The sequence below is a fragment of the Siminovitchia thermophila genome, assembly GCF_016909185.1.
In the GTDB taxonomy this organism is placed as follows: Bacteria; Bacillota; Bacilli; order Bacillales; family Bacillaceae_C; genus Siminovitchia; species Siminovitchia thermophila.
In genome coordinates, this window is sequence record NZ_JAFBFH010000025.1 from 1 (window position 1) to 57,671 (window position 57,671).

57 protein-coding genes (1 of these 57 running past the window's edge) are annotated in these 57,671 nt (G+C 42.8%); 8 read left to right on the plus strand and 49 right to left on the minus strand.

Annotated features, from left to right (window positions below; all coding sequences use genetic code 11):
• Nucleotides 1-195: hypothetical protein (locus JOC94_RS15615; protein ID WP_205179841.1), on the plus strand; the 195-nt coding region annotated here is incomplete at its 5' end.
• A 196-nt stretch (nt 196-391) separates the two neighbouring features.
• Here the strand turns inward: JOC94_RS15615 and JOC94_RS15620 are convergent.
• Nucleotides 392-733, minus strand: coding sequence for a DUF4190 domain-containing protein (locus tag JOC94_RS15620; RefSeq protein WP_205179843.1), 342 nt, complete (start codon nt 731-733; stop codon nt 392-394).
• A gap of 152 nt (nt 734-885) precedes the next feature.
• On the opposite strand from JOC94_RS15620, the gene JOC94_RS15625 reads away from it, so the two are divergent.
• Nucleotides 886-1,479 carry a 5' nucleotidase, NT5C type gene (locus JOC94_RS15625; RefSeq protein WP_205179845.1) on the plus strand — a complete coding sequence of 198 codons (594 nt, stop codon included), beginning with the start codon at nt 886-888 and terminating at the stop codon, nt 1,477-1,479.
• Here the strand turns inward: JOC94_RS15625 and JOC94_RS15630 are convergent.
• From JOC94_RS15630 to JOC94_RS15640, 3 genes are read right to left on the minus strand one after another with little or no spacing between them, the layout of a single operon-like run.
• The gene (locus JOC94_RS15630) at nt 1,476-1,901 is read right to left on the minus strand and encodes a Fur family transcriptional regulator (RefSeq protein ID WP_077110701.1); all 426 of its coding nucleotides are present in this window, start codon (nt 1,899-1,901) and stop codon (nt 1,476-1,478) included. The two genes, JOC94_RS15625 and JOC94_RS15630, sit on opposite strands and share 4 nt — an antisense overlap.
• A 10-nt stretch (nt 1,902-1,911) precedes the next feature.
• Nucleotides 1,912-2,763, minus strand: coding sequence for a metal ABC transporter permease (locus JOC94_RS15635; RefSeq protein WP_077110699.1), 852 nt, complete (start codon nt 2,761-2,763; stop codon nt 1,912-1,914).
• 29 nt (nt 2,764-2,792) lie between these two features.
• Nucleotides 2,793-3,524 carry a metal ABC transporter ATP-binding protein gene (locus JOC94_RS15640; protein WP_077110731.1) on the minus strand — a complete coding sequence of 244 codons (732 nt, stop codon included), beginning with the start codon at nt 3,522-3,524 and terminating at the stop codon, nt 2,793-2,795.
• A gap of 151 nt (nt 3,525-3,675) precedes the next feature.
• Between JOC94_RS15640 and JOC94_RS15645 the strand changes: the two genes are divergently transcribed.
• Nucleotides 3,676-3,933, plus strand: coding sequence for a DUF2624 domain-containing protein (locus JOC94_RS15645; protein ID WP_077110697.1), 258 nt, complete (start codon nt 3,676-3,678; stop codon nt 3,931-3,933).
• A gap of 43 nt (nt 3,934-3,976) precedes the next feature.
• Here the strand turns inward: JOC94_RS15645 and JOC94_RS15650 are convergent, their stop codons facing one another.
• On the minus strand, nt 3,977-4,882 hold the full coding sequence (locus JOC94_RS15650) for a deoxyribonuclease IV (protein ID WP_077110695.1): 906 nt from the start codon (nt 4,880-4,882) through the stop codon (nt 3,977-3,979).
• Nucleotides 4,883-4,910: 28 nt separating this feature from the next.
• Nucleotides 4,911-6,227, minus strand: a complete 1,317-nt coding sequence (locus JOC94_RS15655) for a DEAD/DEAH box helicase (protein WP_077110694.1) — start codon at nt 6,225-6,227, stop codon at nt 4,911-4,913.
• 167 nt (nt 6,228-6,394) lie between these two features.
• On the opposite strand from JOC94_RS15655, the gene vrrA reads away from it, so the two are divergent.
• Entirely contained in the window at nt 6,395-6,958 is a 564-nt protein-coding gene (gene vrrA, locus JOC94_RS15660) for a VrrA/YqfQ family protein (protein ID WP_077110692.1), read from the plus strand.
• Between the two features lie 124 nt (nt 6,959-7,082).
• Entirely contained in the window at nt 7,083-8,039 is a 957-nt protein-coding gene (locus tag JOC94_RS15665) for a 4-hydroxy-3-methylbut-2-enyl diphosphate reductase (RefSeq protein WP_077110690.1), read from the plus strand.
• An 80-nt stretch (nt 8,040-8,119) separates the two neighbouring features.
• Here the strand turns inward: JOC94_RS15665 and JOC94_RS15670 are convergent, their stop codons facing one another.
• The 26 genes from JOC94_RS15670 to rpsU form a co-directional block, all read right to left on the minus strand.
• Nucleotides 8,120-9,238 (minus strand): Nif3-like dinuclear metal center hexameric protein, encoded by a 1,119-nt coding sequence (locus JOC94_RS15670; RefSeq protein ID WP_077110689.1) that lies wholly within the window; start codon nt 9,236-9,238, stop codon nt 8,120-8,122.
• Nucleotides 9,235-9,939, minus strand: a complete 705-nt coding sequence (locus tag JOC94_RS15675) for a tRNA (adenine(22)-N(1))-methyltransferase (protein WP_077110687.1) — start codon at nt 9,937-9,939, stop codon at nt 9,235-9,237. The genes JOC94_RS15670 and JOC94_RS15675 overlap by 4 nt, the downstream gene beginning before the upstream one ends.
• Nucleotides 9,940-10,120: 181 nt before the next feature.
• Complete coding sequence (cccA, locus tag JOC94_RS15680; protein WP_077110685.1) at nt 10,121-10,477, minus strand: cytochrome c550; 357 nt, start codon at nt 10,475-10,477, stop codon at nt 10,121-10,123.
• A 137-nt stretch (nt 10,478-10,614) separates the two neighbouring features.
• Nucleotides 10,615-11,748: an acyl-CoA dehydrogenase family protein gene (locus JOC94_RS15685; RefSeq protein ID WP_205179847.1), complete on the minus strand. Its 1,134-nt coding sequence runs from the start codon at nt 11,746-11,748 to the stop codon at nt 10,615-10,617.
• Between the two features lie 280 nt (nt 11,749-12,028).
• A complete protein-coding gene (rpoD, locus tag JOC94_RS15690) occupies nt 12,029-13,156 on the minus strand; it encodes an RNA polymerase sigma factor RpoD (RefSeq protein WP_077110681.1) in 1,128 nt (375 codons plus the stop codon).
• A gap of 32 nt (nt 13,157-13,188) precedes the next feature.
• Nucleotides 13,189-15,000: a DNA primase gene (dnaG, locus tag JOC94_RS15695; protein WP_077110729.1), complete on the minus strand. Its 1,812-nt coding sequence runs from the start codon at nt 14,998-15,000 to the stop codon at nt 13,189-13,191.
• A gap of 54 nt (nt 15,001-15,054) precedes the next feature.
• Nucleotides 15,055-15,492: a DUF188 domain-containing protein gene (locus JOC94_RS15700; RefSeq protein ID WP_253191862.1), complete on the minus strand. Its 438-nt coding sequence runs from the start codon at nt 15,490-15,492 to the stop codon at nt 15,055-15,057.
• Nucleotides 15,493-15,739: 247 nt separating this feature from the next.
• Nucleotides 15,740-16,567: a pyruvate, water dikinase regulatory protein gene (locus tag JOC94_RS15705; protein WP_408021926.1), complete on the minus strand. Its 828-nt coding sequence runs from the start codon at nt 16,565-16,567 to the stop codon at nt 15,740-15,742.
• Nucleotides 16,564-17,211 (minus strand): helix-turn-helix transcriptional regulator, encoded by a 648-nt coding sequence (locus tag JOC94_RS15710; RefSeq protein WP_077110677.1) that lies wholly within the window; start codon nt 17,209-17,211, stop codon nt 16,564-16,566. The genes JOC94_RS15705 and JOC94_RS15710 overlap by 4 nt, the downstream gene beginning before the upstream one ends.
• 109 nt (nt 17,212-17,320) lie before the next feature.
• On the minus strand, nt 17,321-19,387 hold the full coding sequence (gene glyS / locus JOC94_RS15715) for a glycine--tRNA ligase subunit beta (protein WP_077110675.1): 2,067 nt from the start codon (nt 19,385-19,387) through the stop codon (nt 17,321-17,323).
• Complete coding sequence (glyQ, locus tag JOC94_RS15720; protein ID WP_077110673.1) at nt 19,380-20,273, minus strand: glycine--tRNA ligase subunit alpha; 894 nt, start codon at nt 20,271-20,273, stop codon at nt 19,380-19,382. Before glyQ ends, glyS begins: the two co-directional genes overlap by 8 nt.
• A 373-nt stretch (nt 20,274-20,646) precedes the next feature.
• Nucleotides 20,647-21,399 carry a DNA repair protein RecO gene (gene recO / locus JOC94_RS15725; RefSeq protein ID WP_077110671.1) on the minus strand — a complete coding sequence of 251 codons (753 nt, stop codon included), beginning with the start codon at nt 21,397-21,399 and terminating at the stop codon, nt 20,647-20,649.
• 118 nt (nt 21,400-21,517) lie between these two features.
• The gene (locus JOC94_RS15730; RefSeq protein WP_077110669.1) at nt 21,518-21,658 is read right to left on the minus strand and encodes a YqzL family protein; all 141 of its coding nucleotides are present in this window, start codon (nt 21,656-21,658) and stop codon (nt 21,518-21,520) included.
• Between the two features lie 105 nt (nt 21,659-21,763).
• Nucleotides 21,764-22,675, minus strand: a complete 912-nt coding sequence (gene era, locus JOC94_RS15735; RefSeq protein WP_077110725.1) for a GTPase Era — start codon at nt 22,673-22,675, stop codon at nt 21,764-21,766.
• On the minus strand, nt 22,668-23,078 hold the full coding sequence (locus JOC94_RS15740) for a cytidine deaminase (RefSeq protein ID WP_077110667.1): 411 nt from the start codon (nt 23,076-23,078) through the stop codon (nt 22,668-22,670). The genes era and JOC94_RS15740 overlap by 8 nt, the downstream gene beginning before the upstream one ends.
• Before the next feature lie 719 nt (nt 23,079-23,797).
• A complete protein-coding gene (locus JOC94_RS15745; RefSeq protein ID WP_077110666.1) occupies nt 23,798-24,178 on the minus strand; it encodes a diacylglycerol kinase family protein in 381 nt (126 codons plus the stop codon).
• The gene (ybeY, locus tag JOC94_RS15750; RefSeq protein ID WP_077110664.1) at nt 24,162-24,638 is read right to left on the minus strand and encodes an rRNA maturation RNase YbeY; all 477 of its coding nucleotides are present in this window, start codon (nt 24,636-24,638) and stop codon (nt 24,162-24,164) included. The genes JOC94_RS15745 and ybeY overlap by 17 nt, the downstream gene beginning before the upstream one ends.
• The gene (locus JOC94_RS15755; protein WP_077110662.1) at nt 24,622-26,790 is read right to left on the minus strand and encodes an HD family phosphohydrolase; all 2,169 of its coding nucleotides are present in this window, start codon (nt 26,788-26,790) and stop codon (nt 24,622-24,624) included. The genes ybeY and JOC94_RS15755 overlap by 17 nt, the downstream gene beginning before the upstream one ends.
• Before the next feature lie 115 nt (nt 26,791-26,905).
• Nucleotides 26,906-27,880, minus strand: coding sequence for a PhoH family protein (locus tag JOC94_RS15760; protein ID WP_077110660.1), 975 nt, complete (start codon nt 27,878-27,880; stop codon nt 26,906-26,908).
• A 3-nt stretch (nt 27,881-27,883) separates the two neighbouring features.
• Nucleotides 27,884-29,071, minus strand: coding sequence for a sporulation protein YqfD (gene yqfD / locus JOC94_RS15765; RefSeq protein WP_077110658.1), 1,188 nt, complete (start codon nt 29,069-29,071; stop codon nt 27,884-27,886).
• Between the two features lie 16 nt (nt 29,072-29,087).
• Nucleotides 29,088-29,372 carry a sporulation protein YqfC gene (yqfC, locus tag JOC94_RS15770; protein WP_077110656.1) on the minus strand — a complete coding sequence of 95 codons (285 nt, stop codon included), beginning with the start codon at nt 29,370-29,372 and terminating at the stop codon, nt 29,088-29,090.
• 111 nt (nt 29,373-29,483) lie between these two features.
• Nucleotides 29,484-30,002 (minus strand): hypothetical protein, encoded by a 519-nt coding sequence (locus JOC94_RS15775; RefSeq protein WP_077110654.1) that lies wholly within the window; start codon nt 30,000-30,002, stop codon nt 29,484-29,486.
• A gap of 33 nt (nt 30,003-30,035) precedes the next feature.
• Nucleotides 30,036-31,028 carry a flotillin-like protein FloA gene (floA, locus tag JOC94_RS15780; protein WP_077110652.1) on the minus strand — a complete coding sequence of 331 codons (993 nt, stop codon included), beginning with the start codon at nt 31,026-31,028 and terminating at the stop codon, nt 30,036-30,038.
• A 29-nt stretch (nt 31,029-31,057) separates the two neighbouring features.
• Nucleotides 31,058-32,362, minus strand: coding sequence for an NfeD family protein (locus JOC94_RS15785; RefSeq protein WP_139345590.1), 1,305 nt, complete (start codon nt 32,360-32,362; stop codon nt 31,058-31,060).
• 856 nt (nt 32,363-33,218) lie between these two features.
• Nucleotides 33,219-33,671, minus strand: a complete 453-nt coding sequence (locus tag JOC94_RS15790; protein ID WP_077110648.1) for a GatB/YqeY domain-containing protein — start codon at nt 33,669-33,671, stop codon at nt 33,219-33,221.
• Between the two features lie 12 nt (nt 33,672-33,683).
• Nucleotides 33,684-33,857: a 30S ribosomal protein S21 gene (rpsU, locus tag JOC94_RS15795; protein WP_057983047.1), complete on the minus strand. Its 174-nt coding sequence runs from the start codon at nt 33,855-33,857 to the stop codon at nt 33,684-33,686.
• A gap of 181 nt (nt 33,858-34,038) precedes the next feature.
• Between rpsU and JOC94_RS15800 the strand changes: the two genes are divergently transcribed.
• Nucleotides 34,039-34,959, plus strand: a complete 921-nt coding sequence (locus tag JOC94_RS15800) for a Na/Pi symporter (RefSeq protein WP_077110646.1) — start codon at nt 34,039-34,041, stop codon at nt 34,957-34,959.
• A 2-nt stretch (nt 34,960-34,961) separates the two neighbouring features.
• Here JOC94_RS15800 and deoC read toward each other — a convergent pair whose 3' ends face one another.
• From deoC to gpr, 15 genes are all read right to left on the minus strand, one after another.
• Nucleotides 34,962-35,633 (minus strand): deoxyribose-phosphate aldolase, encoded by a 672-nt coding sequence (gene deoC, locus JOC94_RS15805; protein ID WP_077110644.1) that lies wholly within the window; start codon nt 35,631-35,633, stop codon nt 34,962-34,964.
• Between the two features lie 174 nt (nt 35,634-35,807).
• Nucleotides 35,808-36,983: a Ger(x)C family spore germination protein gene (locus tag JOC94_RS15810; RefSeq protein WP_171973851.1), complete on the minus strand. Its 1,176-nt coding sequence runs from the start codon at nt 36,981-36,983 to the stop codon at nt 35,808-35,810.
• Between the two features lie 2 nt (nt 36,984-36,985).
• Nucleotides 36,986-38,479 (minus strand): spore germination protein, encoded by a 1,494-nt coding sequence (locus JOC94_RS15815; RefSeq protein WP_171973850.1) that lies wholly within the window; start codon nt 38,477-38,479, stop codon nt 36,986-36,988.
• Entirely contained in the window at nt 38,476-39,573 is a 1,098-nt protein-coding gene (locus tag JOC94_RS15820; RefSeq protein ID WP_077110641.1) for a GerAB/ArcD/ProY family transporter, read from the minus strand. The genes JOC94_RS15815 and JOC94_RS15820 overlap by 4 nt, the downstream gene beginning before the upstream one ends.
• Before the next feature lie 941 nt (nt 39,574-40,514).
• Nucleotides 40,515-41,864, minus strand: coding sequence for a tRNA (N(6)-L-threonylcarbamoyladenosine(37)-C(2))-methylthiotransferase MtaB (gene mtaB, locus JOC94_RS15825; protein ID WP_205179849.1), 1,350 nt, complete (start codon nt 41,862-41,864; stop codon nt 40,515-40,517).
• A gap of 4 nt (nt 41,865-41,868) precedes the next feature.
• Complete coding sequence (locus JOC94_RS15830) at nt 41,869-42,621, minus strand: 16S rRNA (uracil(1498)-N(3))-methyltransferase (protein ID WP_205179850.1); 753 nt, start codon at nt 42,619-42,621, stop codon at nt 41,869-41,871.
• Nucleotides 42,622-42,633: 12 nt separating this feature from the next.
• Entirely contained in the window at nt 42,634-43,575 is a 942-nt protein-coding gene (gene prmA / locus JOC94_RS15835; protein WP_205179852.1) for a 50S ribosomal protein L11 methyltransferase, read from the minus strand.
• A gap of 2 nt (nt 43,576-43,577) precedes the next feature.
• Complete coding sequence (dnaJ, locus tag JOC94_RS15840; RefSeq protein WP_205179854.1) at nt 43,578-44,699, minus strand: molecular chaperone DnaJ; 1,122 nt, start codon at nt 44,697-44,699, stop codon at nt 43,578-43,580.
• Between the two features lie 144 nt (nt 44,700-44,843).
• On the minus strand, nt 44,844-46,685 hold the full coding sequence (dnaK, locus tag JOC94_RS15845; protein WP_205179863.1) for a molecular chaperone DnaK: 1,842 nt from the start codon (nt 46,683-46,685) through the stop codon (nt 44,844-44,846).
• A gap of 43 nt (nt 46,686-46,728) precedes the next feature.
• Nucleotides 46,729-47,310 carry a nucleotide exchange factor GrpE gene (gene grpE, locus JOC94_RS15850; RefSeq protein WP_205179865.1) on the minus strand — a complete coding sequence of 194 codons (582 nt, stop codon included), beginning with the start codon at nt 47,308-47,310 and terminating at the stop codon, nt 46,729-46,731.
• 96 nt (nt 47,311-47,406) lie between these two features.
• The gene (gene hrcA / locus JOC94_RS15855) at nt 47,407-48,435 is read right to left on the minus strand and encodes a heat-inducible transcriptional repressor HrcA (RefSeq protein ID WP_077110629.1); all 1,029 of its coding nucleotides are present in this window, start codon (nt 48,433-48,435) and stop codon (nt 47,407-47,409) included.
• A 111-nt stretch (nt 48,436-48,546) separates the two neighbouring features.
• Entirely contained in the window at nt 48,547-49,677 is a 1,131-nt protein-coding gene (gene hemW / locus JOC94_RS15860; protein WP_205179867.1) for a radical SAM family heme chaperone HemW, read from the minus strand.
• Between the two features lie 312 nt (nt 49,678-49,989).
• On the minus strand, nt 49,990-51,819 hold the full coding sequence (lepA, locus tag JOC94_RS15865) for a translation elongation factor 4 (protein ID WP_213089085.1): 1,830 nt from the start codon (nt 51,817-51,819) through the stop codon (nt 49,990-49,992).
• Between the two features lie 129 nt (nt 51,820-51,948).
• On the minus strand, nt 51,949-52,281 hold the full coding sequence (locus JOC94_RS15870) for a YqxA family protein (RefSeq protein ID WP_077110624.1): 333 nt from the start codon (nt 52,279-52,281) through the stop codon (nt 51,949-51,951).
• Between the two features lie 88 nt (nt 52,282-52,369).
• Entirely contained in the window at nt 52,370-53,497 is a 1,128-nt protein-coding gene (gpr, locus tag JOC94_RS15875; protein ID WP_205179869.1) for a GPR endopeptidase, read from the minus strand.
• A 186-nt stretch (nt 53,498-53,683) separates the two neighbouring features.
• On the opposite strand from gpr, the gene rpsT reads away from it, so the two are divergent.
• Entirely contained in the window at nt 53,684-53,947 is a 264-nt protein-coding gene (rpsT, locus tag JOC94_RS15880; protein WP_077110620.1) for a 30S ribosomal protein S20, read from the plus strand.
• 45 nt (nt 53,948-53,992) lie between these two features.
• Here the strand turns inward: rpsT and holA are convergent, their stop codons facing one another.
• Nucleotides 53,993-55,012, minus strand: a complete 1,020-nt coding sequence (gene holA, locus JOC94_RS15885; protein ID WP_077110618.1) for a DNA polymerase III subunit delta — start codon at nt 55,010-55,012, stop codon at nt 53,993-53,995.
• Between the two features lie 289 nt (nt 55,013-55,301).
• Between holA and JOC94_RS15890 the strand changes: the two genes are divergently transcribed.
• Complete coding sequence (locus tag JOC94_RS15890; RefSeq protein WP_077110616.1) at nt 55,302-55,442, plus strand: YqzM family protein; 141 nt, start codon at nt 55,302-55,304, stop codon at nt 55,440-55,442.
• 595 nt (nt 55,443-56,037) lie between these two features.
• On the opposite strand, the gene JOC94_RS15895 is transcribed toward JOC94_RS15890, so the two are convergent.
• On the minus strand, nt 56,038-57,671 hold the 3' portion of the coding sequence (locus JOC94_RS15895; protein ID WP_077110613.1) for a DNA internalization-related competence protein ComEC/Rec2. The gene runs 697 nt beyond the window's last position; 1,634 of the gene's 2,331 nt are visible here — the last part of the coding sequence; the start codon falls outside the window, past its right edge; the stop codon is at nt 56,038-56,040.

A 57,671-nucleotide genomic window follows, 5' to 3' on the forward strand; every position in this document is an offset into this window, starting at 1 on the left:
TTGTTCGGTTTATTTGTGTTAAAAAAATCCCTATCATCGCTACGTCAACATATTTCGCTTTCCGCAGGTCTCTTCAGCTTCCTCGGAAAGCAAAGATCGCTTTCTGCGGGATCTTCAGCTCGGGCTATTCTACATATGTTTGATGACGCTAAAAGCTTGCGTATGATACACTGGGACAATTTATCCCGCATGTAAGGTGCCATATACACTACTTCAAGGCCTGAGTTGATACAAAAGGGCTAAGTGGGAAATAACGGCACCTAAATGCCCGATTCGTTCAACTAACATTTAGTAGGAGCTGGAAAAACGCCTATTGAATGAAATTTCACTGTATTGTTCGTTTTTTCATCAGCTGATTTAGTTGTGGCCGTTCATCCTCTTTTTTCCAACTTTATATATAAGGAAGAAAAAGATAATAAAGCGACAAAGAAAAGACAGCGATAGAAAGCGCCCAGCCCCCGATTAATTTTTCGCCCCTGATGATTGCAGGGATGGAAAGCAGTGTGCCCGCAATCCCAAGGATGCCTGGCAAGATAAAGAGTGATAAAATCGCCAAAACCAGGGATACATAAGCAATTGCCCGGGCTGAAAATCCTTCATTTACCCTAGTTTTCGTTCTCTCCATTGTAAAATCAGGTACTAGCTCGCCAGCCAGCTCTTCCTGGTGTTCATCCGTTACATATTTCGTTTCTTTTTCCTCATGTTTGTCTTTTTCTGGTTCATGCCCAGACATACACTTTCCCCCTCTTTTTATTCACTATGTATATTGTGCGCCGAGCATGGCCCTTTCATGTTGACAATGATTGCCAAGCATTTCATACATTACAGCGAAATGTGTTACAATGAGGATATATAGAAGGAAAGTGTAAGGGAGATTTTATGCTTATGCAAAAAAGGTTTGGAATTGACATAGACGGTACAGTCACATGCCCCACATCCCTGATCCCATTTATTAACAAGTCGTTTAATTTGAATATCACGCTGGAAGATCTTACCGAATATGAATTGACGAGATGTCTTGATCTTCCTGAAGAAGCGATTTATCAATGGTTCGTCCAAACAGAGCCCTTGATTTATAAAGAATCGCCCATCGCTGAAGGAGCAAGACAAGTGTTAAAAAAGTGGGTGGATCAACATCAGCTTTACTTTATCAGTGCCAGGCAAAGCGCATTGCTGGATGTGACGAAACAGTGGTTTCAGAGGCATGAATTGGATTACCATCATATTGAATTAATCGGTACCCATGATAAAGTTCCCACGGCAAAAAAACATAATGTGGACATGTTTTTTGAGGATAAACACGATAATGCCGTGGCGATTTCAGAAGAGCTTGACATTCCAGTTATTCTGTTTGACACTCCATACAATCGAAAGCCGGCACCAAAACAGGTGATCCGCGTCCATCATTGGAAGGAAGCCGAACAATGGGTAGAAAATTTGTTTGGAAAGACCGGCCAAACAATAAAAGAAGCCCATTAAACGGCTTCTTTTTTACATGCGGGACATTTCCCATATATTTCAAATTTATGATCAGAGATGTCAAAACCATGCAAATCTTCCGTGACAAAATTCATCGGACATGCCCCGATCGCCTTCGTCCATCCACATTTTAGACAAATAAAATGGTGATGATGGCCTTCATCTGATCCGCACGTATAGCGAAAGTGCTTTTCTCCTGCAAGCTCTGTCACTTCCAATATGCCCAGTTCCAAAAACAATGATAAATTTCTGTATATCGTGTCAAAACTGACACCGGGATAATCTTCCTGCATCATTTCCAACATTTCTTTAGCTGTTAAATACTTGTTTTGCGATGCGAAAATCTCTAGCATGCGTTCTCTCTTATCAGTCAATTTATAACCACTGTTTTTTACTGATTGAATCGCTTCGGCGATATGCATGACGTTCACCTCAACTTATTTTAAGCTGGAATTTATGCTTAAGATGCCGATAGGCAATAACAACAAGCAAAATGGCAATTGAAATGACAACAATTGTTCCTCCTGGTGCCAAATCAAGATAGTATGCACTCGTTAACCCGCCAATGACAGACGCTTCTCCAAAAATGACAGAGATAAAAATGGTTTGCTTGAAACCATTGGCCAATCTCATGCTTGCGGCTACCGGCAAAGTCATTAATGCGGAAACAAGCAAGATCCCGACAATCCGCATGGAGGCGGCAATCACAAGGGCGATCATAAGAATGAATAATATATGAATACCTTTGGACGGGATTCCTGACGCTTTGGCATGCTCTTCATCAAAAGAAAGTAAAAACAATTCCTTATATAACACAACAACAATCGCAATGACACCCACACTGATCAAAGAAATGACCCATAAATCGGTTCGGCTGACAGCACTGACACTGCCAAACAAATAATTTAACAATTCCGTATTAAATCCGTCCGCAAGGGAAATAAACACCACTCCTATGCCAATCCCGCCCGATAAAATAATCGGAATGGCTAGTTCCTGATAATGCGAATAAACGGTACGCAACCTTTCAATCGCCAATGCCCCCACAACCGAAAAACCCATTCCGAAAAAAAGTGGATTCATTCCTGCAAAAAGCAACGTTTTCTTGCTGAGGAGCAAGCTCGCAGCAATTCCGGATAATGTAACGTGGCTTAACGCGTCGGCAATCAGCGACAGCCGGCGGACAACAAGAAAAGTGCCAAGCAGCGGTGCAATCAACCCGATCAAAAGCCCTGTCAAAAACGTATTTTGTAAAAATTCATATTGAGATATTGCGGCCAGCACCGCCACCACCAACCTTTATGATAAACATACTAGAAACCTGCATAGGAAAATTGCTTCTCCATCCTAACTTTCTTATACTCGGCTGTATCTCCAAAAAACTTCAATTCCTTATTTAAATAAGCCACATGGGTTGCTTCATTTAATAACGCTTCGATATCGTGTGACACCATTAACAAAGTGATCCCCATTTCTTTACGTAATGATGTAAGCACCTTGTAAAATAAACGAACGTTTTTCGCATCGACGCCAACGGTCGGTTCATCCAAAATAAGAACGTCAGGTTTGGCAACAATCGCTCTTGCGATAAACACACGCTGCTGCTGGCCCCCTGAAAGTTCTCCTATTTTCCTGTTTACATACGGTTCTAAACCAACTTGTCGGATCGCCTGAAGCACATCCAATTTATCCTTTCTCTTTAAAAAACGGAACATCCCCACTTTTCGCGTTAAACCGCTCGCCACAACTTCAAAAACAGTGGCTGGAAATCCCGAATTAAATGAATTGGCTTTCTGGGATACAAAACCGATTCGCTCTTGACGTTTAAACAACGCCTGCTTTTGCCCGAACAAGAGTATTTCTCCCTCAACGGGCTTTAACAAACCCAAAACCAATTTTAACAGTGTAGATTTGCCGGACCCGTTTGGCCCGACAATTCCCACAAAGGCCCCTTCCGGCACCGACAAATTAATTCCGTCCAGTACAAGCTCTTCATTATATCGAAAATGGACGTTTTTTAATTGAATAACAGGATCATTCATCATTCCATAACCATCCCTCTTAATAGGAATCATTCCGATTTGCATGAAATAAGTATACATGAACATCCATTCTTTGTAAATCCTTCTGTAAAAAAATAGATGTCACAAGTACAGTGATGTCGTCATAAGTATTTGATTAGGAGGTTTGATTGCTATGAACTTATTAAAGAACATGGTGAATTTTAAGGTGAACATGATTACAGGTAATGAATTGCTCAAATACGCCAACCAATTCAACATTCAACTGTCCAAGACCGAAGCTGAAAAAATCGCTACCTATTTGCGCGGGAAAAATTTCGATATTTTTGATGAACGAATCCGCACAAAAATCATTCGGGAAGTGGCCAAAATCACTGGTCCTAAAACGGCAAAAGAAATCAATAAATTAATGGTCCAGTTTACGGCCGGCTAAGCAGAAAAAAGAAAGCCAGCAGGAGCGGCTTTCTTTTAAACTGCTATTTTACGAGCGCTTCGCCCATAATTTGGTCTTTCATCTGTTCATCAAATGAACGGTTTTTAATCATGGCAATTTCATGTTTGTACGGCGGCTTTTTATTTTTCTTGTCGGTTCCCACATAAGGCGTTTCTAAAATTTTCGGTACATCAGCCAAAGCGGGATGGTAAATCACCTTAGCCAGTGCATCAAACCCAATGTGGCCAAATCCAATATTTTCGTGGCGGTCTTTTCTGGCTCCCCGCTCATTTTTACTGTCATTGACATGTACAACCTTAATCCGGTCGATTCCGATTATTTTATCGAATTCTTCCAGCACACCCTCAAAATCATGGACGATATCATATCCGGCGTCATGTGTATGACAAGTGTCGAAGCATACGGACAGCTTCTCATTATGGGTGACTCCATCTATGATTTGAGCCAACTCATCAAATGTGCGGCCACATTCGGAACCTTTCCCGGCCATCGTTTCCAAGGCAATTTGCACGTTTTGCTCTTTAACGAGCACTTCGTTTAACCCTTCGATGATTTTTTTGATTCCCTTTTCGGGCCCCTCCCCCACATGGGCCCCGGGATGAAGAACAATCTGTGTTGCTCCAAGCGCGGCCGTTCTTTCGATTTCCGACCGAAGAAATTGGACACCGAGTTCAAAGGTAGCGGGATTGACCGTATTTCCAATATTGATAATGTAAGGTGCGTGAACGACTAAATCAGTAATGCCGTTTTCCTCCATATGGGCAATGCCCGCTTCAATATTTAACTCCTCCACTTTCTTTCTTCTCGTATTTTGCGGCGCGCCTGTATAAATCATCATTGTGTTGGCTCCATAAGAAGCCGCCTCTTCACTTGAGCCCAGCAACATTTTTTTCCCACTCATCGATACGTGAGAGCCAATTTTCAACATTTACCTCATCCCCTTTTGTTCTTTCAGGCTATTTTTTCTTTCGCTTTTGCATTCGCCGTTCCCGCTTCATGATTTTCTCTATTTCCGCTTTCATCTTCTTCTTATAACCCGGTTTAACTTTTTTCGGTTTTCTTACAATCTGATGTGCTTTCGTTACTGCGGTATTTCCCGAACTTTTCCGTTTCTCCCGACGCTTTCGATCGGCCGCTTCAACCCATTCACCGTCCTGGATGTCCCGGTATTCAAATTCGATTCCCAGTTTTTCCAGCCGATTAATCGCATCTTCATCGGACGATTCATATATTGTAATAGAGATTCCTTCATTTCCTGCTCTGGCGGTTCGTCCTGACCGGTGAATATAAAAGTCAAGATCCCGCGGCAACTCATAATGAATAATATGGCTGACCCCTGGTATATCAATCCCTCTAGCGGCTAAATCGGTTGCCACGATATATTGAAATTCCAAGTCACGCACTTGCTTCATCATTCTTTTTCTTTCACGTGGATGTAAATCGCCATGTATTCTTCCGACTTTCAATCCTTTTTCAATTAATTGATCCGCCACATTGTCGGCCATCTGCTTTGTATTGGCAAAAACAATTGCCAGGAAAGGTTTAAACGTCCGCAGCATCAAGGAAAGAAGGTCTATTTTATCCCGTCCCCTAAGCGGGACTAAGATGTGTTGAAGATTAGTGGCAGTAGGAAGATTGGGATCCACCTGTTCAAACACGGGATTTTCCATATACTTTTTTAGAAATGGTTTTAATTTCTCCGGAATTGTTGCGGAGAAAACATACATTTCCAAATCATTTGGCATTCTTCCCGCCACTTGGTCGACATCTTGAATAAAGCCCATGTCAAACGTTAAGTCGGCTTCATCAATGACAAGAATGGAGGCCTTGTGGACAAATAAAGCCTGCTCTCTGACGAGATCATGAATTCTTCCAGGTGTTCCAATCACAATGTGAGGTTGACGTTTGAGTTTTTCAATCGTTCGTTGTTTATCGGTGCCTCCCGTGTAATTGCGAATGACAATTGTCCCCTCGGGAAGGTTTTTGACGATCTTCAGCGCTTCATGATAAATTTGGCTTGCCAATTCTCTTGTCGGGGTAAAAATCACCGCCTGAACATGCTCATCAAGCGGATTGACCCTTTGTAAAATGGGCAATAAATACGCGTGTGTCTTGCCTGTCCCTGTTTGAGATTGGCCAATGGCGCTCTCCCCTTTTAAAATAAGCGGGATCATCTTCTCCTGAATTTTTGTCGGTTTATGGAATTTCAGTTCTTGAATCGCCTGATCAATAAATGTATCAAAACGATAGCGTTTAAATTGATGTTCAGCCAATTGGCTCACTCCTTAAAATAGGTACAGTTCCCTTGCTGAATGTTTATTATAAATGAAAACAGCTTTGACGACAACAAACCTGCAAACGGTATAGGCTTTTTGTCCAGTCGCTTTTACAAAACTTGCATACAGTAAAACAGCAAAAAGTGTATGAAAGGAGGATATACATGCAACCTGGAAATTTTGGAAGAATGCCTCCGCAAGGGCTATTTGGCCGGCCAGGAGGAGGAATGGGCGGTTGGCCTGGAAGAGGTGCCACTCCGCCGGGAGGAGGAATGGGCGGTCGAGGCGGTCTGCTCCAAGGATTGTTTCAACGCCAACCTCCTTCGGGTGGAATTGCTTCGGGATTTTCCAGAGCGCCCCAAACCGGAGGCTTTTTACAAAACCTTATGAACCCTGGATCGATTCATTCTTTTTTAAACAATACACAGCAAGTATTAAAAACAGCCCAGCAAATCGGCCCCCTGGTGCAACAGTACGGTCCCCTGGTAAGAAACTTGCCCGCAATGTGGAAGTTATATAAGAGCTTTAAATCCGATTCCGACACTTCTAGTGAAGAAACGGAAAGTACAGCTGAGAGCAGTCAAGAAAGTTCTACCAGCACACTGGAAAAGAAAGAGCGGAGAAAAACTGGAAAACAAAAAACAGGAGACGAAGAACAAGAGAAGAGATACGTCAAGAGAAAGCGTTCCCGAACTGGAGGAAAGTCTGTGCCAAAATTATATATCTAGCATTCCCTCCTTAATAACCGTTTGCCTTTTTCGAACGGTTATTTGGCTTTTCCTGCGATGTTATATATAATGAGTTTATAAGATCGGCAGATTGGGATGACCGGTTAAGTCAGGAGGATATGTAATGCAAATTATTAAAATTTCCCCGCGCGGCTACTGCTATGGCGTAGTAGATGCGATGGTTATTGCGCGAAATGCCGCATTAGACAAAACACTTCCCCGGCCCATTTATATATTGGGCATGATCGTTCACAACAAGCATGTAACAGATGCTTTTGCAGAAGATGGCATCATTACGCTTGATGGCCCGAACAGAAAAGAAATTTTGGAAAAAGTGGATAAAGGCACGGTCATTTTTACTGCCCACGGCGTGTCTCCTGAAGTAAGGGAGCTCGCAAAGAAAAAAGGGCTGACGACACTTGACGCAACTTGTCCAGATGTAACAAAGACCCATGATCTGATCAAACAAAAAGAACAAGAAGGTTATGATGTCATTTATATTGGAAAGAAAGGTCATCCTGAACCGGAAGGAGCCGTTGGTGTAGCGCCACACATCGTTCATTTGGTAGAGACTGTTGAAGACGTCGAAGAATTGAACGTGAACAATGATAAAATCATCGTTACCAACCAAACAACGATGAGCCAATGGGACGTAGCCGCGGTCATGGATAAAGTGAAAGAAAAATACCCCCACGCGGAAAAACATAAAGAGATTTGCCTGGCCACGCAAGTCCGCCAAGAAGCAGTGGCAGAACAGGCTGGTGAAGCCGATGTTTTAATCGTTGTCGGTGATCCAATGAGCAATAATTCAAATCGGCTTGCACAAGTTTCAGAAGAAATTGCCTATACGAAAGCGTATCGGATCGGAGATGTTACCGAGATTCAGATTGATTGGCTAAAAAACGCGGAAAAAGTGGCGGTCACAGCCGGCGCTTCCACACCAACACCGATTGTCAGGGAAGTCATTTCATTTCTGGAGCAATTTGATCCCGAAAATCCCGCAACTTGGGACCGGGAAAATAAAGTACCATTACACAAGATCCTTCCGAAAGTCAGAAAGCCGAAACTGGAAGCAAAATAACATGACAAAGCCAAAAAAGCAAGGCATCACCATTTTTGTATGGGAGCCTTGCTCTTTTTTCGTCTCATTCAAAAAACGTGCTATAAAAATGTAAAGGGATCTGTATTTTGTTTTGAAGGAATAAAAGCCACTTCGTATCCTCGCTCTTCGGCAAGCTGCTCCATCCTGGCGGCCACTCCAGCCTTCATGATTTTTTCCACATGATGTCCGGGATCCACAACATTGAGGCCGATGTTCATAGCGTCATGGGCGGTATGGTAATAAAAGTCGCCAGTCACATAAACGTCGGCGCCTTTTCTTTTGGCGTGTTGGAAATATTTGTTCCCGTCGCCCCCAAGAACTGCCACCTTCTTGATACGATCATTCAAATTCCCCACAACTCTCACACCAGAAGCAGCCAATGATGTTTTAACATGATCTGCAAACTCCCGTAAAGTCATCTCTTCTTGAAGCTTGCCGATTCTTCCGAGTCCCCATTTCCGTCCACCCAGCGCAAGCGGATAAAGATCGTATGCCGGCTCTTCATACGGATGTGCTTTCAACATCGCAGAAACAACTTTGTTCTCCAGTTGCTCTGGATATATTGATTCAATTTTGACCTCAGACACTTCTTCTAATTTTCCAGCTTCGCCTATAAATGGGTTTGTGCCGCTTCCAGGCAAAAAGCGGCCGGTGCCCGGAGTGGAAAATGTACAATGGCTATATTCTCCAATCGAACCTGCCCCTGCATCGCCCAACGCTTTTAAAACCTGATCCATATGATCTAATGGTACAAATACGGCAAGCTTTCTGAGCTTTTCTTCATAAGTTGGAACAAGCACCTCTGTATTTTGGAGTCCAAGGGCTTCAGCAAGCAAATCATTGACACCGCCTGTTGCAACATCTAAATTTGTGTGGGCGGCATAAACAGCAATATCATGTTTAATCAGCTTAGCAATGGTTCTTCCTCCAGGTTCATCGACCACCACGCGTTTCAAGGGACGATAAACGAGTGGATGATGGGCAATAATAAGATCGATCCCTTGTTCAATCGCTTCGTCAACAACGTTTTCGAGCACATCAAGAGCAACCATTACTCGGGAAACTGGTTTATGTAGTGTTCCAACTTGCAATCCGACAGGGTCGCCTTCCATCGCATACTTTTTGGGGGCATATTGTTCAAAAAGCTCAATGATTTGAAAACCATTTACTTTCTTCATGTTAACGCCTCCTCCACTATGGCAATTTTTCTTAAAAACGCTTCTTTTTTAGCCAAAGTATCCGCACTTGATTGAGATTGCTCCAGATTTTCAACTATTTTTTTCCAGCGCTGTAATTCACCCAACCATTTTTTACGGAACGGTCCACTTTTTTCTTTTAACAAAAAAGGACCAAGCAATAATTCTTTTTCGACTTCCCGATAATGCTTCATGGAATCTCCCCGTTCGGCAACGAGAACTTCATAAATTTTTCCGTCATCCTCCAAAATTTGTTCCGACACTAACTCCCAGCCATTGTTCATAAGCCATTGCCTGATATGAATGGCTCCAATATTGGGCTGCAGGATGAGACGTGTTACCCCTGCCAGCTTCTCTCGCCCTGCTTCAAGAATCCGGGAAATCAATAGCCCGCCCATACCGGCAATGATGATACAATCCACCTCGCCCACTTGCAGTACTTCGAGACCATCTCCTTTTCTCACGTCCACATAATGCCCAACTCCTGATTTTTCCACCTGCTGTTGGGCGGATTGAAACGGGCCGTCGGCAATTTCCCCTGCAATAGCAAAAGAGGCAATGCCGCGCTTTATGACATGGCAAGGCAAATAGGCATGGTCGGACCCAATGTCGGCAATCCGCATTCCGTGGTTAATGTTAGCAACAACGGCTTGCAACCGTTTCGATAATTGAACTTCGTTCATGAAAGCCGCACCTCTTATTCCAAAAACATTCGCAATATGTTACTCATCCATTTGAAAAAAGTTCTTTGCCGATGTAGCAAAGAACTTTTCTTGTTGTAAAGGGTATGATAAAATAGCAATTTTGGATTTTTTCTAAAATGTCGCAGAGAATCGATATGCGACATTTTATGCAACTCTTGTATTATTTTAAGTTGGCAACCCATTCAGCCATTTCTTCAATATTTTCTGCCGGCACTAATCCAGGAGGCATTGCTCCACGGCCGTTCGCTAAAATATCAGCCACTTCTTCTTTTGAAAGCCCTGTTCCATGAAGGGTCGGAGCGCTTCCCCCTTCCAAGTTTTCACCGTGACAAGAAATACATGCCTTGTTGGCATATTCTTCGGGTTCAAACTCTGCTGCAACTTCTTCCTTGCCGCCGCCTTCCTTTTCCTTCGCTATTTCCTTGGCATCGCCTAACCCCTTGATTCCAAGAAAAAATACAAGTACAAGACCCAAAGCCATAATTAAATAATATGGTACGAGCGGATTTCGTTTCATGACTTACCCTCCTTATGTAATAAAGCATGTATTAAATATAAATTATGCAAACATCTTCATTTTACTCGAAAATGAAGAGAAGGGAAAGTCTTAGGGCACTTCTTTCAGCTTTTTTCGATATTTGGACAAATTAGCCGTTAATAACATCCCACTTCTCTTGCAATAACCATCCGTTGCACCTCAGATGTACCTTCTCCTATTTCCAACAACTTGGCGTCCCGCATCATTCGTTCTACCTCATATTCCCGCATATAGCCATAGCCGCCATGCAGTTGGACAGCCTGATCGGTAATTTCCATACAGATTTCAGAGGCAAACAGTTTACACATGGACGCTTCTTTGGAAAATGGCCGTCCCTGGTCTTTTAGCCATGCGGCTTTATATACCATATTTCGAGCCAGTTCAATCTTCATGGCCATATCTGCCATTTTAAACTGAGTCACTTGAAATTGTGATAACGTTTTTCCAAATTGTCTTCGTTCTTTCACATATTGGAGCGACTTATCAAATGCGGCCTGGGCGATCCCTACAGCCATTGCGATTCTTCCTCCATCCAGCGTTTGTAAAAATTGCTTAAAACCTTCCCCCTTTGCTCCAAGCAAGTTCTCCTTGCCGACTCTCACATCTTCCAATACAAGTTCCGTTGTATCAGACGCATGAAGTCCCATTTTCTCATAATCCTTTATAATCGTAAAGCCCTTGGCATCAGTAGGGACGATGATGGCACTGATTTCCTTTTCTCCATTACGCTCACCCGTAACGGCTGTCAAAGCCAAATACTTGGCGTAAGATGCATTGGTAATAAAGCACTTGTTGCCATTGATGACATATTCATCACCGTCCAAGACCGCTGTCGTCTTTGTTCCGCCGGCGTCGGACCCGGCGTTTGGTTCTGTCAGCCCAAATGCACCAAGAGATTCTCCGGTACAAATCGGCACCAAATATTTTTCTTTTTGCTCAGGCGTACCAAACATGTTGATTGGGGCTCCTCCAAGTGAAATATGTGCGGAATACGTAATTCCTGTAGAGGCACATGCACGACTTAGCTCTTCCGTAACAATGGCAAAACTGATCGTATCAGCCCCGGCTCCCCCATATTCTTCGGGAAATGGCAGTCCCATTATTCCCAATTCCGAAAGTTTTTGAAAAATCTTATCAGGAAACTGTTGATTTCGATCTCTTTCCACGGCACCTGGAGCAACCTCTTCTCGGGCAAAGTCTCTGATTGTCTGTCTGATCATCATCTGCTCAGAAGTTAAATCAAAATTCATGTTTCTTCCCCTCCCGCCTTCTGTATCCGCTTTCACCTTTCATTATAATCTGTATGAAAGCATTCTCTCAACTAATATCACCAGTAAAAACATTTTTCTAATAAAATAAATTCATTCCATATTTATGCCTTTTTGAGGAGAATATGTTTATCGACAAAAACAGGCAAAATTCCGGTTTGCAAAAAGGATGAGAATTCTGTACAATAAATGCAATTAGCTGGAAGGCCAGCTTCGCTCAAAAGAAAAACACCCCCAAATAGCGGGGGTATTCATCACAATATTATTCAAGAAAGTCTTTTAGGCGCTTGCTCCGGCTCGGATGGCGCAGCTTTCGCAATGCTTTTGCTTCTATTTGCCGAATGCGTTCCCGGGTGACACCAAAGACTTTTCCAACCTCTTCGAGCGTACGGGTACGGCCGTCATCAAGTCCAAAACGGAGACGCAATACATTTTCTTCGCGATCCGTCAACGTGTCCAGCACATCTTCAAGTTGCTCTTTTAATAATTCGTACGCAGCATGATCTGAAGGAGAGGTCGCTTCCTGGTCTTCAATGAAATCGCCCAGATGTGAATCATCTTCTTCACCAATCGGAGTTTCGAGTGAAACAGGCTCTTGGGCTATTTTTAAAATTTCCCGAACCTTATCAGGTGTCAAATCCATTTCTTCGGCGATTTCCTCAGGCGACGGTTCGCGCCCGAGATCTTGCAGCAACTGGCGCTGGACCCTGATCAATTTGTTAATCGTTTCAACCATATGGACCGGAATTCGAATCGTTCTGGCCTGGTCGGCAATCGCCCTAGTAATCGCTTGGCGAATCCACCATGTCGCGTACGTGCTGAATTTAAAACCTTTTCTATGGTCAAATTTTTCAACGGCTTTGATGAGGCCCATATTTCCTTCCTGGATTAAATCAAGGAATAGCATGCCCCGGCCAACATAGCGCTTTGCGATGCTGACGACAAGCCTTAAGTTTGCTTCAGCAAGCCTCTTTTTGGCTACTTCATCGCCCTGTTCAATTCGCTCTGCCAGCTCGACTTCTTCTTCAGCGGATAGAAGATCAACCCGGCCAATTTCTTTTAAATACATACGGACCGGATCATTGATCTTAACACCTGGAGGAACACTTAAATCATTAAGATCAAATTCTTCCTCTTCTTTTTCTATTTGATGTATTTCAGGATCATCGTCCTCATCGGCATTGTCTTCGAGCAATTCAACGCCATGATCACTTAACACTTCATAAAACTCATCCATTTGGTCGGAATCCAATTCATAATGGGCCAGATTGCTGGCGATTCCTTCATATGTTAAAGTTCCCTGTTTTTTTCCTTTCTCGAGCAGTTGATCCTTTGCTTGTTCTAAGGTGAGTTCTGTTTCAGATAAATTGGAACGTGCTTTTTCAGCCATACGTCCCCCTCCTTCCAAACATTTCAGTACGACTACATATATGATAATGACTTGCGAAGTTCAATGATTTCCTTCGCAATCTCCATTGCTTTTTCCATGTTTTTATTTCGTTCTGCCGCTTTTTGCTCAAGTTGCTTTTCTTTTATCATTAACATTTTCCCATGTTTCAACACATGATTAACGCAATCTTTTAATTCTTGTTCAGTATATTCATGATCCACCGTCATCATTTCTATTTCTGTCACGATGGCCCGCAAATTTTTATTTGGCAAAAAATGTAAAAATAAAGACGGATCCGGCTTATTTCCTTCCTCAAAATAACCCAATAAATACGTGATAATTGCTTGGTGTTCCTCAAGGTGAAAATTGTGGCCGTCAAGCATATCCATCACCCGGTATGCCACCTCTTCATCACGCAGCATCCTGGCAATGAGGTGCCTTTCTGCAAGTATATGGGCCTGGGGCACTCTCGCTTTTTTCGCAATGAAAGGATTTGGCTCTTGCTGGCGGGGCTTTGATTTTTTCCTTTGGCTGGCCACCAGTTTTTCAAGTTGGTCTTGAAGTACTTCCAGTGATAAGGAAAATTCTTCCGCTACCTGCCGCGTATATAGATCCCTTTCCACCGGATTGCCGAGCGTACTCAGCTCCTTCATCACTTCTTCGATGTACTTTAGCCTTTCTCCTTCATTTTGCAAATTTTTATCCAATCTAAGGTATTGAAGCTTAAATGCTGTCCACGCCAAAGCATTCCCAACCACATCAGAACGAAATTTTTCTGCCCCGTACTTTTGGATATAATCATCGGGATCAAGTCCTTGGGGCAGCATGGCCACCTTTGTTTCCATTCCGTGTTGTATCAAGAGCAACCCTGCACGGTAAGCAGCTTCGATTCCTGCGTGGTCAGAATCAAAGCAAATAGTGACAGAATCAGTGAGCCGCCTGAGCAAGTGGATATGTTTATCTGTCAAAGATGTACCCATCACAGCCGTGCCATTTTTAACACCGGCATGGTCGGCGGATATAACATCGGCGAAGCCTTCAAATAGAAGGGCAAATCCTTGTTTGCGCACTTCGCTTCTTGCGGCGTAATAGTTATATAGCAACGAACTTTTATTGAAGATCGGAGTTTCAGGCGTGTTTAAATATTTTGGGTGATCATCCTCGGACAAGGAACGGGCTGAAAAAGCCACGATGTTCCCTTTCATATCCGTGAGAGGAAACATAAGCCTGTTCCGAAAACGATCGAAATAGCCTTCTCCGTTCTCCCTTTTAATAATTAATCCAGCCTGTTCCATTTCGCCTTCAGAAAAGCCATGCTGCTTTAAATATTTGACAGCGATATCCCATTCAGGCAAAGAATATCCGATTTGGAACTTTCGTATACTCTCAACAGCCATGCCCCTTGACGTTACATAATCCAATGCGCCGGCACCTTCATTAGTGTTCATAAGCAAATGGTGATAAAATTTTCCCAACAATTCATGGGCTTTCAGCATTCGTTGCTCATGTGGCGGGACATGTTGGAGGGCTATTGATTCATGCGGCTTGATATCAAGCGGAATATTGCCTTTTTCAGCGATCCTGGCCGCCGCTTCCTGGAACGATACACCCTCTGCCTCCATGATGAAATTAAAAACATTTCCGCCAGTGCCACATCCAAAACAATGAAAAATCTGCTTCTCGGCGGTGACAGAAAAAGATGGTGTGTTTTCTTGATGGAAAGGACATAGTCCAAAATAGTTTCGGCCATGTTTTTTTAGCTGGACATAATCGCTTATGATCTCGACAATATCAACAGACTGCCTTAATTCAATGATTTTTTCCTCAGGAATTCTTGCAGCCAAGGTAAACATCTCCATCTCTCTTTATTTTTAACAACCATCGGCCACAATTCAACCTTATTCATCATAATTCGACAAAATCTCACGAAAGGAGCTTAAAAAGTGATGTCGATCTGCATTCCCAAAGGCTTTTGGCCCTTTTCCGAAATTTCCCCGTTCACGCTCCTTCCGGGCCCAGTATCGAAATTGAAGGGCGGTATCCATTTGATCCTCGCGGTATATCTTGCCGTTTGCAGAAAGGACAAGTACCCCTTTTTGGAGAGCCAGGCTTGCCAACCCGATATCCTTGAGGATATCCTTTGTTTTAATATTGTTCAGAATATACATATCACTTGCCTCTGCAACAGGATCTGCAAAAGTCCATTGTTCATTCTCCGCGATAATGCCAGGTTTATGGTTATACGAAGCAACGAATAACACTTTTTCGTTCTTTTCCGCAGCAATGGAAGAAATCTCTTTTTTAACAGGGCAGGCATCGGCATCGACAAAAATCACTCTTTTTTTATCCGCATAACTATTTATTCTGCATCCCTCCGCAGATTCCTTCTTATTTTTTTATTTTCCATGAATGATTATGACTTGAATTTGATTCACAATAAATAGTCTATTCTTTCATTCCTGGATCTAAACCTTTTTTATTTGATTAAACACAATTTTTTATTATAGCGTAATATTGCTGCTTTGACCAGATAAAAGCCTTGGGAATCTCCCAAAAAAAATGAGCACTCGAGTTGCGCTCATTTCATTTTTTATTCTGTATATAATTTATAATGATATTGGCCGTTTCTTCAACGGCTTTATTTGTTACATCAATAATGTGACAGCCGATTTTGCCGGAGATCAGTTCAAAATACTCGATTTCTCTGCGGATTCTTTCTATGTTGGCATAAATCGCATTATCATCCAAGCCTAGTGTGATCAGTCTTTCCCTTCTAATTTCATAAAGCTTTTCAGCGCTGATTTTTAAGCCGATGCACTTGCTGGAATCGATCTTGAACAATTCTTCAGGCGGGTCCACCTCCGGCACAACAGGCACGTTCGCCACTTTGAATCTCTTATGAGCAAGGTATTGGGATAGAGGCGTTTTGGAAGTGCGTGAAACGCCTACCAGCACGATGTCCGCCTTGAGCAGACCTCTTGGATCGCGGCCGTCATCATATTTCACCGCAAATTCAATTGCCTCAATTCTTTTAAAATAGTCTGCGTCCAACTTACGAACAAGCCCCGGCTCATATGAAGGCGTTTTGTCAAATATCGTTTCAAAAATATCGATGAGCGGACCAAGCACATCAACCGCATGAATTCCTGACTGTTCCGCCTTTTTATGCAAGTACTTTCTGATTTCCGGTTTCACCAGTGTATAAATAATGATGCTTCGGCTCATTTTTGCAAGTGATATGACTTCATCAATATTCTCTTTGACTTCCACATACGGAAACCGCTTAATGATGGCATTTGAGCCTGAAAACTGGCTGATAGCCGCCTTTGTGACAAGCTCCGCCGTTTCACCCACTGAATCCGATACTACATAAATAATTGGTTCCGTCATCCTGTCACCTTCTTTCGTCATGTAAGCTTTTCCCCCTGATCGCCAAGCGCTACAAATGCTTTTGTAATATTTGTTTTTGTCAGCCTCCCGATTACTTCATAACCTGAATCTGTTTCTTTTACTACGGGAACAGCGTCTATTTGAACATCGATTAATTTTTTTGCGACGTCAATAAGTAAATCTTCTTTTTTGCACATCGTAATATTTGGCATCCGTGTCATGATAATGTTCACTGGCAAAGTGGATAACTCTTGCTTTCCAAGACTCGCTCTTAACAGGTCTTTCCGTGAGAGAACTCCGGCTAAATGGTGGTTATCATCTGTAACAAATAATGTGCCGACATCTTCCAAGAAAATAGTAACGATGGCATCATAAACTGAAACGTTTTCATGTACGACGACAGGCATGGACTGGTAATCCTTGACAACAAGCTTTTTCAATTTGTCCGCCAGGAGCTGGATTCCCGTTTTTCCCGTATAAAAATAACCGACGCGCGGCCGTGCGTCCAAATATCCTGCCATTGTCAAAATAGCTAAATCGGGCCTTAATGTTGCCCGAGTTAAATTCAGCTTATCCGCTATATGTTCTCCTGTAATCGGACCGTTTTCCTTGACGATTTCCAATATGCGTTCCTGCCTTTTGCTCAGTTCGATTTTGCTCACCACCCATGGACATGAAATATGACATACTGATTATTATTTAGTATATACTATATCGTGTTTAAAGAAAATCACTTCTATAAAGGAAAAAGGGGTTTAGTGACCCCTTTTCCATTTATTTCACATGAATTTCATTTATTTGGGCAAACGAGCCAATCAAGTCAGCGAGCTTTTTCATTTGCGACAGCCGATTATTTCTGATGGCAGAGTCTTCCGCCATAACCATCGTATGATCAAAATATGCGGTGATTGCGGGTTGCAATTGCTTTAAAGCCGAAAATCGCGCCCTTGCATCCGGTCGGGATTGGAATATTTCCCGCAATTCTTCATATTTGTCATATAGAATTTGTTCTTCCCCATTCTTAAATAAGGAAGGGTCTATCTCGCCAGCCGGTTCTGCTTTACGAGCAATATTTAATACGCGGGCCAATGATTCAATCGTTTCTTTAAAATCAGGTTTATCTTTTTGTTCATTCAACGTTTTGGCCCTGTCTACAATATCTGGCGCTCCGTTCATCTCTCCACCGAGTACCGCGTCGATGATATCATGACGGATACCGCGCTCCTGCAACATAAACTTCATGCGCAATTGGAAAAACTCCAACAGATTTTTAAGCAACCCTTCGCTCTGGCCAATGGCATCTTCTTGTATAATGGCGATGGTTTGTTTCAGCAGGTTTGTTATAGAGAGATTCCAGTTTTTATCAAGTAAAATATGGATGATCCCGGCAGCGCTTCTGCGTAAAGCGTACGGGTCTTGCGAGCCAGTCGGTATTAAACCAATTGCAAATGAAGCGACGATCGTATCCAGTTTATCAGCAAGGCCGACAACACCGCCGATTGTCAATTCGGGAATGCGATCATGGGCATGGCGCGGCATATAATGTTCCCGGATGGCCTGTGCCACTTGAACGGATTCACCTTTTTGCAGAGCGTATTTTTCCCCCATAATACCTTGAAGTTCCGGAAATTCATCGACCATATTTGTGATAAGATCAAACTTGCATATGGAAGCAGCCCGGTCCGCCAGTTCCTGTTCCTCTTTTGAGAGATGAAGATCTTGGCAAATTTCCTTCGTGATCTTCCGGATTCGTTTGACCTTCCCGGCTAATGTGCCGATTTTTTCATGGTAAATAATGTTCTCAAGTTTGTTAAGAGCAACGTCAATATCCAATTTTTTATCTTCTTCAAAGAAAAATTCGGCATCGGCGAGTCTTGCGCGCAACACTTTTTCGTTCCCTTTCATGACAGTTTCGATATAGCGGGAATCACCGTTACGAACGGAAACGAAATACGGGAGCAATTGACCAGATCGATCCCTTACCGGAAAATACCGCTGATGCGATTTCATGGAAGTGATGAGCACCTCTTCAGGGAGGCTTAAAAAACTCTCTTCAAAACTGCCGAAAAAGACAGTCGGATATTCCACAAGATTGGTGACCTCTTCAAGAAGATCTTCATCTGTTGGAACAACCCAGTTTCGTTCAACTTCCAATTGTTTTATTTGTTCGAGAATCATTTGCTTTCTTTTTTCGTCATCTGCGATCACATACTGATCCAGCAAACTTTTTTCATAATCAGCCGGTGTCGAAATAGTTGCCTGGCTTCCAAGAAAACGGTGACCCCTTGTCACCACATCGGTCTGTACTCCGGCTACGGAAAAAGAAACAGCTTCTTTTCCGAACATGGCTACAAGCCAGCGGATCGGCCTGACATATTTAATGGAATGATTCGCCCAGCGCATGTTGTTTGGAAAGTGCAGACCCGTAACGATATGTTCAAGCTCGGGAAGCAGATCTATCGTTTTCTTTCCCTGAATAAATCGCTTCACGTGGGCATATTCCGTTCCTTTTATTTCTTTAAAATAAATGTCGTCCGTCGTCATCCCGTTGGAACGGCTAAAGCCGATGGCAGCTTTGGACCAGTTCCCATCTTTATCCAAGGCAATTTTTTTGGCGGGCCCCTTCATCTCTTCTTCACTGTCATCTTGCTTTTCCGCTGCTTCCCGGATGATCACTGCCAGCCTGCGAGGTGTGGAGAAGGATTGCGCTCCGCCGTGGCTAATATGATGTTCATCAAGCCAGTTGATCACTTTTTCTTCTAGTTGGCGGATTGCTTCTCGAATAAACCTTGCGGGCATTTCTTCCATTCCGATCTCAAGTAGTATATCTCTCTTACTCATGCCCACATTCCTCCTTCACAGTTTGTAAAATCGGGAAGCCAAGTTTTTCTCTTTCTTCATAAAAAGTTTTTGCAACATGGCGTGCCATGTTCCTCATTTTTGCTATATACGCCGTTCTTTCTGTAACAGAAATAGCTCCTTTGGCATCAAGCAAGTTAAAGACATGAGAGCATTTTAAAATATAATCGTATGCCGGGTGAACGAGACCGGCTTCCATTTGCCGCTTCGCTTCTTTCTCATACATATTAAAAAGCGTAAACAGCATTTCTTGATCCGAAGTTTCAAACGTATATTTGGAATGTTCATATTCCGGCTGATAAAAGATGTCGCGAACTGTAAATCCTTCCGTCCATTCCAATTCAAACACGTTGTCTTTTTCTTGAATATAGGACGCGAGCCTTTCGATGCCATAAGTTAATTCCACTGAGACCGGCTTGCATTCCAAACCGCCGACTTGTTGAAAATACGTAAATTGGGTAATTTCCATCCCATCCAGCCACACTTCCCAGCCAAGCCCAGCGCAGCCCAAAGAAGGATTTTCCCAATTGTCTTCCACAAATCGGATATCATGCTCCAACGGATTAATCCCCAGCTTTTTAAGAGAGTCCAAATACATTTCTTGTATGTTTTCAGGTGATGGCTTCATGATCACTTGAAACTGATGGTGCTGGTACAGCCGATTTGGATTTTCCCCGTAACGGCCATCAGCCGGGCGCCTTGATGGCTCTACATATGCCACATTCCACGGCTCGGGGCCGATGGAGCGCAAAAAGGTGTATGGGCTCATCGTTCCCGCGCCCTTTTCAACATCATAAGCCTGCATTAAAATACAGCCGTAATCTGACCAATGCTCTTGCAGTGTTACAATCATTTCTTGTATATTCACGAATATCATCCTTTCCATAAAGAACTATTGGCAGCGTCAACCTTTAGGTCAAGTGGAGACCCTCAGCGGATTGAACGGATTCAAGACAAATAACTTCCATGGCGTCGTTTCCAGCGTAAAATAAAAACGCCCGTCCCATGCTTACAATCTAAGCATAGGGACGAGCGTTCGCCCGCGGTTCCACCCTATTTGCCGAAAAGCCGGCCACTTTCGTTCGTTCCTGCTCGGGACTGCCTTCTTCAACGTTCCATTCCCGGCTCCCACCATCCCGGGTTCGCTTTTATGGAATTGGGTTGAATACTACTTTCCTTCTTCGCAGTTCATGTTTTACTAATCATAAAATAAATCAAAACAAGTTCGTTGTCAACTATCATTACAGCTTACCACGCAATGAATCAAGCTGGTCCAGGAATTTTTTCGATTTTAAATAAAGACCGGAATACTCCTCATAATATAGATCAATGGCCATTTTAAGCTCTTTTTTAGTTTCGGGTTTGACTGAAATAGATCCCAGACGATTTAAATCAAAATAATAAAAGAGCCTGAGAAGCTTGATGGATTGCTGTGATAATGGCAGACGGTGCGGATCATGCTCCATACAGCGGTGGCAAATCAATCCGTTTTCCTTTATGGAAAATGAGAATGTGCCTTCCGTAGATCCGCATACGGCACATTTCTCCATCTCCGGATACAAGCCGAGAACAGACAGCATCTTCATTTCAAATATGCATGTCAAAATGTCGGGATCCAAGCCTTCATCAATATATTGCAACGTCTGGAGAAGAAGTTCAAACAAATATGGGTTGGGCTGTTTGTCTTGTGTGCTTTTATCCACCATTTCTACTATATAGGTAGTATAAGCCGTTTTGAATAAGTCTTCTTTTATCCCTCTAAAAGTGGTAATAATTTCTCCTTGCTGCAAAGTACCTAATCCCCGGCCAGCCTGCAGTAAAAAATGACCATATGTAAAGATCTGGGAAATCGCCGAGAGGCGACTATTTGGCTTTTTGGCACCTCTCGCCATCCCGGAAATTTTCCCCGCTTCCCTGCTGTAAATAGCGACAACCTTATGAGATTCTCCATAATCTGTGGATCTAATCACAATTCCTTCTATTTTTTGCAGCATGCTTTTAACCCCTTTACAGGTATCATACTGCACAGCGGGTCTAAAGAAAAGAAGAAGGAAACGAAATCAAGGCGCTTTGTACTCAAAAACATTATTTAATGCTGATGTAATGGCTCATTTAAGATACAGGATAATCCACCTCGTCTGGTTCATCCATCGGCAGAGCATTCATATGTTCCTCTTTCTCAAGTTCCTTTAGAAGCAGGTATGTGTCAATGCTTCCCGTCTTCTTAAAAACTTTCCAAGTAAACTCATACATTTGAATCCCGCCTTTCTTAAGTGGTTATATGAATATGTTTGTCCAGGCAGACCAGGAAGATTCCACGTAAATTTTGTTAAATAACAAACGACCTTTACAATCATGTTAATAATTGTCGTCTGTAAATCCAAAATCTTTCAAGTGTGAAGCTTTATTTCTCCAGTCTTTTTGGATCTTAACCCATAATTCCAAAAATACTTTTGAACCAAGCAGGTTTTCAATATCCATCCGTGCACGCTGTCCAATCTCTTTCAGCATCTTTCCTTGTTTTCCAATAACGATTCCCTTTTGTGAATTGCGTTCCACAATGATCGTAGCCATAATATGAATGATGTCTTTATTTTTCTCCGTTTTCATCTGATCAAGAACAACAGCAATGGAGTGTGGAACTTCTTCCCTCGTTAAATGCAGCACTTTTTCCCGAATCAGCTCAGATACAATAAACCTTTCCGGGTGATCCGTCACTTGATCAGCAGGGTAATATTGCGGCCCTTCCGGCAAATAATCGTTTATGAGCTGGAGCAACTTCTCCACATTGTTTCCTTCCAATGCTGAAATCGGAATAATTTCTTGAAATGGAAGCATATCTTTATATTGTTCGATGATTGTCAGCAGTTGATCAGGATGTATTTGATCGATTTTATTGATGACGAGAAAAATGGGTGTCCGAACATTTTTCAATTGTTCAATGATATATTCGTCCCCTCGTCCATATCCTTCTTCTGCATTAATCATAAACAAAATGAGATCCACTTCATTAAATGTATTCATGGCCACTTTGATCATAAAGTCGCCCAATTTATGTTTCGGCTTATGAATACCGGGCGTATCGATAAAAATAACCTGGGTATGATCGGTTGTCAGCACACCCTGCACTTTGTTTCTTGTCGTTTGTGGTTTATCGCTCATGATGGCGATTTTTTGGCCAATCACTTTGTTTAAAAAAGTTGATTTTCCAACATTTGGTCTTCCAATAATCGAAACAAAACCAGATTTAAACGTTGTGTTTTCATTCATCATGTTGTTCATTCAAATCCTCTCGAGAAAATGCAAACGGCAGCAATTGTCCTACTGTACACTCATGGGTTTCCCGCTTGCTGTTTGCCATGATGACTTTCATCCCTTTATGGCAATGTTCCGTAATCACTTGCCGGCATGCGCCGCACGGGGCTATCGGGCGGTCCGTATTAGCCGTCACAGCAAGAGCGGAAAACTCATTCACCCCCTCTGAAAGCGCTTTAAATATTGCAACTCTCTCCGCACAGACCGTCACGCTATAAGCAGCATTTTCAATATTGCAGCCGTGATAGACGGTACCATCTTTCGTCAATAGGGCCGCACCCACGGTGAATTTGGAATAGGGTGCATACGCTTTTTTCTTTGCTCTTTCCGCCTCTTGAATCAATTGGTTAATATCCATCTAAATCTCCCTTACATCCTCATCCTTATTTTACTACATTTTCATAAAAAAAGTTATCTTTTACCACAAATGCTTTTAGATAATTTCATCAATTTCCGTTAAGGGAAATTGTGTCATTATTTTATCGTATTGCAAACGATGTTTCAAATGAGACCGAAAATATAAAGAGGCTAAGATACAACTAAATCAGCTAATTAAAAACGAACAATACAGTGACACTTCATTCTAGTAGGCGTTTCTACCAGTCGGGCATTTAGGTGCCGTTTTCTCACACTTAGGCCTTTTGTGTCAACTCAAGTCTTGAAGGGGGAGTTTTACGGCACCTTACATGCGGGATAAAGTGAAACTTCATTTCTTGGTATGCCTTTCCCAAGGAATGTTAGTTGAACCAATCGGGCATTTAGGTGCCGTTTTCTCACACTTGGACCTTTTGTATTCACTCAAGATTTTGAAGTGGGAGCCTTACGGCACCTTACATGCGGGATAAATGGTCCCAGTGTATCATACGCAAGCTTTTAGCGTCGTCAACATATGTAGACTCCTGCGGGAATAGCTCGAGCTGAAGATCCCGCAGGAAAGCGACCTTTGCTTTCCGAAAAAGCTGAAGATCCCGCAGGAAAGCGAAATAGGTTGACGTAGCGATGATAGGAATATTGTTAACACAAATAGACCGAACAATTATAAATGAATTGTTCGGTTTTGCTTGTGTCCTAGCCTCTTCAATCGAATATTTTGGGCAAGAAAATGATGAGCCCGATCAGTACAGTCAGAATCGCAAACATAAGCACCGCGCCCGCAGCCAGATCTTTTGCTTGTTTGGCAAGCTTCCTGTATTCGTCCGTAATCAAATCCACCGTCCGTTCTAGCGCCGAATTGATCATTTCCAAGACAAACATCCCAAATATACAAAATAGAACAAACATCCATTCGACTTTACTAATTTGAAAAATAAAGCCGCAGCCAGTTACTACAATGGCTGCCGCGGTGTGAAAACGGAAGTTTTTCTCATGCAAATAGACGTGTGCAATGCCCTGGAAAGCACATTTAAACGCTTGGGCAAGCCGGTGCAGTGAAAATACTCCCTTATCTTTCGAGGCCATAGCTCTTCAGTATTTCCTCTTGTTTTTGAAACATCTTTTGTTCCTCTTCAGGTGTCATGTGATCGTATCCGAGCAAATGTAAAAATCCATGGACAGCCAAAAATCCCAGCTCCCTTTCGAGCGAATGCCCATATTCGTGCGCCTGTTCACGGGCCTTGTCAATGGATATCACAATATCACCGAGCATCCTTGGAGTTCCGTGGGCATATGCGATCTCCATCTCTCCTTCCCCCAGCTCCTCCATTGGAAAGGAAAGGACATCCGTAGGTTCATTTTTGCCGCGGTATGAATGGTTCAGCTCACGTATTGCTTCGTTGGACACGAAGATGACGGACACTTCACCATCATCCTTTTCACTCATTTCCAAAGAAGCTGCATGCTTCAGCAGACGTTCTACCAACTCCAATTGGCTTGTTTGAACTTCATTTGTCTCTTCTATAAAATCAATTTCTAGCTCCATCTAACATCACCTTCTGATCTTTATTGCCAGGATACTCGATTCGCGAATGAAAAATACCGCTTAATGTTTTGCAAAACGTTTCTTTGATGATTTCAAGTTGCTTTAATGTTAAGTCGCACTCACTTAATTGCCCGTCAAGCAGTCGGTCTTGCGCAATCTGATGGACAAGCTTTTTAATTTCCTCTTGTGTCGGATTTTTCATGGATCGCACTGCAGCTTCCACGCTATCGGCAATACTGATCACCGCCGCCTCCATTGACCTTGGTTTTGGCCCAGGGTACCGAAAATCTGATTCTGAGACGTCTTCATTCAGCTTTTTTTCTTTATAATAGAAAAACTTTAACAAAGTCGTTCCATGATGCTGCCCCGCTATGTCGACAATTTCCCGCGGCATTTTATGTTTTTTTAACTCTGCCACTCCATCCGTTACATGAGCGATGATGATGTCTTTGCTTCTTGACGGGGGCAGCCTGTCGTGAGGGTTTTCCATATTCATTTGGTTTTCAATAAAGAAATGCGGCCTTCTTGTTTTGCCGACATCATGATAATAGGCGCCAACTCTGGCAAGCAACCCGTTTGCACCGATTGCTTCACACGCAGATTCCGCCAAGTTGGCAACCATGACACTATGATGATATGTGCCCGGAGCTTCCGTAAGAATTTTTTTCAGCAACGGATGATTCGGATTCGATAGCTCAATCAATTTAATCGTTGATAAAATGCCAAATCCCGCTTCCAAAAACGGCAGGACACCAATGGCTAAAACAGAGGAAAGAATTCCCGAAGCGACTCCGTATACAATATGGAAAAAGAATTCCATTTTGGCAAACTGGCCGCCGCCAATAAATTGGAGAAAAGAAATGATCAAAATGTTTATGGACGAAACGAGTACTCCTGCCCGTAAAACATTGAACCTCTCACTTTTATCCGACAAAAATAAATTAGCCGCGAGACCGCTGAATAAAAAGTAGATGGCGATCTCCATATCTATCGTTCCCGATATGTCATCCCGAAATACGATGCTGCCGCAGGCGGCCAAAATAACCGTCATAAACAATGCGAACCGCTCATTCACCAAAATCCTGATCAAAAGAGGTGCCATCGCCGCCGGAAAAATATACCCGATTTCGAAGCGGTCTACCTCTTCCATCAGACTGACGATTTTCATAATGAGAAGGGATGCAACAAAAATAATGCTGGTCAACAGCAAAAGATTTTGCTTTTGAAGGTCAGCCAAGTTTAACTTCGCGAAGGAAACATAAAAGGCCCCGACAGAAAGAAAGACAAAAATCGCAAGGCCAACAAAAGGCAGAACAGTAGGCGTACTTTTCAAAAGACCAAGCAGTTCCAAATGGCGGTATATCTCCCTGTCAATCAAATGGCCTTCTTGCACGATGATTTGGCCTTGTAATATTTTAAAAGGCTCCACTTCTTCCATCGCTTGCCGCTTTCTCTCTTCTGTCAGATCCTCATCATACAGTTCGTTGGGAACAATCGCATACTCACCCAGTTCTATAGCGGCCTGTTCAATCTCTTGCGACAGTCCCGCCGAGGAGATGCGCCCGGCCAGCGTCCCTTGTGCGGCCGTTACTTGTTCCTCCCGAATTTTATCACTCATAATCGCCTCAATGTGACTGACCAACAAATTTCGCGCCTTATCCAATTCGTCCTCTTTTGCATCGAGGAGACGAATGAGTGTTTGATCGGAAATCGTCTCAGTCACATTTTCCGTTTCATCGGTGGAAAGCTTTTCTTTCAACAAGGCGAGTTTGTCCGGCGCTTTTCCTTCTTGTTTCTGATTTTCTTTTTCCAAATCTTTTGTTTCCTGATTCACTTCTTTTACAAAATCGAAGATGGAATTTACGAGTAAAATTCGATTTTGGGCAATTTCTTGTTTATGAACATAGACTTTTTCAACTTCATCTGCCGCTTTTTGACGTTCTTCCTCTGTTTTCACTTCATCCTCTATCGTTTTTGGCGAGCGGATTGTCTTTTCAGCTACAGAGAACAACTCAACGTCATATGTTTCAGGCTTAACATTTGTATAGAGCACAGCGAACATCAGCATACTCAAGACGATGTAAATAAGTGCCGTGAAAAGCTTATAGCTAAGGATTGTCCGTACTTTGCCAATTAATTTTTGAAAATCCATAAAATCCTCCACAGACTTTTTTCATTTTATAGCAGATGCTCATATTCCAAATGATAGCAGTTTTAGACAATAAAAACACGAAATATTTTTGTGAAATAAAAAAACCCCGGAATGATCAACGTCCCGGGGGTGTCTCATTTTGGGCATAGGCAGTGATGATGCGGCCAACAAGCGGATGTCTGACAACATCGCTGTGATCAAGATGAATAAAAGTAATTCCCTTCACACCACGCAAGATGACTTCGGCCGCAATTAATCCGGATTTGGCCCCCTGAGGGAGATCCACTTGTGTAGAGTCGCCCGTAATGACCATTTTCGAACCAAAGCCAAGCCTGGTCAAAAACATTTTCATTTGAGCGTGGGTTGTGTTTTGGGCCTCATCCAAAATGACAAACGCATCATCAAGTGTCCGCCCGCGCATATAGGCGAGCGGGGCCACTTCGATCGTATCCCTTTCAACCAAACGCTGTGTATGTTCGGCACCCAGCACATCATGAAGGGCATCGTAGAGCGGGCGTAAATACGGATCCACTTTTTCTTTTAAATCTCCGGGCAAAAAACCGAGACTTTCTCCAGCCTCCACCGCAGGACGCGTTAATATAATTTTGTTGACCTTTCCGCTCCTTAATGCATTTACAGCCATGACAACAGCCAAATAAGTTTTCCCCGTCCCGGCGGGACCGATGCCAAATACGAGGTCATTTTTTTTGATGGCATCTATGTAATGCCGTTGTCCAAGGGTTTTTGCCCGAATGGATTTACTTTTGGCATTTCGGCCAATTTCTTCATGAAATAGTTCAGAAAAATAGTCAACCTTGCCTTGTTTAGACATTTTTGCGGCATAGGCAACATCCCGCGGGCCAATATGAATGCCGCTGCGCGTCACATCCAAAAGCTGTCTGATTGTCTCTTGAGCTTGGGTGACGGCTTCTTCCTCACCGGAAATGTTGATCGTTTCCCCGCGTGTCACGATTTTTATTTGAAATTCATCTTCCAGTATTTTTAAATTGTTGTCTCCACTTCCAAAAAGAATAAAAACTTCATCATCATTATCAAGCTGAATTTTCTTCTGGAATAATTCCTCTGACATATACTAATCTCCTTGGGTAATCGGTTTTTCTTTTGCTATGTTTTCAATTACTTGGAAATATACTATTAGCTTAACTTTACCATTCTCCACAGTCTCATGCAAAACAATTTCCTTATCTATTCTTGCATCTTCAGGAAGATGTTTCCGCAAATCATCTTTTGCCAAATCCTTACCTGCCTGAACCGCTTCTTCTTTTGTCAGTTCCCGCTTGAAGCTTTCGCTTTCTCGAATGGTTTCATCGATATACGCTATGGGAAGTTCCCACCCTAAAAACCTGATCGGGTGTTCAGTTTTTTCCGTTTCAAAGCTTTTAAATTCCTCTTTCCCGAAGCCCCAAACAGGAAAAGCGACCGAACCAATCTTGATACCGTGTATCCGCTTTTCCTTCCCGGTAAACACCTCAAAAGGGGTTGTCAGCGGGTATTCAACCTCGGACTGATACCATGTTTTGCCCCAAACCTCCCCTTTGGCCGGAACAAGCTGCTCTCCTTCTTCTCCGCCGATCATTCCGGATACAAGCATTTGGCCTTTTTTCACAAATTGATTGACCTTAACAATCGGCTTGCCTTTTTCAACAAACATTTCGGCGATTACCGCTTTCTTTTTGGCAACAAGATGCTGAGGACCCAGCGGCTTTGCCTTTTTCGGTTCATTTTTTTCAACAACTTGAAAATGGAAGGTTGTCCCTTTTAACTCCACGCCAATCCATGTAATATTATTCACACGCTCCGTCAATTGTTGTTGAAGCTTTTCAAGATCTTGATTGAAAAAATGAAATGTGCCGACTTTTATGCCGAGCTTGTTCAGTTCTTTGCGAATATTATGTTCCGTTTCCGGGTTTGCCCCGTTGATTTGAATGCCCCATGTGATATTGGATAATACAGTCAAAATGACAAGGAACAGAAATACACCAATAAGAAAGCCGCTGTTTTTTAGCAGCCGCTTCCAAAGAAACGGTATTCCCTCTCCGCGAATAAAAGAAACGGTACAGTCAAAGTCGCGGACGATATGCCTGAAATTATGTAAATCAAGAAGTGAGATATAAAAAAATATCGCCCCTGTTTTCATTTTCCGCATAGACCATAATGACACTTTTTTGCGCGCGCAAATATTGATAAGGCGCTCCAAACCTGTTCCTTCTATTTTTACGAGCACCCTGCCTGTTACGAACGTAACCCACCGGTTCTTCATCTGGGCCCCTCCTTACTTACTGTTTCAGGTACAATACTTCTTCAATGCGCCCTTCCAACAAAATTTCTTCCGGAAGAATCGTTTTTATCACGAATGATTTTCCTTTAATCAACAGCTGGCCTTGTTTCAGCAGAAGACGGAGTTCACGATCGGAAAAAGCGAGAAGACCTTTGTGATTTTCGATATATATATGAATTTGTCCGATAATCGTCACACGCGGGAGATCCATCAATACATCAGGCGGAAGTTCCATTTTATTAGTCATCCATTTGCGGAGCCGATCTGTCATTTTTTTGGGCATAAAAAAGAACCCCCCTTCATCTCATATGTATGAAATGAAGGGAGGTTTCATCACTCGTTTCAACATTTAGGCGGAAAAACCTGCCTTTTCTCGCCATTGATTCACGTCCTGCTAACGGACTCGCCGTTTCAATGCTTTTGGAGGACCAAGTATCTCGTGCATGATCATCCCCCGGACAATATCATTTTGATGTCCAAACAATGGTCTTTGTTCACTTGGTTTTGCTTTTTTAGGTATGAAGGTATCGGCATGATCAGCAGCCCGTTTTTGTGCAGCGCGAATTTTCTGTTCGTAGGTCTCTGCTTGCTTTTTCAGCTTTTCCAATTCTCCTTCTGCCCGCGCTTTCTCCTCTTCAATAGCAGGATTGGTTTCGATCTGTGTCAATAATATATCGGCAGCTTCGCGAAGGCTGCGGGGCATATCGACTTGAAAAGGTTTGTTTTCTTCGTCCATTCTTTCGTTTGAATTGCTTCGTTCTTCAAGATCAGTGTTTGGACGGGCAGGCTTTTGTTGGACTGGACGGATTGGCTGATGTTGGTCAGCTTTTTGTCTTTGCGGCTGATTTTTCTTTTTACTGTTCAGCAAAAAGCTTATAATGGCTATGATAATGATTGGCAAAAATTGTTCCAAAGGAGTGCCCCCCTTTCAAAAGAGCTGCCCATCTTATTTCTGTTTGTCATCATCTGGTTTCGACATTTTTCCGATAGAATCACGCATATCCGTATCTGCGTCAATGTTGCGAAGAGACATGTAATCCATGACACCCAAATTTCCAGATTTCAGGGCTTCCGCCATAGCAAGTGGTACTTCCGCTTCCGCTTCGACCACCTTTGCCCTCATTTCCTCTACTCTGGCTTTCATCTCCTGCTCGCTTGCAACAGCCATGGCCCTTCTTTCTTCCGCTTTTGCCTGGGCAATTTTCTTGTCGGCTTCCGCCTGGTCCGTCTGCAGCTGAGCTCCAATGTTTTTCCCAATATCAACATCCGCAATGTCAATCGAAAGAATTTCAAATGCGGTTCCGGCATCAAGTCCTTTTGCCAGTACGGTACGAGAGATCATATCAGGATTTTCCAGGACTTTCTTATGGTTATCACTGGAACCAATCGTCGAAACGACACCTTCCCCGACACGAGCGATAACCGTTTCTTCACCTGCTCCCCCGACGAGGCGGTCAATATTAGCGCGCACTGTTATTCTTGCTTTTGCTTTTACTTCAATTCCATCCATTGCCACACCAGCAATAAACGGTGTTTCAATTACTTTTGGATTTACACTCATTTGGACCGCTTCTAATACGTCGCGGCCTGCAAGGTCAATAGCTGCGGCACGCTCAAATGTAAGTTCAATGTTGGCGCGCTGCGCAGCAATCAGAGCATTGACAACCCTGTCTACATTACCACCTGCCAAGTAGTGGCTCTCCAATTGATTAGTCGCAACCGGAAGTCCCGCTTTATGAGCTTTGATCAGCGGATTGACAACTCTTCCGGGAATGACCCTTCTCAGCCTCATACCAATCAGTGTAAAAATCCCAATTTTGACCCCGGCTGCAAGGGCTGAAATCCAGAGCCCCACCGGTACAAATGTAAATAGTATGGCTAGTGCAATAATGCCTAAAACGATCATCACAAGTAAGAAAATTGTATCAGGACCTAACATCAATATATTGCCTCCTCTTTATTTATGTTTTACACGGGGCGCACGACAATGCGGGAGCCTTCCACTTTCACCACTTTAACACCGGTATTGTTTTCAATGAAATTTCCCTCTGCAACGACATCTATCCGTTCATCATCAATCAGGACGGTTCCAGATGGCCGAAGCGGCGTAATCGTGACACCTTTTTTACCAACTAACTCTAACCGGTTTACGTTTGACACGTATCCCTTTTCAGAGCTCGTTGAATCAGTTAAAATGAATCTTTTAAAAATGTTCATCCGCTTTCCAAACACCTTTACAAGTATAATCATGAAAAGAATAGCCATAATCAGAGCAGTAACAATTGAAACAGCCATATGAATCACATTTTCTCCCGCAAGCAGCATGCTTCCTATAACAGCAACAGTGCCAAGAATCCCTAAAATGCCGCCTGCAACAAAAAATTCCGCTGCAATAAAAATGAGTCCCAATATGAAAAGAAGCAAAGATTCATACCCTGCAAGGCCGGCAACATAATGGCCGTAAAAGAACAGGAGTAAAGAAGACAACCCCATGAAACCAGGAATTCCAAAACCTGGTGAATACAATTCCAGAACAAGTCCCAAACTGGCGATGGTTAATAATATCGGGACGACAATCGGATTCGTGATGATTCGTGCAAGCGATTCCGCGAAAGTGGTTTCAACCGTATGAACCTTTGCGTTCGACATGTTGGTTTTCGCCAAAAGTTCATCGATATCCTTGACGGTTCCTTCTGAATAGCCCACTTTCACAGCCTGATCCGCTTCCAGAGTCAACAACTTGCCTTTTTCTTTCAGCTCGGGTAAATCGACTTTTCCGCTTGCCATCGCCTTCGCAATTTTCGGGTCACGTCCGCTCTTCTTTGCCGCTCCTTCCATAGCCGCAAGCCACATACTTTCAGCCTTTTCCCCGGCGGTATTTCCCGACTGGTCAATAACGGCTGCCGCTCCCATTACAGCATTGGGCGTCATATAAATTTCTTCTGTATGAAGCGCAATATAAGATCCTGCGGAAATGGCCCACGAATTAACAAAGGTGACGGTTTTGATGTTTTTTATTTCTGCGATCCGGTTTCCGATATCCCGTGCGGCATCTACCGCTCCTCCTGGCGTATTCATATCAAAAACAATCATATCGGCATTATTTTCTTCCGCCTCACTGATCGCCCGATCCAAGAATGCATATAATCCTTTTTCCACATCGTTTTGAATCGGAATGACATACACATTGTTTTCTTTGGCAGATGCCCCTACCGGCAGCAACATGCAAAAACCGGCAACAAAAAGGAAAACAGCGGCAATGATCCTTTTCATGATATCACCCCCTTCCGAAAGCTCCTATTTGTATTACGGGAGGCCTTTTAAAAAAGTTTCATTCTTGCCATTATTATATCGAAAAAAATCCTTATTAAAACGCTATTCACAAAAAAGCGCAAGCGCTCGTTCAGCGTCTATAAACTGGTGCACATGACATAAAGGAAATTTCAAGTGCGGAGGATTTTCGACGCTGATCTGATGATTAGTGAAAACCAATGGCTTTTACTGGCAAATGGCAGCTCGAAAGCTTCCTATTGGCAAGCCTCAAGCAACTATATCCTTGAAGCTAGCGCTTTTTCTGCGTATGAGTGTGATGACGATGCTTTCAAAGCCCTTGTCTTGTCGCTTTGCTTACAGTCGTACATCGTGTACATTTTGCGACGCCTTTGTGATCAACACCTTTTGAAAAACATGATGTATCACTGCCGAAGTTTTACTTGTCCAGTCGCCCCAAGCTAATCCGGCTTTTACCGGAAGCAATGTCCCCCTAATAGCTGCGCTTCTTACAGGGGAAATTTACTGCCGGGAAAAGCGGAATAAAGCGAAACACGGCAACGAAAAATCCAAGCAATTTACTTCAAAGTATCATGTTGCTTCAATCTTCAAGCAGCTTTACGACGAGCTGAACAAAACTCTTCGAATAAGCTATGGCGCAGGAGCAAATTGTGTAGAGTATCCTCATGCTCTAAATTCTTTTCTTCAAAACAACTAACTACACAGTTTTTTCGAGAAGAGGAGACTGATATTTGCTGGGCAGTAAAACTTCAGTTGACATCGTGTGAATTTTCATACAAAAATCATCATTTCTTACCCCTGCATAGAAAAACCGGAAAGCGTGCGCTTCCCGGATTTGTCATGATTTTGAAAGGTGCTCTTGGACAAGCTTGCTTATAAGGGCGCCGTCCGCCTTTCCCTTTACTTTGGGCATGATGGCTCCCATGACTTTACCCATATCAGCTTTAGAAGAAGCACCTGTTTGTTGAATCGTTTCTCGAATTATATTGCTCAATTCATCATCAGTCAATTGTTCAGGCATATATACATTGACATAATTAATTTCATTTCGTAATTTTTCGGCAAGGTCTTCACGCCCCGCCTTTTCGAACTCATGGAGGGAATCTTTGCGTTGTTTCAATTCGCGAGAAAGAACTGTCAATTCTTCGTCTTCAGACAATTGCCCTTTTCCAAGCTTGATCGCTTCATTTTGCAGCGCTGCTTTGAGCATTCGAATGACAGAAAGCTTTTCTTTTTCCTTGCTTTTCATCGCCTGTTTCATATCTTCATCCAAACGTGCCAGAAGATTCATGAATTCACCCTCTTAAAATTTGCGCTTTCTTGCGGCTTCAGACTTCTTCTTCCGCCGGACACTTGGTTTTTCATAAAACTCGCGCTTTCTGTATTCCTGAAGAGTTCCAGTTTTGGAAACTGTTCGCTTAAAGCGGCGAAGAGCATCTTCGAGCGATTCGTTTTTACGAACAACTGTTTTTGACATCTCTCTTTCCCTCCCTCCGAACATAGCAATTACATGTTCATGCATGGAAAAAACCATGTACTAAGTTATTATATTATAATGAGAAATTCAGGTCAATCCATTTACCGTACGAAACAGGCGGTAACAATTTTTTGTGCATGTCCGCAGAAACCATCCCATATGATTCATAAGGGGGGAGGACATGCTGTACATCTGTTTATTTTTATTACTTGCAGGATGCTTTTTACTGGGGATGACGTGGATGCGAATCGGGCTGTTTCATTTGTCCGGCAGTGCGATGGAACGTTGGCTCAGACAAGTAACAGCAACACCGCTTAGAAGCATGCTTGCCGGGATCGCCATGACTGTTGTCCTCCAGAGCAGCTCCGCGGTTACAGTTATTGCAGTGGGACTTGTCTCCGCACGAATACTATCCTTTCCGCAAACAATTGGAATTATTCTTGGGACAAATATCGGGACAACTGTGACATTGGAAATGTTGTCCTTCGATGTTACGAGTTTGATCATCCCTTTTTTAGTGAGCGGCTGTTTATGTCAATTGTTTAAAAGTACTAAAAAAAGAAGTATCGGATTTATTTTATTGGGCATCGGCATTATTTTTGCTTCCATGGAAGGTTTCGGCTGGCTATCTGGTCCCCTTTCCCACCTGAAAGCAGCGCAAGGGATTATCCGAAAAATTGAGTTAAGTGTCCCTTTTGCTTTAATCGGTGGAATGATATTAACAGCCATTATCCAATCCAGCACGGTTGTGACAGGTATTGCCATGAGTTTTCTTAGCACAAATACAATTTCCTTGGAAGCGGGGATTTTAATCATGATTGGTTCCAATATTGGCACCTGTTCCACAGCGCTGCTTGCCGGAATTGGAGCAGGCCGGGAAGCAAGACTCACAGCATATGCCCATTTATGGCTTAATGTGTTGGGAGGTTTGCTGTTCATCCCATTTATAGATACATTAGCCGAATGGAGCCGCTTTTTGAGCGATGATCCCATGACACAACTTGCACACGCCAGTGTCTTGTTTAATGTTGTTTGCTCTCTCGTTGTATTGCCGTTTTCCACTCAATTTGGCCAATTAATAATTAAAATACATCAGCGTTAGACTTAATAGCTGCTTTTTCCGATTGCCCCCTGAATAATTTGTACGCCTGAACTCGCGCCAAGTCTTGTAGCACCGGCTTCGATCATTTTTTTTGCATCTTCCAGGCTGCGGATTCCCCCTGAAGCTTTAATACCAAGTCCATCCCCGACCACTTTACGAATCAAAGCCACATCTTCGGCAGTCGCTCCTCCTGTCGAAAAACCAGTCGATGTTTTTACGAAATCTGCTCCTGCCCTTTTGACCATTTTACTGGCGATTTCTATTTCTTCTTTAGTCAGTAGACAGGTTTCGATAATGACTTTGACAAGCGCTTTGCTTTTTGCTGCAACGGTAACCGCTTGAATGTCGCGCTCAACGAGAGTGTGGTTCCCACTTTTCAGGGCGCCGATATTCATTACCATATCCACCTCGCTGGCCCCGTTTTCAATGGCATTTTTCGTTTCAAACGCCTTTGTTTCCGGTGTATTGGCCCCTATTGGAAAGCCGATTACAGTGCACACCTTGATATCCGTATCTTGTAAAAGTGATCTGGCATAGGCCACCCATGTTGGATGAATACATACGGAGGCGAACTGGTATGTTTTTGCCTCATCGCACAATATCTTGATTTGTTTTTTTGTTGCATCAGCTTTTAACAACGTATGGTCAATGAATGGCGCAATGTTTAAAGCCACATAATCCCCCTCCTCTTTTTGTTCCTCCTGAGTTTACCATCATGGATGAAACAATAAAAGGCTTTATATCTTTTGGATCATGTCAGGTAATATCAGAGTACGCTCCATTGGTCCATGCATAGCGTTTGATCATCTTGTTATTTCAATCCACGTGTTAAAATAGACTGCAAAGAATTATTCAAGGAACCTGGACATGTGGTCCCGCCACGAGTCCATAATAGTGACTTCTACATCCACTTGGAGCGAATCTTGCTGTAAGTCCAATTTTCCTTTTTTGGAGAGTTTTTTCCAAGCTTTTACATCATTTCTGTACAATGTTTCAGAAAGGCGGTAAACATCAGCATCGGGATGGACTTTAAGGGCTTCTCGATAGGTTTGCAACACTTGTTGTTTGATCTTCTTGGCTGCTCTTCGTTCAATTGTCTGGATGGCTACTTTTTTGTCTATCTCGGCAATATGACCTTCTGCTTTTATTTTCATATGAAATTTCACATGGTCCGATTTCAGTTTGGGAGTAATTTTTACTTTCTTTTTTTGAACGACGATAGATCCTATCGCCTCACCATCCGTATCCAAAATAACCGGGGCCCGATCAAACTTCTCGATAGTCCAACGATATCCTTCAATATGCTTTCCTTCTACAGTGCCAAGGAACCTTTTTTTTCTATCATATAAAGTCAATCCGTTTAACGCTACAAAAGGACGTTTTTTTTCAGGTGTTTTCCAGGTTTCTCCAACAACGAATATGGAGGGAATTCTTGCCAAGTAATTAGGCTCTTTCAATTCAATCAATATTTTCCTTAAATTTACAAACGACACAAGGGTATTTTGCTTAGAAGCACTTTCCGGGGTAGCCAATAAGCTTAACGATTTTGACACATCCATCACGGGATCGGTAAGCAAAATTTCCTCCACCTTATCATTTGTACTGTAAAATTTAATTTGGTATCTGGCCTCCGGAAATCGGCTCCACATATCAATAACAGGACCCAATCCATACTCACTTAAAAATCGTTCCGTTAAGACAATATGGGACAAATTCCCCCAAAAAATTTCATGCTGCGCAGAACGATATAAATTGAAAATAGCTTCATCAAGAATTTTGCCTGATGCTGTTGCCAACTCCGAAGTGCTCTGGCTACTGACATCTCCGCCGCCACCCTCAGTCTTTGCCAATGCCCCCAAGTTAAGGAGCTGCAAATGGACTTTGACTTCCCCATCTTCGTAATCTAAGCCAAGTCCATGTGCATAGGCAAGCTGTTCCGGCGAATTAGAATCACCGCACCCCGCCAGTACCAAAACGAAGATCATCATTGCGGAAAAAAAATACAGCTTGTATTTGGTTTCCACACTCATTTCTCCCTTCTAGTTGTGTCTCTTGAATGAAACATGTTCGGTCGCTTACTTTCAAGTGTGGGAGGAAGTTGAAAAAAAGATTTTATCGTATTGGCAAAACTGATTCTTGTCGCCACTTGTAAATAGGGCACGCCAAACACTCGAATGTTGGCTAAATATAACGTAACTGAAAATACCGATATGAAAAAGCCAAAAAAACCAAAAAAAGATGAGATGATTAAGACAAAAAATCGAACGAGGCCTACAATTCCCACCAATGATTGATTGATCAAGGTAAAGGTTGCCACGCTTGAAGCCGCGATGACAACCAGCATTGACGGGCTCGTTAACCCGGCCCTGATCGCTGCATCACCAATAATCAAACCGCCGACAACACTTAATGTTTGCCCCACCTGTACCGGCAACCGCAGCCCCGCTTCGCGAAAAAGCTCAAAAAGCAAAAGCATAATAAGGGCTTCTACCGCCCCTGCCAACGGGATCCCTTTCCTGGATTCAATGACGGTCGCGAGCATCGCAATGGGCAGTTGACTTTGATGGAATGAAGTAATGGCCACCCAAAAACCAGGCAAAAAGGCCGCAATTCCGATCGCAAACAAGCGGATAATCCGCCCAAAACTAACATAAAGGGAAGGATATTCGGAGTCTTCCGCACCCTTGAGTAATAGCATAAAATTAATGGGGACGATCACTGCATAAGGGATGTTATCAATCAATAAGATGATGCGGCCGCTCAAGAGCGCTTTGACAATCCAATCAGCCCGGGGACTGTAATCATGTGTAGGGAACAAGTATAACTTCTTATCGACAAGCTGCATGAATTGATGACCGCTGTAAATGGCATCAATATCTATTTTTTGAATGCTGTTTATGATTTGATCCAAAATTTCACGGTCCACTATATCATCTATATAAAGAACTTTTATGGCTGTCTTGGACCTTCGTCCAACCGTCATTTCTTCGGAACGCAAAGAGTTTGTCGGCAGACGTTTGCGAATCAGGGCCATATTGATCGCGATATCCTCCACAAAGTTATCCCGGGACCCTTTGATGGCAATTTCCATCCCTGACTCTTCGGGCTCCCTCTGAGGCTTCCTCTCCATATTGACAGCAAGAAGCAAGCCCTCGTCCTCAAAGAAAAAAATTCCATAGCCGGAAAATATCTTCTTAATGACCTCTTCTTTCGTATAAATGATAGAAGCGTCCTGTAATTGAAGCTTATCTAATATATCCCGATCATATGACAACAAAGGGATATTATTTTTTTGGAAAAATTGTTCGAAAGCAGGGAGCACATGATCATTCAAGTATGGAGAATCAATCATTCCAATACAAAACAACAGCAATCCTTCCGTGTTATGAACATAAACTTTTTGAAAATGAATATCAGAGCACTTTTCAAATAGCTGTCGCAATTCTTCCTCGTTTACTTCAAACGTGTTTTGAGTGATTGATTTTTTATTCTTTAAACCGTACTTTTTCCTCCACTTCAAACCGATTTCCTCCTTTTTTCCTTTCTTTTAACGAAAAAAATAATGAGTGAAATGATGATGGATATCGTTAAATAAAAATAAAGCGATAAAGGCATGAATACACTTTTTAATAATTGATAATGCAAATCATCCCTGACCGGTATCAGAGATACTATAGTCGTAAGCCCCGCAATGACTAACAAAACAATGACTTTCAATTTCTTGGTTTTAAACCGAAAAATTTCAATCGCTGTCACAAACATGAGTGTTATACGAATGAATGCGCCTGACAACCATTGATAAATGGACAAAAAGTCGAGATGTTCCACATATCTTCCAATCGAAACGAGCCCCCATTCTTCGAAGGCCGTAAACCGTTGATTCGCTGCTTCTTTGGGGCCAAATTCGATAATGCCGCCAATAAGCGGGCCAACCGTGAGAAAAAAAAGCACGATCACTAACAAAACAATATTTCGGTAACGGGCTTGTTCGGCAAATTTATGTTGCAAAAAAATGAGCAAGATGATTTCGGCAAACCCGGAGCCCGGGTACACCATGCCTTTTACAACCGGTTCAAACCCATGTTCCAGCAACGGCTTTAGGAGAGAGTAATCTTTCACTTTTATATTTGCGAAAGCGACGAAGAATCCAAAAACAACAACGAACGCCAATATAAAGATATTCGCAATAGAAATGGTTCTAAGACTTGTACAGGCAGCCAGAACGCAAAGGGTTATAATTAAAATGGTCAGTGACCATGAAGGGGTATTTTGTAAATACGTAATTTTTGTCCACGTTATCGTCTCCCTTAGGGTGATCATCCCCAAAAAGATAAAATAAAGATATATAATTCCGCCGAGAGCAACAGCAAAAGGTTTACCAATCCGCTTCTTTAACCATGTATACAAATGCTCCTGATTCGTAGTCTTAATAATATAAAAAAGAAGGAACCCCCAAATAATTGTAAGTGCGGCCGCAACAACCGCCGATATCCAAGAGTCCCTTCCAGCTGTCTGAATGAGTGGCGTAATCATGATGACATGATTGTGCAATCCAATGGCCGTCATGCAAAGAAAAATGAATTGCAAATTTGTGATAGTGTCTTTTTCTTTCATCAAGGATTCCTCTTTCATATGGAAGCGTCTGAAAAAATGGCATTCCGATTTTAAAATCACTATCAAGATGGAACAGAGTAATATATGACACATATTTCCCTTTAGGGGTAAAAATTATGAGTAATCATTCTAAACGTTAGGAATATGGTAAGTGGAAATACAGAGGATTTTTCATAAACCAGACATACAAAAAGCACCTGGCGCGCAATCGTTAGAGAGAAGACGATAGAGAGAAGACGATTGGCGAGGCGGGATAGTTATAGCAGTCACACTAAGATTTACTTTCTTCACATCGCAAACAGCATCATGAAACACTCAGCTTTCCCTTACGAGCCGAACAGCTTGCTTCCAAACACTCATGATTGCTTCTAAAACAAACTTCGCGCAGCTTGCGCCGGGCTAAATAGCGCAAGAAATGCGCTAGTCTGTTTCTGAATAAACTTCAAGCTGTTTTGTGATGAGATGAACAAGGATTCTTCGGGTTCGCGAGAGGGCGCAAGAGATGCGCTAGTCTGTATCTGAATAAACTTTCAAGCAGTTTTGTGATGAGGTGAACAAGGATTCTTTGGTTCACGAGAGGGCGCGCAAGAGATGCGCTAGTCTGTATCTGAATAAACTTTCAAGCTGTTTTGTGATCAGATGAACAAGGATTCTTTGGGTTTGCGAGAGGGCGCAGATGCAGACTTTGTTGACTTGCCACAGTAATCCGAAATCTCCTCAGCGAAAAAACAACCACTCAGAAAAAACGGGGCTTTTTCAAGGAGAAGAGAGCGAAATACCCTAGTTGCTAGGCGTTAAAACTGGAAACGCCGTTTGCTTCATACGAATATTCGCCTAAAATGTTCAAATAACGTCATTAACATAAAAAATTCCCCTGCGACTTCAAGTGAGAGGAACTTTCTTTACAAAAAAAGACTGCAGTCTTCACTGCAGTCAACCATTCACCCAACCATGGAAGCGGACGAATCACTGTGAAGGACACGTACAAATTTTCCTTCACAGTACGGATAACCCGCCTTTGTAATTTTCACTTTTACGAGTTTCCCGACCATTTCTTCGTTTGCAGGAAATACTACTTTCAAGTAATTGTCAGTATATCCTTCATATAAGCCGCTTTCCGGGTTTTCTTTAAACGGCTCTTCCGGGATCACTTCCAGCACTTCATTTTCAAAGCGGGAAGCATATTCTTTTGCCAATTGATCGGAAAGGGCAATGAGCCGGTGTACACGTTCATTTTTAACGGGTTCAGCGATTTGGTCTTTCATTCTCGCCGCAGGTGTCCCGGTTCTCATCGAATATGGGAATACATGGAGTTCCGAGAATTGATGCTTCTTAATAAACTCATAGGTCTCCATAAACTCCTCTTCCGTTTCACCAGGGAAGCCCACTATCACATCAGATGTGACGGCTAAATCTGGAAGAGCTTTTTTCAAGAGCTCAAGGCGCTCTGCAAAAAATTCCATCGTATATTTTCTGCGCATTCTTTTTAATACAGTGTTTGAACCTGACTGCAGTGGAATATGCAAATGCCGGACAACAATGTTGGACTTGTCGATCACATCTATTACTTCATCAGTCAGTTGGCTGGCCTCAATCGAAGAAATCCTCAGCCTTTTTAATCCAGTTACGTTAGCCTCCAAATCACGGAGCAAAGCGGCCAAATTATAGTCTTTCATGTCTTCTCCATACCCGCCTGTATGAATGCCTGTAAGAACAATTTCCTTATAGCCTGCATCAACGAGCTGTTGTGCCTGGCGAACGACTTCTTGAGGATCTCTTGAGCGCATTAAACCGCGTGCCCAGGGAATAATGCAAAATGTACAAAAATTATTGCATCCTTCCTGGATTTTAAGGGAAGCACGTGTACGATCTGTAAAAGCAGGGACATCCAACTCTTCATACACACGGTTCTTCATGATGTTTTTAACTCCATTGATTGGCTGGCGTTCCTGTTTATATTGCTCAATGTAATCAAGCATTTTAACACGATCTTGCGTTCCTACAACGATATCCACACCAGGAATGGCCATGATCTCAGCAGGAGAGGTTTGCGCATAGCACCCCGTCACACAAATAACAGCGTCCGGATTTTTCCGGATTGCGCGACGGATCACTTGCCTGCTTTTTTTATCACCAGTGTTGGTTACCGTACATGTATTGATGACATAGACATCAGCCGTCGATTCAAAATCCACGCGCTCATATCCATTCTGTTTAAACAGCTGCCAAATGGCTTCCGTTTCGTAATGGTTTACTTTACAACCCAATGTATGAAAAGCTACGAGAGACATATTATCACTCCATTAATTCAAAATGATAAGAAATGGCTGCCATGGCATATAGCGGCGCCGTTTCCGTTCTTAATATCCTGGGGCCCAATCCGCAGCATACAAAGCCGTTATCCGTAAGCAGCTCTGCTTCCCGCTCGGTCAAACCACCTTCCGGACCGAAAACAATGATGATTTTTTCACCTTTCTTCACTCCGGAAAGCTTCCTGGCAAATTGGCTTCGGTCACCCTGTTTTGCTGTTTCTTCATAAGCTACGATTTTATGATGAAAATCTTCGCTGAAAACCAAGAGTTGTTCAATAGACAATGGAGAGTGCATTTCCGGAACCGCTTGCCGGTGGCTTTGTTCCGCAGCTTCCTTTGCAATTTTTTTCCATCGTTCCAGTTTTCTGGCTGATTTTTTCTCATCCCATTTTACTACGGAGCGGTCTGCATTGAAAGGGACAAACTGTGAAGTGCCCAGCTCGGTTCCTTTTTGGATCACCCATTCCCATTTATCCCCTTTGGGCAGGCCGCTCGCTATTGTCACATGAACCGGGAGTTCTGTAGCCCTGTCTTCCCATCCAATAATCCGCGCTTTCACAGTATGATCTTCCAGGGATGAAATCGTTGCCTTTGCAGCCTCTCCACCGTTGAATACAACCCAAATATCATTTCCCGGCTTCATTCTCATGACATTGACGATATGATGATAATTGTCTCCTGATAAAAGAACGGTTTCCTGGCCTTGATATTGATCATCAAGAAAATAACGTTGCATGTTTTACACCCTCTAATTCACTCTTCTGGCAATCATCGCTACCCAATCTTCCGTGATCATTGTTTCTTCTATTTGAAATCCTGCTTCATGCAGCGCATCAGCGACTGAATCTTTCTTCTGCAGGATGATGCCGGAAACAATAAAGTAGCCATTGCGTTTGCAAACTTCAGCTGCCTTCTTGGAAAAGCGGACGATCACTTCAGCCAGTATGTTGGCCACGATCACATCAGCGCTTTTTTCAATGCCTTCAAGAAGATTGTTTTGTCTTGCTGAAACGATGTCTTCTACACCATTTAAAGCGATGTTCTGCCGGGCAGCTTCCACTGCCACTTCATCTAGATCAAGGGCCGTTACTTGTTCGGCCCCCAGTAATGATGCCGCAATACTTAATACACCTGAACCGGTCCCTACATCAATGACAAAGTCTCCCGGTTTGACTGTTTTTTCAAGAGCCCGAATACACATGGCGGTGGTGGGATGAGTCCCGGTCCCAAATGCCATTCCTGGGTCCAATTTAATGATTAATTCGTCACTGTTGCCAGTTTCATACTCTTCCCATGACGGAACAATGGTCACACGCTCTGATACTTTGACAGGATGATAATATTTTTTCCACGCTGTAGCCCAGTCTTCTTCCTTCACTTCCGCAACCTTGACAAGATTTTTTCCAATATTAATTTGGTATTGAGGAAGTTTTGATATTTGTTGTTGAATGGTACTTACCGTTTCTGCATGTTGGGCATTGACAGGCAGATATGCTTTTATAATGACACCTTCATCGGGAAAATCCGCCGGATTCAATTCATATATTTCTCCAAACCGATCTTCCCGCTTCTTATCCAGGTCTTCCCTATCTTCTATTGCAATGCCTGCAGCGCCAGCTTCATGCATGATATGACTGATGGGCTCAATCGCTTCATTTGTCGTATAAACACTGATTTCTGACCATTTCATGGTTAATCCCCTTTAAAAGCGCGCTTCATTTTATCGAAAAAGCCTTCATGCTGCTCATCAAGCGACTCTCCGCTCATTTCGGCAAATTGGCGAAGCAAGTCTTTTTGCTGATCGGAAAGCTTTGTAGGCGTTACAATTTTAACGAGAACATGCTGGTCTCCTCTGCCGTAACCGCGCACGTTTTGTACACCTCTGTCACGAAGGCGGAAACGCGTTCCGGTTTGGGTGCCGGCAGGTATTTTTAACTTGACCTTTCCGTAAAGTGTCGGCACTTCAATTTCATCCCCCAGGGCAGCCTGGACAAACGTGATTGGCATCTCACAATAGATGTCATCACCGTCTCTTTCGAAAAACTCATGCGGGCTTACTCGGAAAACAACGAATAAGTCTCCCGGTGGACCACCATTGATTCCGGGCTCCCCTTGGCCTGCTACACGCATTTGTTGACCGTCGTCCACGCCTTTGGGGATTTTGACACTGATTTTCTTCCGTTTCTTTACTTTCCCTTCGCCATGGCAAGTCCGGCACTTTTCTTTGATAATCTTGCCCGTTCCATGACAGTATTGACAGACACGCCGGTTCACAATTCTTCCAAATGGCGTATTTTGTTCAATATTTAACTGGCCTGTTCCGTGACAATGATGGCATGTGTCGGATGAAGTTCCGGGTTTGGCTCCGGAGCCCCCACATGTATCGCATGATTCTTCACGCGGTATTTCAATGATCGTTTCTTTCCCGAAAACAGCTTCTTCAAATGTCAATGTCATATTATACTGCAAATCAGCACCTTGCCGCGGTGCGTTTGGATCTCTGCGTCCACCGCCAAAAAAGGTGCTGAATATATCTTCAAATCCCCCGAAGCCGCCAAAATCGCCGCCTCCAAAGCCGCCACCACCAAAACCTTGCGGTCCTTCGTGACCGAACTGGTCGTACTGGGCTCGTTTTTGATCGTCGCTTAATACTTCATATGCTTCGGTGATTTCTTTAAACTTTTCATCTGCGCCAGGCTCTTTATTAATATCAGGATGATATTTTTTGGACAAACGGCGATAAGCCTTTTTAATCTCATCTTTTGTAGCGTTTTCCGATACACCAAGCACTTCATAGTAATCACGCTTACTCATGTCTCCACACTCCCGAATCTTTTCACATAACTTTCATTTTACCATAATTGATGGACTGATTAAAAGGAGAATAACTTTTTATCCTCACATGAAGAAAAGTCAAAGCCTGTAACGTGGCTTTGACTTTTCCTATCTGCAAACATGTTATTTTTTAGCCTTGTCGTCGTCCACTTCTTCAAACTCGGCATCGACTACATTGTCGTCCCCGCCGGCGGCATCTTGCCCCTCGGCCCCTTGTTGTGCCTCGGCTTGCTTTGCGGCTTCTTCATATAGTTTCATGGACAAGTTTTGCACGATCTCCTGTAGAGCGTCTTTCTTTTGCCTTACTTCTTCCATGTCATTTTTTTCAATCGCCGCTTTTAAGGCATCTTTTGCTTCTTCGGCTTTTTTCACTTCCGCTTCATCTACTTTGCCTTCGAGGTCTTTCAAGGTTTTTTCAGTCGTGAAAATGAGTTGATCCGCTTCATTTCTCAGTTCAACTTCTTCTTTCCTCTGTTTATCTTTTTCCGCATTTTCCTCGGCTTCTTTAATCATGCGTTCAACTTCCTCTTCAGATAAACCGGAGGAAGATTTAATGGTTATGTTTTGCTCTTTTCCAGTACCGAGGTCTTTGGCACTTACATTCACGATGCCGTTTTTATCAATGTCGAACTTGACTTCTATTTGCGGGATGCCCCGAGGTGCCGGAGGAATATCCGTCAACTGGAAACGACCCAACGTTTTATTATCCGCTGCCATAGGACGTTCACCTTGGAGTACATGTATATCCACGGCAGTCTGATTATCCGCAGCAGTTGAAAAGACTTGGGATTTGGATGTCGGAATGGTTGTGTTGCGTTCAATTAGTTTTGTAAATACACCACCCATTGTTTCAATCCCAAGCGATAGCGGGGTTACATCAAGAAGGACAACATCTTTGACATCGCCTGCCAATACTCCGCCTTGGATCGCCGCACCCATCGCTACGACTTCATCGGGGTTTACACCTTTATGCGGATCTTTTCCTGTCTCTTTTCGAATTGCTTCTTGAACCGCCGGAATTCGGGTAGATCCCCCTACTAGAATGACTTTATCAATTTCTGAAGCCGATTTTCCTGAGTCTTTAATGGCCTGGCGTGTAGGACCCATCGTTCTTTCAACGAGCTCAGAAGACAGCTCTTCAAATTTCGCGCGTGTTAAGGAAATTTCCATGTGCAACGGTCCCGCTTCTCCCGCAGTGATGAAAGGCAGGGAAATTTGCGTTTGCGTCACACCGGATAAATCTTTCTTCGCTTTTTCAGCTGCATCTTTCAAGCGTTGGAGGGCCATCTTATCCTGTGATAAGTCAATCCCATGCTCTTTTTTAAATTCATCAACAAGGTAGTCGATGATTACCTGGTCAAAGTCGTCTCCGCCCAATTTGTTATCTCCGGCTGTTGCCAACACTTCAAAGACGCCATCGCCAAGCTCAAGAATGGAGACGTCGAAAGTACCTCCCCCAAGGTCATAAACGAGGATCGTTTGATCTTCATCAAGCTTTTCCAAACCATATGCAAGCGCGGCAGCGGTTGGTTCGTTGATGATCCTTTCGACTTGAAGACCCGCGATCGTTCCGGCATCTTTCGTAGCCTGGCGCTGAGAGTCGTTAAAATAGGCTGGTACGGTAATAACCGCTTTTTCAACTTTCTCTCCAAGATAATCTTCGGCATAAGACTTTAAATGTTGCAAAATGATCGCCGACAGTTCTTGAGGAGTGTAACTTTTCCCTTCGATATCCTCTTTGTGATCAGTTCCCATATGGCGCTTGATGGAAATGACTGTATTAGGATTTGTAATCGCCTGTCTTTTAGCCACTTCACCAACTTGGATCTCACCATTTTTAAAAGCGATCACCGAAGGTGTCGTCCGATTCCCTTCCGGATTGGGAATTACTTTCGGTTCTCCTCCTTCTAGTACGGATACACACGAGTTTGTTGTTCCCAAGTCGATTCCGATAATTTTACTCATTTTCCGAATAACCTCCTTCACAATATGTACGAGCTAAACAACACTATTTGCTAACTTTTACCATCGCTGGGCGAATGACGCGGTCTTTTAACATGTACCCCTTCTGAAATTCCTCAACCACGATGTTTTCGCCTGCTTCATCGTCTTCCGTTTGCATAACAGCTTGATGGAGATTGGGGTCAAACTCTTTGCCGACAGCTTCGATTTGTTCTGCCCCTTCACTTTTCAAAGCCTCAATGATGCTCTTGTATACCATGTTTACCCCATCGAGCAGCGCTCTTGTCTGCTCATTATCCGGCTCAATCTGCATGGCACGCTCAAAGTTGTCTAACGCCGGAAGCAAGTTTGTAATTAAATGCTGGGCTCTATATTTTTTATCCGCTTCCTTGTCGAGTTTAACGCGCCGGCGGAAGTTATCAAAATCGGCGAGAAGGCGTAAATAGCGGTTTTCGTATTCTTGTAGCTTTGCTTCAAGCTCTTCTATTTTCTTTGCCTGGTCCTCGGAATCACCCTCCGGGCCCTTTGCATGCTCTTCGTTCGATTCCGCATGTTCCTCTACGGCTTCCACGCCGCTTTCATTCATTTCTTCTTCTGACTGCAATTGTTCTTTCTGTTCTTCTTGCATGTCTTCACCTCCTTAAAATTTCATAAAAAATTGACACGGAAAAGTGGAAATCAGCAGAAATCTGCCGATTTCCTTGAACCATACCATTTACTGTTATCATTCCATAAACAGTTTTGTCAAGGCATCACTCATATCCTTACTCAAGTAGTCAAGCAAGCTGATGACGCGAGAATACTCCATCCTTGTCGGGCCTAAAATGGCAATTGTTCCAACCGGCTCTTTCGCAATCGAGTAAGTGGCCGTGATCAAACTGCAGTCTTCCATCTCGGTAATTTCATTTTCTTTGCCAATCTTGACATGGATGCCGTTTGGGATATGCCTAAACAGTTCATAAAACCCTTCTTCCTGCTCTATTAAGTTTAATAGAGATTTCACTTTATGAATATTATGGAACTCGGGCTGGTTGAGCATATTTGTTTTTCCGCCAAAAAAGATCTTTTCATTTGCCGGAATATCGATCGATTCCAAAATGGATCTTAAAATAAAATCATACTGATGTACATTCTTTCGAAGGATTTCTGCCACTTCATGTTGGATTTTTTCTTTTAATTCAGCAATCGGCACTCCCGCCAATTTCTCATTTAAAATATTGACAAGCTTCTCGATATTACCGGGCGCATAATGTTCAGGCAAAGTAAACATGCGGTTTTCCACGTGGCCGGTATCGGTTATGATGATGGCCACTGCCTTATCTTTGGCAAGCGGCACGATTTGCAATTGCTTCAGCTTATGTTCTTTAACTGCAGGCCCAAGAAGAATGGCCGTGTAGTTGGTCAATTCCGATAAAGTGCTGGCTGACTTTTGAACAACATCCTCCAGCTCATAAATTTTTTCCGCAAAAATGGAATGAATCATCTTTATTTCGTGATTGAGCAATATTTGCGGAACCAATAAATGGTCGACATAATATCTGTATCCTTTTTCTGATGGAATCCTCCCGGAAGACGTATGAGTTTTCTCAAGAAAGCCAAGCTCTTCCAAATCGGCCATTTCGTTGCGAATTGTTGCCGAGCTCAAATTGATTCCTTGTTTTTTGGACAGGCTTCTGGAGCCGACTGGCTGAGCAGATCTGATAAAATCATCAATAATGACTTGTAAAATACGAAGTTGACGATCAGTCAGCATCACTTATCACCTCTGTTAGCACTCTCGTTATTTGAGTGCTAAATCTAATATAAAAGTATCAAAATGGCGTGTTGATGTCAACGATATTTGACTCATTACGAAGCAAAACGATCATCCGGTCAAAAATGACTGAAACACTTCATTTCCTAGAAAAAGCCCTTGCTTTGTCAATTGGAGCCGATCACCTTTTTCGGTTAACAACTGTTTGGAGATCAACCTTGCAATTTCCCTGCCAAAAACCTCTTTTGGATGAGCTGAAAATTTGTCCTGAAAACAGATCATATTTACCCCGTCCTTTTTCCGAAGCCCAAGAAACATTTCTTCTTCCATTGCTTCCCTAGGCGTCACTTCATGTTCCGTGAAAATGGGCAATGTTCCAGCAGCCAACGGTTCCATATATTTTTTTAACGGACCGTAGTTGGCATATCTTTTCGCATTCACATAACCGTGCGCACCAGCCCCAAAACCAAAATAGGGCTCATTATTCCAATAAACGAGGTTATGTTTGCTTTCAAAACCCGGCTTGGAAAAATTGCTTATTTCATATTGACAAAGTCCGTTTTTTTCCATGCTATCCATCAGGTCCTCATACATCCGAGCTTCTAATTCTTCACCTGGCAGTTTCAGTTTTCCCTTTCTCAATAAATTGTAAAACACCGTCTTTGGCTCCACGATTAAGGAGTAGCCGGAATAATGAGGAAGTTCAAGCGCAAGCGCCTCCCGAATTGTTTTCAAAAAATCTTCTTCCGTCTGCCCGGGCAAAGCATAAATTAAGTCAATGCTTATATTTGTAAAACCTTCCTTACGGGCAAGGTCGACGGAGCGGTATACATCTGCTGCACGATGAGAGCGGCCGATCTTTTCTAAAAGCTCGTCATTAAAAGATTGGACACCGATGCTTAATCGGTTTACCCCATAACTTTTCAGGATTTTCAGTTTCTCTTCAGACAAATCCCCCGGATTTGCTTCAAACGTAAATTCTCCTTCTTTATATGGAAGATGTCTCTTGATAGCTTTGCAAAGTGTCTCGAGTTGCCGTTCATTCAATGATGTCGGGGTTCCGCCGCCAACAAATACGGTTTCCAAGCTGGCATACGGATACAGTTCGCTATAGATTGAGAACTCTTTTTCAAGCATGTCCAAATACTCATCTACAGGCTGGGTATGAAGATAAAATTTATTGAAATCACAATAATGGCAAATATGCTCACAAAATGGTATATGGATATAAGCGGCCTTCAATTTGGTCACAACCTTGTTTTTTAAATAGTTCCTCCGAAGTGGAAAGGGAAAGAGACGGAACCAGTTCCGCCTCCTTCAAAAATACAGCATTTGATTTCCCGGATGCTCTCATTCACTCACTCTTCAGCTTATATCGCTGTTTTGCCAAAATGCTGCGCCTAGCATCTGAAGGTCGCAAGCCTGTGAAAGTATTAAACCGGGGCAGTCGCATTTGCATCGTCGCCAAGCAAGATGCAGCTTTTTCAAAAATGTTACATGATTTTCAAAGACAAATCCGCTTGGCTGGAAAGCTGCCTCGGGAAACAATTGGCTCTATTTTCCCGGATCATCCATTTTTAATACAGCCATAAATGCTTCTTGAGGCACCTCTACGGACCCCACTTGTTTCATCCGCTTTTTTCCTTCTTTTTGCTTCTCCAACAATTTACGTTTACGGGATATGTCGCCTCCGTAACATTTGGCCAAAACATTCTTGCGTATCGCCTTGATTGTTGATCTGGCAATGATTTTGTTGCCAATGGCCGCCTGGACCGGCACTTCGAATTGCTGGCGGGGAATAATATCTTTCAGCTTTTCTACGATCGATTTGCCACGGTCATATGCAAAATCCCTGTGTACAATAAAGCTTAACGCATCCACTTTTTCACTGTTTAATAATATATCCATTTTGACAAGTTTGGATTCTTTATAGCCTACAGGCTCATAATCAAAAGACGCGTAACCTTTCGTACTGGATTTTAATATATCAAAGAAATCATAGACAATCTCCGCAAGAGGAATTTCATAAACGACGTTAACCCGGATATCATCCAAGTATTGCATGTCAATGAAATTGCCGCGCTTTTCCTGCGAAAGTTCCATGACTGCCCCAACATAATCGTTCGGCACCATCATAGACGCCCTCACATATGGCTCTTCCACCCGCTCAATTTGTTGAGCGTCGGGCATATTGGCAGGGTTATCAACATTTATTTCGGTGCCGTCATTTAAATACACCTTATAAACGACACTTGGTGCGGTCGTAATCAAATCAATTTTAAATTCCCTTTCGATCCGTTCCTGGATGATTTCCATGTGTAAAAGCCCCAGAAATCCACAGCGAAATCCAAAGCCAAGCGCCTGCGAAGTTTCTGCCTCATATCCCAATGATGAGTCATTTAATTCGAGCTTCTCCAAAGCTTCTCTCAAATCATTGAACTTCGCTGAATCAATCGGATACAGACCGCAAAAAACCATCGGGTTCATTTTCCGATAGCCGGGGAGAGGCTCCGGAGCGGGGTTGGCGGCGCTTGTAATCGTGTCCCCTACTCTTGTATCTCCGACATTTTTAATAGAGGCCGTAATAAACCCCACATCCCCTACCGTCAATTCGTCTACCGCCATTGGTTTCGGTGCATGAACACCTACTTCAACTACTTCAAACTCTTTCCCGTTCGCCATCATCTTAATGCGGTCACCGGCTTTAACCGTACCTTCCACAATTCTGATATAGGCAATGACACCCCGGTATGCATCATAAAGCGAGTCAAAAATCAGTGCTTTTAATGGGGCCTCCGGGTCACCTGTTGGCGCCGGGACCTTTTCAACAACTTGTTCCAAAATTTCATCAATACCGATTCCTGCTTTTGCCGAAGCAAGAACAGCCTCGGATGCGTCCAAACCGATCACATCTTCTATTTCCTGTCTAACTCTCTCCGGGTCTGCTGCTGGCAAATCAATTTTATTAATAACCGGAAGAATTTCCAGGTCATTGTCAAGCGCCAGATAGACGTTTGCCAATGTTTGCGCTTCAATCCCCTGTGCAGCATCCACAACAAGCAGGGCTCCTTCGCATGCCGCGAGACTCCGTGATACTTCATACGTAAAATCGACGTGTCCGGGCGTGTCGATTAGATGAAAAATATACTCTTCTCCATCTTTCGCTTTGTAAGTCAATTGAACAGCATTTAGCTTTATCGTAATACCCCGCTCACGCTCTAAATCCATAGAATCAAGAAGCTGGTTTTTCATCTCACGCGACGAAAGGGCTTCTGTTTTCTCCAATATGCGGTCTGCCAAAGTAGACTTTCCATGGTCAATATGGGCAATAATCGAGAAATTTCGTATCCTTTCCCGTCTCTTTATTCTCTCTTTTTGATTCATTATGTTCTTCACTCCTGTTAATCGGCGCATGTAAACTAGAATAAATTATATCAGTCCATTATTCAATAAACAAAAAAAGCGCATATGCGCTTTATCCGGCAATCCGCCAAATGGAAGATGGATATACGTTCAACTGACAAACAGATCAACCAATTTTTGGGTCACATTGGTCACAGTGTTGCCAAGTGCTCTCCCCAAGGAAGAAAAAAAATTGAAGGATTCCATTTCCTCCAGCTTCTTCTTTTTGTCTTCCAATGTTTCCATAGAATGAACCTCATTGCCAAGCAAAGCGGCTTCCATATTCCCGTCATCTCCTTTTTTCAAGTGAACGGGCGACGGAAGCGAGGTGTCTTCATATCCTTTCATCGAGCGCATTCCTTCATTTGCTTTTTCCATGCCGATCAAGACACCGATGAATAACAGAAACACTGAAATAACGCACTTCAGGAAAAACTTGCCCATATCATTACCTCTTTCATGACACTTCTCTATTCATATATATGTATCAATAGAGTTGCTAGAACAAACACAAACAGCTTGCTTTTATCTTTTATCTAGTTTTAAAACCGACATCCTCTTGGTCAACATTCGTATGAAGGGCTGCATTTAAACCAGAAGCGATCAAGTTTCCCATATCTTCAATAAATACATCCACTTCTTTTGGCGTCACCATTAAATTATGTCCGAGCGGAGCCAATACCTCATGAATGAGTCGTCTCTTTTCATTTTCATCGAGCATGCCAACAATCCCCAGAAACGTTTTTCGCCCCGCTTCTTCAGGCAAATCTTCATTCGTCAGCTTTCTTTTTTCGCCAAATGATAGGCCCGCAGGGGACAATGAACGAGAAGGTCTTCCCGATTCATCCATCTCCCTTCCGAAATGTTTGAGAATAAAATCAATCGTATCACTCGTAATCGTTACCGCATCGACTACAGTGGGCACTCCAATGGAAATCACGGGGACTCCGAGGGTTTCTTTGCTCAATTCTTTCCGCTTATTGCCGATCCCGGAGCCGGGGTGTATACCCGTGTCCGAAATTTGAATCGTACTATTGACTCTTTCAATTGACCGGGAAGCAAGAGAATCAATCGCGATAATAAAATCCGGCTTAGATTGTTCAGCAACGCCGGAAATAATATCACTCGTTTCAATGCCGGTAAGCCCCATCACCCCGGGAGCAAGCGCACTGACAGGCCGGTACCCTTCATCAACATGTTCAGGCTGTAATTCAAATAAATGTCTTGTTACAATTAGACGCTCACAAACGATAGGACCGAGTGCGTCAGGCGTCACATTCCAATTTCCGAGGCCGACAACTAAACAGCTTGCCGTTTTGGGAATATGTAAATTCCTTAAAAAGCGGCTAAACTCTGCGGCGAAAATCTTCTGCACTTTTTGCTGAAGCGTAGCATCCTGACTGCGGATTCCTTGAACCTCAATCGTCAAATAATGCCCGGCTTTTTTCCCGATTTTCTCCTGGGCTTCCTCTGTAATCGTCACTTGGGAAATGTGGACCTCATCAATCTCCCTTTCTTCAGTAATGACACCCTCGAGCTCCTGTTTGCCACTGTCGGCTTTTTTCTTTCTTGCATGGAGGTCGATCGCCATTTCATACGCCTCTTTTGCCAAGTCCGTCCTGACTGAATAAGCGCTTAAATCCAACTGTTCATCTTTCAATTTTGTTGTGCCTCCTTATGCCATGTCTTACTAACACATTTTCTCCTTTCCGGCGGAAATTCATTCATGGTACGATGGGATGACAATTTGTATTGCAATATAAAAGTCTCTTTGATAAAATACTCTTGTTCTATAAGATAACGAACAGGTATATCGAGTAGCCAATGGTGTCAGGAGGTGAATAGAATGCCAAACATTAAATCCGCCATTAAACGCGTGAAAATTAATGAAAATAAATATGCCCAAAATTCAGCTTTCAAATCAGCTATGCGCACAGCTGTGAAAAAGTTTGAAGTGGCTGCTGAGCAAAATGAGGAAAATGCACAAGATCTCTTTAAAAATGCTATCAAGCAATTGGATAAAGCTGTAACAAAAGGACTTATCCATAGAAATGCGGCCAACCGCCAAAAAGCACGCTTAGCCAAAAAATTAAACAATCTTGGTGCGTAACCAACATAAAAAACGACCCGAAACGGTCGTTTTTTTGATGTTGTTTCATGAACTAGGCTGAACGAGCTTCATCAGGAATAGTTCAATGATGACTTTTTTATCCATTCCTGTTGATTTCATTTTCAAATCACTCTCTGCGAGCATTTCCATAATTCGGATTAGTTCCTCGGAAGAAAAAGATTGAGCCTGTCCTGCCGCCAATTTGACCCGATAAGGATGCACCTTCAACATTCCGGCAATTTGCTTTTGACCATAACCTCTTGCCGTTAATTCTTTTACTTGGTAAATGAGTCGAAACTGTCCTGAAAGTACGGCAAGTATTTTAATCGGCTCTTCATTTTGTTTAACCAAATCATAAAATATTTGTAAAGCTTCTCCAATATGCCGTTTCACAACCTTATCAACAAGCGTAAAAATATTTTGCTCCAATGACCGAGAAATCAGCTTCTCTACCGCTTCCACGGTAATGTGTTTGGAGTCCGCGGCATAAAGCGCCAGCTTCACAATTTCTTCGTTCAAAATCATTAAATCATTGCCTGCCAACTGAAGCAACATGTCGATTGCCTGATCTTCCATGGACATTTGAAGGGAAGTCGCTCTATTTTCCACCCATTTTCTCAAGCTGTTTTCATTAAGGGGTTTCGCATCCAAGACGTCCGCGTTTTTTTTCAACAGCTTAACCAGTTTTTTTCGTTCATCCAGCTTTTCATACTCGCCTGTGAAGACTAGCACAGTAAAAGGGGCGGGGTTTTCCACATATGCTTCCAATCTTTTTAAGTCATGGGTTACTTTCTCTTTTGTTTTTAAAGACGTTAAAAAAACAGGATTATGTAAAATGATCAACTTTTTTTCACCCATAAAAGGCAAAGTTTCGGCATCATCAATCGCTAGATCGACACTAGTTTCTTCCAGATCGTAACTTGAAAAATTAAACTCCGCTTCCTCTTTCGTTAACACATTCGCCAATAATTTCTCTCTCGCCTCATTGATTAAAAACGGTTCAGTTCCATATAATAAGTAAAGCGGTGAAAATTTCTTTTCCTCGATGCTTTTCAAAAAAGCCATAGACAATCCTTCTCTCTACCTGATCTTTTAATTACATCGTAAGGAAAGAGGAGGATTTTGACAAGTGCAATGGGGACTCCTTTGCCCGCAGGCCAAGTGTCCCCCAATCTATATGAACGCTTATGAATACGACCTAGGACACGTATTCATAAGCGGAAAAACGCTTCATTACATAGTGTGACCGCAAGTGAACAAAGTATATGTGTCAAGTCTTGTCAAGAGTGGTAATGGAACAGTGGATTTTTTTTGCGCATTCAACTATACTAAAGTGGAAACAGGAGGGGTAGTTGTGAAAGAATTTGAATTTGAACAAAATGTTCAATCAAAAAGAAATGATGCCGTAGATTCCGGAGTTGGCTTTATAGTGTCATTTGTATTCTTTACAGCGATTTTTGTGATTGGAACAGTTATTGAAGTGCTCGGAAAATAGCGAGAATAAAGAAGAAGTTTGCGCATGCAAGCTTCTTCTTTATTTTTACAAGGTGAAAATGATATAAATATTCTCTCGAAGCAAACTGCTTTGTCCAACAAAGCCTCCAACGACTGGCAAATTTCCTGCGATAACAACAAAATATGCTCTGCATCAATGTTATTCGATGAGGTCTTGTTCAGTTCGGCGCAAAATTTCAGTCAAAGTTCACAAAAACGCCGCGACATACAGGGTGTACAAGGACAAGCGAAGCGACAGGACCAGGAAAGATCGAACAGCATGCATCAAACATGACACGCCGAAAAAGCGCGAGCTATGCATAAACATGACACACACCTTAAAAAGCGCGAGCTTTACGGACTTCACTGCCTGATCTCGCCAACAAGATCCTTGCGATATTAGCTTTTGTTCCACTTTAGCGGCCCAAGTAACACAACGTTGCTTGAAGCGCTTGAAGTTTTGCTTTCATTATCGCGCTTTAACTGACAGTAGGTCTCTGCTTTAAGAATCGAGATGAAGTGTAGTAATGAAGGACACAACGATTATGTCAACTAGCAATCAGCGGCCTGCTTAAAGTTTTCCCTTTTGCAGGCTGCTAATTATGACGGACATCATCTGAAATATCATATTGTAAAATGGTCTGAAAGGTTCCCTTTTTGGAGCGCCCAAACGTAAAATGGACGGCACCTTGAAGGTCTGTACGAAATATCCGGACGCCATTGTTCTCAAGAGTTTCCAACACTTCCGGATGTGGATGGCCATACCGATTGTTTTGGCCGGCGGAAATAACTGCGTATTTCGGTTTAATTTGTTCCACAAAAGACGGAATGGTCGATGTTTTGCTTCCATGATGACTGACTTTAATGACATCAGCTCGGAGCCTAGAATAAACGGCTATCAATTCCTCCTCTCCTTCTTTTTCTACGTCCCCCATAAACAACCATGTCATCCCGCCAAATTTTCCATATAAAACGAGTGAATCATTATTCCCTTCGTATTGATCATCAAACGGATAAATCATTTGAAAGGTGCCTGACTTATTTTTCCAGCCATATCCTGCCTTCACTTCCCTTACGGTAATTTTTTTCTCCTTTGCCAGCCGAACTGTCTCCAACATGAGCGGTTTTTCCCACGAATTTGGCGTAATGTACACTTTCCCAATTGAGATTTTCTCCATTAATTCCCTTGTAGCACCGATATGATCGACATCGCTATGGGTTAAAATCAGCTTATCGATTCGTTTAATCCCATGACTTCTTAACACCGGAAGCAAAATATCAGTTCCTACCTGAAATGTCCTGTTCCTTTCCTGCCATTCTTCCTTTGGAAAAAAGAGCTGACCGCCAGTATCAATCAAGTATGTACCCCGATTGTACGGCAGCTTAATCAAAACACTATCCCCTTGACCCACATCAATAAAAACAACCTTGCCATATGGAGAAAAACGGATGGCAAAACAATGGATAACAAGAACTAACACAAGAGGAAAAACAGACAAAACAGGGTGGTATTTTCTTTCGGTCAGCAGGAAGTAGATGAAAACACCGACAGTCATGAAAATAATACTGACCAAAGAAGGCTTCCCTGTCACAACAGTCGCAAACGGAAAAGAACCTGTCCAAATAGCAACATTTTCTGATGCCGCCAATACCTTGTCCAAAAAAATGGCAAGATACCCGGAGAAAGGCGGAAGAACAAAACTGAGACAAAACAATACAAAAATGACGGGAAGAAGAAAAAGCGTATAAAAAGGGATAAACAGAAGATTGGCAAACAAACTGATGATAGAAAATTCATGAAAATGGAAAGAAAGAATTGGAAGTGAACTGAGAAGCGAAACCATTGAAATGTGGATCATTTGCCAAAAAGAATGAAGATGCCGAAAAAGAGGAACCGATAAAATAATTCCGAAGCTGACGGCGTACGAGAGTTGAAACCCGATATGGTAAACCACATAAGGGTCAACGAATAAAAAAAGTAAAAAGCTGATGGAAAGAGCATCAAGTGTTGACAACGGCAGCCGCCACCTTTTGGCAGAAAAAATCAATAACGCCATAAGCACCGCTCTCACAACCGGCGGATTTCCCCCACTTACAAAGCCATATAGTGGAAGCCAAACGAGCATTACACAATATACTGTTTCCCATGTACAGCCGGCACGAAGAAGCACAAAAATGGAAGCCCCAACAATCAAACCCACATGGAGGCCTGAGATGGCAAGCAAATGAA

Coding starts and splice junctions, on each gene's coding strand:
- JOC94_RS15760 (WP_077110660.1), bottom strand. CDS start 27,880: ATGTCAGAGGAATTATTCCAGAAGAAAATTCAGCTTGATAATGATGAT.
- JOC94_RS15830 (WP_205179850.1), bottom strand. CDS start 42,621: ATGCAACGTTATTTTCTTGATGATCAATATCAAGGCCAGGAAACCGTT.
- JOC94_RS15800 (WP_077110646.1), top strand. CDS start 34,039: ATGCTGTACATCTGTTTATTTTTATTACTTGCAGGATGCTTTTTACTG.
- mtaB (WP_205179849.1), bottom strand. CDS start 41,864: ATGTCTCTCGTAGCTTTTCATACATTGGGTTGTAAAGTAAACCATTAC.
- grpE (WP_205179865.1), bottom strand. CDS start 47,310: ATGCAAGAAGAACAGAAAGAACAATTGCAGTCAGAAGAAGAAATGAAT.
- cccA (WP_077110685.1), bottom strand. CDS start 10,477: ATGAAACGAAATCCGCTCGTACCATATTATTTAATTATGGCTTTGGGT.
- dnaK (WP_205179863.1), bottom strand. CDS start 46,685: ATGAGTAAAATTATCGGAATCGACTTGGGAACAACAAACTCGTGTGTA.
- JOC94_RS15685 (WP_205179847.1), bottom strand. CDS start 11,748: ATGAATTTTGATTTAACTTCTGAGCAGATGATGATCAGACAGACAATC.
- rpoD (WP_077110681.1), bottom strand. CDS start 13,156: ATGGCTGAAAAAGCACGTTCCAATTTATCTGAAACAGAACTCACCTTA.
- dnaJ (WP_205179854.1), bottom strand. CDS start 44,699: ATGAGTAAGCGTGATTACTATGAAGTGCTTGGTGTATCGGAAAACGCT.
- JOC94_RS15745 (WP_077110666.1), bottom strand. CDS start 24,178: ATGGCCTCGAAAGATAAGGGAGTATTTTCACTGCACCGGCTTGCCCAA.
- yqfC (WP_077110656.1), bottom strand. CDS start 29,372: ATGCCCAAAAAAATGACAGATCGGCTCCGCAAATGGATGACTAATAAA.
- floA (WP_077110652.1), bottom strand. CDS start 31,028: ATGTTAGGTCCTGATACAATTTTCTTACTTGTGATGATCGTTTTAGGC.
- JOC94_RS15665 (WP_077110690.1), top strand. CDS start 7,083: ATGCAAATTATTAAAATTTCCCCGCGCGGCTACTGCTATGGCGTAGTA.
- JOC94_RS15650 (WP_077110695.1), bottom strand. CDS start 4,882: ATGTTGAAAATTGGCTCTCACGTATCGATGAGTGGGAAAAAAATGTTG.
- JOC94_RS15820 (WP_077110641.1), bottom strand. CDS start 39,573: ATGAAAGAAAAAGACACTATCACAAATTTGCAATTCATTTTTCTTTGC.
- rpsT (WP_077110620.1), top strand. CDS start 53,684: ATGCCAAACATTAAATCCGCCATTAAACGCGTGAAAATTAATGAAAAT.
- JOC94_RS15670 (WP_077110689.1), bottom strand. CDS start 9,238: ATGAAGAAAGTAAATGGTTTTCAAATCATTGAGCTTTTTGAACAATAT.
- JOC94_RS15645 (WP_077110697.1), top strand. CDS start 3,676: ATGAACTTATTAAAGAACATGGTGAATTTTAAGGTGAACATGATTACA.
- JOC94_RS15870 (WP_077110624.1), bottom strand. CDS start 52,281: ATGGGCAAGTTTTTCCTGAAGTGCGTTATTTCAGTGTTTCTGTTATTC.
- vrrA (WP_077110692.1), top strand. CDS start 6,395: ATGCAACCTGGAAATTTTGGAAGAATGCCTCCGCAAGGGCTATTTGGC.
- glyS (WP_077110675.1), bottom strand. CDS start 19,387: ATGAGTAAGAGAGATATACTACTTGAGATCGGAATGGAAGAAATGCCC.
- JOC94_RS15705 (WP_408021926.1), bottom strand. CDS start 16,567: ATGACGAAAGAAGGTGACAGGATGACGGAACCAATTATTTATGTAGTA.
- holA (WP_077110618.1), bottom strand. CDS start 55,012: ATGGCTTTTTTGAAAAGCATCGAGGAAAAGAAATTTTCACCGCTTTAC.
- lepA (WP_213089085.1), bottom strand. CDS start 51,819: ATGAATCAAAAAGAGAGAATAAAGAGACGGGAAAGGATACGAAATTTC.
- JOC94_RS15730 (WP_077110669.1), bottom strand. CDS start 21,658: ATGTATGAGTTTACTTGGAAAGTTTTTAAGAAGACGGGAAGCATTGAC.
- JOC94_RS15790 (WP_077110648.1), bottom strand. CDS start 33,671: ATGAATCTTCTGGCACGTTTGGATGAAGATATGAAACAGGCGATGAAA.
- JOC94_RS15640 (WP_077110731.1), bottom strand. CDS start 3,524: ATGATGAATGATCCTGTTATTCAATTAAAAAACGTCCATTTTCGATAT.
- JOC94_RS15675 (WP_077110687.1), bottom strand. CDS start 9,939: ATGAACGAAGTTCAATTATCGAAACGGTTGCAAGCCGTTGTTGCTAAC.
- recO (WP_077110671.1), bottom strand. CDS start 21,399: ATGCTGCAAAAAATAGAAGGAATTGTGATTAGATCCACAGATTATGGA.
- JOC94_RS15785 (WP_139345590.1), bottom strand. CDS start 32,362: ATGAAAAGGATCATTGCCGCTGTTTTCCTTTTTGTTGCCGGTTTTTGC.
- JOC94_RS15625 (WP_205179845.1), top strand. CDS start 886: ATGCAAAAAAGGTTTGGAATTGACATAGACGGTACAGTCACATGCCCC.
- JOC94_RS15740 (WP_077110667.1), bottom strand. CDS start 23,078: ATGGATATTAACCAATTGATTCAAGAGGCGGAAAGAGCAAAGAAAAAA.
- ybeY (WP_077110664.1), bottom strand. CDS start 24,638: ATGGAGCTAGAAATTGATTTTATAGAAGAGACAAATGAAGTTCAAACA.
- JOC94_RS15755 (WP_077110662.1), bottom strand. CDS start 26,790: ATGGATTTTCAAAAATTAATTGGCAAAGTACGGACAATCCTTAGCTAT.
- prmA (WP_205179852.1), bottom strand. CDS start 43,575: ATGAAATGGTCAGAAATCAGTGTTTATACGACAAATGAAGCGATTGAG.
- hrcA (WP_077110629.1), bottom strand. CDS start 48,435: ATGCTGACTGATCGTCAACTTCGTATTTTACAAGTCATTATTGATGAT.
- yqfD (WP_077110658.1), bottom strand. CDS start 29,071: ATGAAGAACCGGTGGGTTACGTTCGTAACAGGCAGGGTGCTCGTAAAA.
- JOC94_RS15630 (WP_077110701.1), bottom strand. CDS start 1,901: ATGCATATCGCCGAAGCGATTCAATCAGTAAAAAACAGTGGTTATAAA.
- JOC94_RS15620 (WP_205179843.1), bottom strand. CDS start 733: ATGTCTGGGCATGAACCAGAAAAAGACAAACATGAGGAAAAAGAAACG.
- era (WP_077110725.1), bottom strand. CDS start 22,675: ATGAATGAAAACACAACGTTTAAATCTGGTTTTGTTTCGATTATTGGA.
- rpsU (WP_057983047.1), bottom strand. CDS start 33,857: ATGTCAAAAACAGTTGTTCGTAAAAACGAATCGCTCGAAGATGCTCTT.